The organism is Coleofasciculus sp., from assembly GCF_046565525.1.
Classification (GTDB): Bacteria; Cyanobacteriota; Cyanobacteriia; order Cyanobacteriales; family Coleofasciculaceae; genus Coleofasciculus.
Genome location: NZ_JBKHUP010000032.1, coordinates 1 through 57,671 on the forward strand (window position 1 = coordinate 1; position 57,671 = coordinate 57,671).

Below are 57,671 nucleotides of genomic sequence, written 5' to 3' on the forward strand. Positions count from 1 at the left end.
TTGCAACACTTGCGAATGAACCTGTTGCAGGTTTTCACTTGTTTTTCGATATGCGGTTAATCCACGGCATTGACTAGCATAAGTTGGACGCGGCGCATTAGCCGGGATGATGTATTCGCAATGGAGGGAACAAGCGTTAATTCGGCAACTACGGGAACGATACCAATCTTTTCTTTCGGCTAACGCATAGTTGTATACGCGTCGGCATTGTTCTAGCCAATCTTGAAAAATGGCAATTTGACTAGACGTTGGTTTGAGTTTGTACTCGTAGGTTAAATTCAACACTTGCATCACCTCCTACCAGGATGATACATTAACTTTTAAAAAGCGTCATGACGATTTATAAAAGCCGCCCGAAAAGGGCAAGGCTTTAAACCCAATTTTCTGGTAAGAAATCTAGCGTCATGAACTCCTTAAGCGAATGATACTGATCCTCATTAGGATTAACGGTTTTTCTCAATCAGGCATCAACCTTAAGACAGAAATACAATTCCCTCCCCAAGACGGCGGGGAGGGTTAGGGAGGGTTCAATTTAAGGTATTACTTTCTTTTTGACCTTAAATTGACACCCATGGATATATCGTCTCCTTATATTGAGGAACCAACGACGCTTACATGATTCCTAGTGCGTGCAGAACTCCTTGACCCGAAAAGTACTCGACGAATACAGCAATAATGAAGCCTAGCATGGCTAGACGACCATTCCAAATTTCGGCTTGGGGGCTGAAGCCAAATTTCCAAGCATTGCGTTGTTCGGGACTGGTGAGGGTTTCGGGTGCTGGTGTAGTGGGTTGGTTTGTCATACTCTAATTCTCCGTTTAAGTTATCTATGATTGCCTTTGTAAATAAATGTAACCTTGATTGAGGCTAATGTTATCCCTCTTAGGTGAGAAACTTCTGGATTGTTTATCTTTCGGTATCGATGTTAGTAATGCTTCATCCACCTGACTCGCGCTCAAAATTTATATTCCCCTCGCATCCCCCTTAAAAAGGGGGATCTTTTATGAAGGAAGGGTTTCAGCCTTCAGTTGACAAAGGCTTTGCGCTCCTACAGTTTCCAGTTGAGAATAGTGCCATATCTGAATTAAAACTGGATTATTTACCATCACCTTTATCTAAATCTACAGATTCCTCAGATTGGGGATGAGCTGGGGTTAATTGTGCGGTTGGAGTTAGAGGGGTAGCTAAGGCGGCGCTATTATTGTTAATGATCGCTAAACCGAAAACTAGGCAAATTGGAATTAAGCACAAGGCGAGGATTTGACGCAGTTTGCTGAGTTGTAATTTCATGTTTAATAACGGCATAATAGTCTTTAAAGGGAACAGGGGACAGGGAATAGGGAACAGGGAATAGGCGATTTAAATGCACATCAGCTTATTCTTTTTTTTGGACTAAACCTACCCTGACAAGTCTATCAAATGGTTCTGGAGCTTGCATTATGGATGCTCTTGGCGTCTGTGGAGACTCTCCAGAACTCTGAGCATACTTTCCAATAGTGGCAATAAACCCCTACAATTTCCTTCATACTAAAGACAGAAAAAAGGAAAATTTGACCCTTCGTTTCGTTGGAGGGAACCTGGTTTTGACCCTTTGCTTCTCTCAAGAGCATCAGAATCTGGACAGCTCGGCGATCATTGCGTTAATGATTCCTACTTTTGCTATATTAGGGCTTGCTGCAAAACTGCCAAACCCTTATGGATGGATCAAGGCTTTGAGTGGCATTGATATTTGCTCCTGTTCAAGGAAAAAGGGTTTAACCCTTTTATACCCTTGCACCGCTATCAGGGAAAATGTACTATGGCTCCCCCGGCTTCCCCGGCTTCCCCTGCTCCCCCGGCTTCCAGAACTCCCTACCCCCACCACCAGACTCCCTGCAGCAACCCCTATATTAGTGCGATCGCGCGATCGGTATAGTCGGGTAGACGAGGCGTTTTCCCATCTCGATCCGGAACCGCTTCTACAAAAACATCCTTATACTCCATCTGAACATTGCCAAAAATAGTCGCAAAGGCTACGTCAGCAGCATCTCGCCCTATCCCAATCCGAATGAACCCATTACAGGGGGCGAGTCTAGTAGGGTCAAACAAATACCAGCGATCGCCTAAATACGCCTCAAAATAAGCATGGAAATCTGGAGGTTCTAAATTGTAGGCATATCCAGTAACAAATCGAGCCGGAATATTTAACGCCCGACAAAAAGCAATCCCTAAATGGGCAAAATCTCGACAAACCCCCGCTCGTTCTGTTGCGGTATCATAAGCCGAGGTATGTTGATTGGTGCTACCTGACAAATAGGTGACGTTATCGTAAATCCAGTTACAGATAGCCGTAACTCGGGAATAGTCAGGAATCAAATCACCAAACTCATGCTGTGCCAGACGCATAAGCCGATCTGACTCACAGTAACGCGATGGGTAGAGGTAATGTAAGTTTTCTAATGGTAACTTAGCCGGAGGAATTTCCGCAATCGAACTGGGATCTTCATCCTGATAAGATAAATCCACAGTTGCTTGATAAGAAATCTGCAAGTCACCTGGGGATGCATTGATTCGTAGATATCGGTTTTCCATCACAGGAGTAACATACTCCTCATAATTCATGGATGGTTCTATTTGCAAGCTTTCTTGCAGGATTTTTTGATATTTTTTCTCAACAACACTGAGATTAAAAATAAGGGTGCTACTTGCTGCAACACTATAGTTTAATTTACAGCCCAGATTGAATTTCATAATCTAAAGGAGAATGAGTTTTGAGTTTTTCTCTAGTAAAGTAAATTTGCCATTATTTTGCATTTATATTAATCTTCCTTAAGTCACATTTTTTAAATCGACAATATCGAGTATAATTGCGATAAAAATAGAATTTTTATTGAAAATAACAAATTATAAATTATAAATAACCAATGGCTAATGACGATCTTAGCGTTAACCTGTGCCCACCTACTTCTTAATCTTAAGAAGCTTTATGAGTCGGCTGTTTGGCGGCTGAACCCGAAGAGCGACATTGAGGAGGCTCGGCTAACACCGCGATGATTCCCACCCTTTTGGTTTCTAGGGTGGTATCGCTAAGCAAATCAACCACCTCTACTCCCAAAATCTCCTGGATTAGCTCTCTTAATAGAGGCTTGATCGCGGCATTCAAATCCGATCGCACCTGCTGGGTTAGGGCTTCCTCTCCCTGGTTAGCGAGTAACTGCTCTGGCTGAGTAACGGCATCTTCCAGAATAAGCGTAACTCTATTGCCTTGAATACTGCTAGTTATTTGGCTCGGTTGATGCCCAAGTTGCTCACGGTACAGTGATTGTACTCCTTGGGAGAGGTTGCGTTCCAACTGCCCACGGGTCGGAAGTGCTTTTTTTGACATAGACGTAACGGACGTAACGTAGAGGACGATAGCAATGAATTAGCTCAGATGGATGCTTGGAAATTAAGCGTATCACAAAATGTCACACTCAAACTCTTGCTCGCACAGGTTGCATCTGCTCACGTCCACCAAGTCCTCTGGGAGCATTTTATGAGATGCATTAGTAGCCAAGATATGACCAATGGCGAATCACTATCTAGAGTAACAGTTGTTACAAAATCTTGACATTAGCTTTGTTAACCTAAGTAACAACCCCGAAAAAGGAAGCAAAATGCCGTGGGATCATCGGTTTGTATTCAGATTATCGAGGGAAATCCCCATTTGCGATCGCTGCTAGGTTGGCACTTGCAGCAGGCGGACTATTGGGTTTATCAATCCGCCACCCTCTATCAAGCCAGAGAGACATTCTACAATCGCCAACCCACTCTCGTCATTCTCGACTCTGACTTGCCCGATGGCGATGGAGTAGAGTTTTGCCGCTGGATTCAGCAGCAGCGACGTTCGTTAATTTTAATGCTGTCTGCCCGTAATCACGAAGCCGATATTGTCCAAGGGTTAAAAGCCGGTGCTGATGATTATCTGACTAAACCCTTTGGGATGCAGGAATTTCTGGCAAGAGTTGAGGCGCTGATTCGACGCATCCGGATGACGGCTGTACCAATGACGCTGGAATATGGTGATCTCAAAATTGATTTAGTCCAGCGCCGGGTTTGTTACCAAGGGGAGTTTGTTGATTTAACGCCTCAGGAATTTAGTTTGCTCTACGTCTTAACCCAAGCTGAAGGACTACCATTGAGTCGTTCTGAATTACTACGTCGGGCGTGGCCCGATGCTATTGACAATCCCCGTACTATTGATACCCATGTCCTCTCGTTGCGTAAAAAAATTGAAACTGATCCCCGACAACCGAGTTTAATTCAAACGGTACGGAATGTCGGTTATCGGTTTAATCCAGACATGCTGGAGAGGAGCCAATCAACTGTAGGAGGACAAGAGAATAATTATCCGACTTCTCGATCCAATGCCGCACCCGTAGCCGCGAGTACAGCTTGGGGGCAATAGTTCCAGGTGCAGGGGAAGCAATGTAGAGACGCGATGCAAGAAGCGTCTGGGAGTTAAGTGTTGCACTAACTCAGGGCGGGTTTTGAACAAAACAAATGTTATTATCAATAGCTTGCGCGAAATCCTTAAACCCGCCCCTACAACTCACGCGCCATGCCTTATGCGCCAAGTGAAGGGTCAAAACTCCTCTACCCCCCACTCTTGAGCCGCTTGCGCTTGGGCTTTTACTAAGGAATCTCGTAACAGGTTCCAGTCCATATTAGTCGCTGATGTATCTTGCATGAGCTGACCTGTCTGTAAATACAATATCCGATTACAGAAGAGTTTAGCCATGTCTAACTGATGATTAACCATTAAAACGGTAATCTGATCCTGATCCGCCATGTCAGCCAAGACACCCAGAACATGAGAGGCTGTCCCCGCATCGAGGGCGGATGTGGGTTCATCCAGTAAGATAATTTGGGGTTGACAAATTAAAGCCCGCGCGATCGCAACCAGTTGTCGCTGTCCGACTGAAAGTTGTAATTCGGTGCGTTCCAGCCAATTTTCTGGGATGTGAAGCCGTTCCCCATAGGTTTGAATCCGTTGTGCGATCGCGGATTTTCCTAGCTGCTGTAACACCAATGGATAAGCCAGCGCCTCCCGTACCGTCATTCCCAATAATTTTGGTTCTTGGGGAACCAGCATAATTTGCCGTCGTAACTGAAGCACAGGAATAGTCTGAATCTCTTGATTATCCAGATAAATCTTACCGCTAGTTGGCTCACTCAATCGGTTCAACAGCCGCAGCAGTGAACTTTTGCCTGCACCAGACGGACCAATTAAGGTTATGCGATCGCCTTTAGCTACCTCAAAAGAAATATCACCCAGAATAGTGGTTCCTGGAATCGCCCCTTTAGCTGATGTGACAAAACTCACTTGCTTCAGTTGGAGTTGAGCAACCGTCGGGGATAATGAATAATCATATACCATGGGCGAGTTCATTCTTAACTAGAGGTACAGTCTCATGGTTACAAAATAGCGAAGGTGAAAGCCCCCGTATTTCAATCGGGGGATGAAACCGAGCGATGCGTCCTTTTGCAGCAACTTTAGTTGCGAGTCATTTCATCCTGATAGCACTTAACCAATAATGTAGTATAATACCAACAAACATTGCAAGAAATCGAAGCAAGTGTTTAACCTAATTTACGAGTTTAAGTTAAAACCAACTGGCGCTCAAATAGCCACTTTTGAGGAGTGGCTAGAACAATGTCGTCGAGTGTATAACTACGCTCTAAGTGAGCGAAAAGATTGGGTGAACTCTTGTAAATGTCCGATAAATGCTTGCTCGATTAAAAGCGAGTACATCATACCTGCCGACAGAAAAGCACCCACCTATTCCAGCCAGTGTGGAAGTCTCACCCAAGCTAAAAAGAATATCCCTGAACTCAAGAAAGTACACTCACAAGTGCTACAACAAACCCTTAAACGTTTGCAATTGGCATTCGAGGGAATGTGGAAGAATGGGAGAGGCTTTCCACGGTACAAGAAAGCAGGTCGGATGCGGTCATTCGTATTTCCCAGCTTGAGCAATCAACCCATTGAAGGGAGTCATGTTAGGCTACCCAAGATGGGATTAGTCAAATTCAAGCAATCCCGTTCAATACCTGAAGATGCAGTCATCAAACAGGCGCGGGTTGTGAGACGGGCATCCGGCTGGTATGTACAACTAACCCTGCAATGGAAAGTAGATGTACCGGAAATCAATCCATCGGGTACGTCAATAGGAATAGATGTCGGTATCAGCCATTTTGCCGCCGTGTCTAATGGGCGATTGTTCCCCAATCCACAACCGTTTAAGCGACTAGAACGCAAGCTTAAATCGCTGCAACGAAAAGTAACTAATAAGCGGTTCGGGTCAAACAATCGCGCCAAGGCACAAGCCAAGGTGAGCCGACTACATGAGCGGATAGCCAACACCCGAAAAAATTACCACTGGGAGTTAGCCCATAACCTCTGTGATTGGGCGGAAATGATATTTGCCGAACAACTCAACCTGAAGGCTCTCTCGCGGGGATTCCTCTCCAAACACTGCCTAGATGCAGGTTGGGGGCAGTTTCTGGATATCCTTTCCCAATGTTGTTTCAAGCGAGGGGTGTACTTCCAGAAAGTACCCGCAGCGGGAACCAGTCAGACCTGTCCCAAGTGCCTAAAAGAGACAGGCAGAAAGAAACTCTCACAGCGGGTACACAAATGTCAGTTTTGTGGGTACACCTGCGATAGAGATGTAGCAGCCGCCAAGGTAGTAGAAATTAGAGGATTGCAAGCCGTGGGACACACGGTGGGTAAGCTTTCTGAGGGTAAAGGTCACGTCCTGGAAGACGCTAAACTCTGCCTCCCTACGACGGAAGAATCACCCACGCTTTCAGCCGGGTGAGTGTCAACTATTGTTCTCCTGATTCGTCTACTTCTCTGACGTTTCCCACATTTACGGTAGTTTCTGCCCGGGCAATCACATCTTTAGCTAACCTTTCACTAAATCCCACCGTAAACGCGATCGCAAAATAAAATAATTCCTCTTTTCTACCTGTAGCATTGGTTGGGTTCGTATCTAGGGGAACAAGTCCAGAACTAATCAAGGCATACATAAAAACACCAAATGATGCTCCAATTACTGGCTTAAATGCCCCGATTAAAAATGGAATGATTGGATCGAGAATTTCTCGAAACTCTACATCAAATTCCTTAAGTCTAATTAAAATACTGACCACACTCCCCAACGCTCCAGATGCCCCAACCACAAACACTCGGAAAATAACTTGAGAATCTTCTGGAGATAAAGAAATATTTTCCAAACCAAAGGGCAAGGTTATGGTTAATTGGTTAGCCGCTTGATTTTGTTCCTTCATTAATTGAAGTTGATCCTTGACATCATCTAGCGATGCCAAGGTTGATTCAATCGTGCTGATTCTTTCTTCCAGCGTTTGACCGCTTTCCCCAGCAACTGAGCTTAACGCTCTTTGTGGAGCCTCCATACCTGCTAAGGTTTGTTCTATTTCCCTGCGTTCATTGCTAATTTTCTCCAAGGATTGACTAACTTGGGCTATTTCTGAAGTTTGAGTTCCATAATTCAAAAAATAAACAGAAGAAACCAGCGCAATAATCCCCGCCAACGAAAAAGGGAAACACAGTCCGATGATTACTTTGGTTGGTACTGAATCTAAATAGTAAATATCGATAAAAGTATTATAAATTGATCGTCTTAGTATGATAAAAAATGATTCGTGTCTCCGTAACGAGCGCAACAGTCTCAGGCGGGTTCGTTTTACCAGAGAAATACTAGCTTTGCCATCCACAACAAATTTAATCGCTGGAATTAAAACATCAATGATACTGGTAAGTTCAAGAACTCTTGGTTCATGTCCTTTGTCAACTTGCTTCTTTTTTATACTCAGTCTTTCAAGCCTCTGAATAAAGACTAAAATACTAGAAATTTCGTCAAGAATTTCTTGGCGAGCCTTTGGCAATTTATCAATATTTGTTTCTTTATTGACTAATTCATTAACTAATTGCATAATTTCTTGCTTTTTGATAGCGAAATTATGCATATAGTCTTGAGTTGAATTCATTCTAGGCTTCCCGATACATCATCGTTCCCAGGCAGAGCCTCCCTTAATTTTCAAGGGAGCAAACCTTGACTAAAAACCGTCCAAATTGTCCAACCATCTACGAGTAATAACAATAGCGTCAATCCTAGCAAAATTAGATACATCCAAGGTTGTGCCAATGGACGAATATCGGTGGTATCGATACCTGTATAAGTTTCTACTAATTTAACTAACCGAGCAAATCCCACCACACGCATGGGTAGTAAATACGCCTGAGCCGATGACTGACTCACAAAATAGTAAACCAATCCTCCTTGTCCCGTCGTCCGCATTTTTAAATCTTTAACATCCGCCCAAGGTAACTCCCAACCCTTACGGAAAAAGCGGGGAACCCATTTCGGATAAGTCACCTGAATTTTCTCATCATCCACAATTACTCGTTCACTCAACGCCCCATAAAGCGCTAATAACCCCAAACCAATTCCTCCCCACAACAATGCTGACGGTACAGATGCCGAAGACACTTGAGCTAAAAAGGGTAGAGGTACAGTGAGCGCCACGTATAGACTCAAAAGAGTGATCCGAATTAAGGGAGAAAGGCGAAACGTGGACGGACTAGGCGGAGTTTGTTGTTCTAATTTTGATAGAGTTTCAATGTTTGATGACATAGGTTTAAATTTGTCTTTATTTCCAAATTTCACAAGCTAAATCAACCAGCATTTATAGCTTATTATTGTATTGTACTGGCATATCTGGCATATATTCTCTGATATACTTCTCGAATCTTGAAGGATTGTAAGGGCTACTCGATTTTTTAGTAGATACTCTTGCTCTGCCCTCTGGTATGTGCCGAAGCCTTTCGGCATCACTCCAATCATCGGTAGTCTGGACTAACATTTCAACTACTTGTTTAGGTTCTTGGGAAGGAAGTCTAGGCAATCTGGGGAGTTTCAAGTAAAGACGAGGAATATCTTCTGTGTTAAAGAGACGAAACTTTGCACAATAATTATTAGTATTTGTTCCATAATAAATAATTTTATTATCGTTTTTGTCGGAAATTTCTTGTATGTCCTGGTCAAGATCAATAATTCTCTGACCAATATTCAAAATTATTGTTGTTATTTCTTGCTCAGGACATTGTTTTAATATACGCTTAAGTTCCTTAAGAGAATTATTTTCAGATTTGGAATTCATTTTTTCTTATTTCACCAGTTCTTTCTTTTATCATAAGGATGAGATAAATGGATAGGGGTGCAAGCTTTCATCTGTGTCAACTTAAGGTGAAAAGCTTTTCCCTATGAGATTTTGAATCTCGTCCCCAATTTATTAAGCCACCTAACTAAAGCCGTTCGAGTTCCTTGTTCCCTCCCCTTTATAAGGGGAGGGTTAGGGAGGGGTCTGTCTCGATGTATTGGGGATTTTTCATCTTAACTTGACACCAATGTAAGCCTTGCGCCCCGGAGAGCGTTTTCCAAGTCCATGTGTACATCCCATCTTTTCCAATACTGCTCGGATAAGTTCTAAGTTAATTTTTTCTTCCCCAGCTTCCCCAGCTCCCCCAGCTCCCCCTGCTTCCCCTGCTTCCCCAACTCCCTCAGCTCTCCCCATCTTCCCTATCTCCCTTCCGGTGTCCACACAACATCCTTCCCTTGTCCCCAAAATCCGTCATATTTCGTCACCCGCACATCCCCTAAAACCTTCGTTTGACAAGCTAAACGACGATTAGCTGTGGGAGAATGGGGAGGCAGAGAACGTCTCGCCTTATCCTTCCAGTTCGCTTCTGAAACCTCCCCTTCTACCTCAACCGCACAAGTACCACAACTACCAATTCCCATACAGTTGATAATTTGGGCATTGCCGTTGTAAAGCGCTACACCATTCGCCAGTAAAACTTTGCGTAAATTACTGCCTGGGTCACATGTAAATGTTTTTCCTTGAGCTGTTACTTTAGGCATTGATGATTTATCTATCTTAGTTACTACAGCTTTCTCTTTCTAGTTTACATTTCTTTACAATTTACACAACCATCCTCACTTATGACTTCCCAAACCCCCACCCCCATCTGGATTTACGACACAACGCTGCGGGACGGTTCCCAGCGTGAAGGACTTTCCTTATCCATCGAAGACAAACTCCGCATCGCCCGCCAACTCGACCAATTAGGGATTCCTTTCATCGAAGGCGGTTGGCCCGGTGCTAATCCTAAAGACGTGCAATTTTTCTGGCGACTCAAAGAGGAACCCCTAATCCAAGCAGAAATTGTCGCCTTTTGCTCAACGCGACGCCCTCATAAAGCGGCAGCTGATGATCCGATGCTACAAGCTATTTTGGCAGCAGGGACACATTGGGTCACCATCTTTGGTAAGTCTTGGGATCTCCATGTCACTGAAGGGTTGGGTACTACCCTCGACGAAAACCTGGCAATGATCCGCGACACCATAGAATATCTCCGCAGTCAAGGGCGGCGAGTGATTTATGATGCCGAACATTGGTTTGATGGGTATAAAAATAACCCAGATTACGCCCTGAAAACCCTGAAAGCTGCTATGGATGCGGGGGCTGAATGGTTAGTCTTTTGCGACACCAATGGCGGGACTTTACCTCATGAAATTGGTTCCATTGTCCGAGATGTCATCGAAAGCCTAGAACTTAAGACTCAGACGCGCCATGGCGCGTCTCTACATTCACCTCAATTGGGCATTCACACCCACAATGACTCCGATACCGCCGTGGCTAATGCTTTGATGAGTGTGGTGGAAGGCGTCTGTATGGTTCAGGGAACTATGAACGGCTATGGCGAACGCTGTGGTAATGCTAATCTGTGTTCCTTAATTCCTAACTTACAGCTCAAGCTAGGGTATCACTGTATTCAAGAGGAACAATTAGCCACATTGACTCAAGTGAGTCGTTTAATTAGTGAAGTCGTCAACTTAGCTCCCGATGACCATGCTGCATTTGTGGGTCGGTCGGCGTTTGCCCATAAAGGCGGGATTCACGTTTCCGCCGTCGAACGAAATCCACTCACCTACGAACATATCCCACCCGAACAGGTGGGGAATCAGCGGCGGATTGTAATTTCTGAGCAATCCGGACTCAGTAACGTTTTGGCAAAAGCCAAGAGTTTTGGACATGAACTCCACAAACAAGACGCCGCCTGTCGCCAAATCTTGGGACGCCTGAAAGAGTTAGAAAATGAGGGCTATCAATTTGAAGCCGCCGAAGCCAGTTTTGATTTACTGATGCGAGATGCCCTAGGACAGAAGCAGCAGCACTTTGACCTGAAAGGGTTTCAGGTTCACAGTGACATGCTCCAAGGTATCGGTACACCTTACAGTAATGCTATGGCGACGATTAAAGTCACGGTTAATGGTGAGGATATTTTAGAAGTGGCGGAAGGCAATGGACCCGTGTCAGCACTGGATGCCGCATTACGGAAAGCGCTGGTGCGATTCTATCCAGAGATAGGAACGTTTTACCTGACCGACTATAAAGTGCGGATTCTAGATGGTGCGGCTGGCACATCAGCGAAAACTCGCGTGCTGGTGGAATCGAGTAATGGCAAGCAGCGCTGGACGACAGTGGGTGTTTCCGCCAATATCCTAGAAGCGTCTTATCAAGCGGTGGTTGAGGGGATTGAATATGGTCTGTTGTTACAGTCTGCCGTGAAGACAGCGGTTGAACAGAACGTGTGAACTATAAGAGAATCTAAGCCAACTGACTTAGATTCTCTTAACCCATAAAGAAAGTCCTAAGCTTTATAGCGACAGCTATAATTTTTTCTTACCCAGCTCCCTCAGCTTCCCCAGCTTCCCCAGCTTCCCCAGCTCCCCCAGCTTCCCCAGCTTCCCCAGCTTCCCCAGCTTCCCCAGCTCCCCCAGCTCCCCCAGCTCCCCCAGCTCCCCCAGCTCCCCCAGCTTCCCTTAACGGCAGCAATTCCAGGCGCAATGGTAGTGATTACCGTACATTTTCCCAAAAGGGCTTGCGGAAATGCCCTCGGATGAGTTAGAAAGGTATAGTAATGCTTCCTTGCCGAGCGCCAACTCTACGAACCGGCAAAATTTAAAACAGGAAGCGTTTTTTAGATCCAAGCATTTGCAAAAGTTACTTCGAGAAAATTGAGAGTATGACTCAGCAAGTTACTCACCCCATGGTGAAGATGCAGCGTCAGGTGCGTTCACTCGTGGAATCCAAGATTATCAAATCTAGCGATAGTATATGGAAAATCGCCCTGCTTTATGGCGACGAGTGGTCGTTCTGGAAAAAGGAACTCATAGAATTTGGCTTCACCATGCAAGATCCAATTGGTGACTTACTCGCCGTGGAAGCATGGGATGAAGAATAGAGATCCTGATGCCTTACAGATAAGAGCGATTACGCCAGCCAACCCTCTAGTGACAGGCGGCTAAAGCTGCTGCGAGTTCTTTCGCCGTTTGGTAGCGATCGCCAACTTTGAGTTGACACACCCGGTCGATTACTTCCCGTAATGGGGGAGCGATCGTGGGTGCTTTGGACAAGTCAAACCCATAGCCTAAACTACGGCGGCGATAAAATTTAAGCGGAGTCATCCCGGTTAACAGAAAAATCAGGGTTGGACCAATGGCATAGAGATCGGATTGAGTGACTGGAGTCCCTCGGTCTTGTTCTGGGGCGCTATACCCTTCAGCACCAATTCGAGTTCCTGGCATTGTCCCGATCTCTTTGACGGCGCCAAAATCAAGAACAACAATGCTGTTGTCTCGATGACGCACCATTAGATTCGCGGGTTTAATATCCCGATGGATCAATGGCGGATCGCTCGAATGAATATAGTCAAGAACATGACAGGTTTGAATCATCCAGTCAATGGCTTGATCTGGAGTGACAGGTCCTGCCATCAAAATCCGTTGCTCCAAATCTTGTCCGTGGATGAGCGACATAGCTAAATATTTTTTACCCCCTTCCATAAAAAAGTCGTAATACTGGGGAATTCCGTCATGATGTAAAGCTTTTAGGGCACGCGCCTCTCGCTCAAACAGTTCTTGGGCTTTGGCAATTTGTGCCATATCGGCATTCATTTCCTTGAGGACGAGTAACGTTGGGCCTCCCTCAATTTTGCCTGTACTATCCCAGGCGAGATAGGTTGTCCCCATTCCCCCCTGTCCCAGGGTTCGTAACACTTGATAGTGGCGGATGACCCGTTGTACGGGGACTAAGGGTTGACCACAGTGAATACAAAATAAATTACCGGGAGGATTGCCCGGGTGAGTGCAAGACAGTTTAGAGTTAGGCGTTGGAGAGACTAAGCCAGAACTTGGCACAGAAACCGGGTTAAGTTCAAATTTGAGCATCGGTCCTTCTCGAGCCAGCCGAATCAGGGCTTGATTCGGTATCATTTCTCGTGACACCAAGACTCCATTGAGAAACGTGCCGTTGGTTCCCTGATTAACCAACTGCCATTTATGTCCAGATCGGGCGGGGGTGACTCTCAGTTCTAGGTGATGCCGAGACACTAACGGATTGTTGAGAATCACGTCATTATCTGGCGATCGACCAATACGAATTGTAGACTGGTTGTGGAATTTCCACTGTTGTAATGGAGTGGATGCCTGCGGATGTATAAGGGTCAGCGTGACCATAGTCCTCAGTTTTTTGTTCTTAACTCAGGGCTTGTCTCAACGTATTCGCGGGAGTCCCTTGAGCCAAGATCTGGCTCTTGCCACCCGGTTTGGTATTGGTGGTTTACTATTCAGACTGATTACTGGTACTGGTTGCATAAGAGATAATCTAATCCTTTATTAAAGTTAGTCGCTCCCGTCCTTTACGGGGACTGGGATTCCTATGAGTCCTTGATGAACCCACCGATGCACCTCTTTTTTTAGTAACTTGTGTAGTTCGCTTACATTTCTGGAAGCTAAGGCTTACCTCGCTGTCTACACCATCAGTCTTTTTCCTCTAATTCAGTTGTGTCATATCATGTCCGGTAGCATCGGACATAAATTGTGTTAGCTAAGTTTAAAATTGTAAAGACTTTCAATCCCTTACTTTTTCCTGTGTTCCCTGTTAAGAGTTCCCTGTTCCCCAAAATGATGTGCAGATAGGCATAAGATGCGTCTCTACACCAGGGGGAAACACGGGAAGAAAACCATCAAGAGATTTGGGTACATCGGTTGATTTTAACTAACTAATCACAGATGACCAACTTCCTATCACCAACTCCGTTGCTGAAAATTAGGTCGCACTTTTACTCGGATGAGTATCGCGGTGATGTTGTCATGACCATTTTGCTCATTGGCTAGGTCAACTAACTGTAGGATACCCTGCTCAAGGTTAGCGCGAGAACTGAGCAAAGGAGCGAGGTGGGTCTGCCAGTGATTCTCTATTAGTTCATTATCCGACAAACCATCGGAACACAAAATGAATAAGGTATCCTCATTGAGTTCCAAAAAGTTAATGTCAGGATTGACAAACTGGTCACTGCGTGGTCCTAGGGCTTGAGTGAGCTGATAGGCATCGGGGCGAGAATAAGCGATCGCCTCTTCGACGCCGCGTTTAATTTCCCGTTGACCGACTTCATGGTCTACGGTGAGTTGCTCTAAACCGCCTTTGCGGGTTAATCGATAGAGACGGCTATCACCCACATGAGCGATCGCGACTTTGGTATTCTGAACCAACATCATTGCCAAGGTAGTCCCCATGCGACCACTGCCTGAGCGAGCATTTTGTTGGTTGACATCATAAATCTCCTGATTGGTTAGGCGAACAGCTTCGCGAATAGTCTCTTGTGTGGGTAACTCTTCCTGCCAATGGTCTTGAAAATACGCCTCCAGCTTCTCCACCGCCATGGAACTAGCAACTTCTCCGGCTGCATGTCCACCCATTCCATCACAGAGAATATAAAGACCACGAGCGTCTAAGGTTCGACCAATGGGGGTTTCGTGCTTTTTAATCTGTGCTTGAATGCCAAAGCAGTCTTCATTGTGATCCCGTTGGCGACCAATATCCGTGCAACCAACATCGTCAAGGCTGAGTAATTGCATCGGTAGCACAACCGTAGGACCCCCATCGTCATAGGTACCAACCGTGTCTCCTAGGGGCATTCCCAGCAAACTCATCGCCTCTTCAGATGTATGATCAGCCATATCTAAGGTAACCGTCGTTGCTTGTTCTTCTTGTGCCTCTTCTTCGGCGTGAGCGATCGCTTCTAACTCAGATCGCAATTGGTCAATCGTGGTAATTTCTTCGGTACACATCTGCCGGAACACCGTCCCCAATGAGGTCAGTTGAGTCCGTTGCGACTGGTTAAATAACAGCCGCCACATTTGCCCCAAATCCTCTAACGTGGGCGGTTCATCTTCGGGATCATGGTAGAGGCGGGCTAACCCCAACACCTGGTCTTCATCAACTCGTAAATTGTTAATTTCCAATAGACTTTGGCAACAATTCCAAGATTCAAGTGCCTGCCAAAGTCTTGCCATTTCATCGAGCCAGTACAATAGCTGTAACGTAGATAACTCTTCACTCCCCCACAAATCACTAAGGAGTTGCCATCCTGAGCGATCTTGGATCAACATCACTGCCTGATTATCCTGCTGCCACGCATCATGAACCTCTGGCACAGTGGGATAATGACTTTGTTTCAAGGCTAAATAGGGTTGTGCGATCGCCGGAATTCCCAAAATTGACGAGGATGGGGACGGAAATTCCCCAGATTGTTGTTCCAGTAGGGCTTCCAGAAGTGATTTCTGAAAGGGCTGGCAGTCCAAAACTTGGACAGACGTTTCTGAGCCGACTGGGATATTTGCTAGAGTGTCGCGATTTAGGGGTTCTATGAGTCGGTAACGTTGTTGAACATCCAGATAGGTGATCGAGTAAGTATTGTAGGAAGAACTTGCCTCAGACGTTGCCGTCGATGATGCTTCGCTTAGATTTGGCTCTAACTTATTCGTCTGTGATGTTGCTGGGATCTCTTGATCGGGTTCAACCGTTGATTTTGCCATCAAGGTAGAACTCTTTGCCGTTTCTGGCTGATCCATTTCCTGCGCCAGAGTATCAAAATCGGTTTTGGGAGCACAGGGAATTTCTCCGGATGTCGGTTCACTCTCCTGGGTTTGTGTAAGTTGAGCTGATGACTCCAGATCCGCGTTGCTAGCGATTGGCTCAGCATCGGCTGAGGAACCCTCTAAATCATCGGTTGAGGTGACGCCATACTCCGGCTCTTTGGCAATAATTGCCCACCAAACCGTTCCTGTAAACGCACCACAATTATGGCAAGTTTCAGCATTAACAGGAACTTGGGTGTCACATTCTGAACACACTTTATGGATCAAGGAAGTTCCACATCGCTGACAAAACTTGTGAGTATTCGGGTTTTCAAAATGACACTGGGGACAAATTAACATAACGGAACTTCCTCAATTCCTATCAGGTTTCTAAGGCTTTACTATGAGCTAGCTGCCATCTAGTTTGCCACGCCAGAATCCAAGGTTGCAGCTTTTAAGGGGGTTGTTTATCCAGTGTAAAGGCGCAGGGAAGCAGTATTGACAAGGGAGTTAAATCAAAACTCACACCTCAAAACTCAAAACTTCCCCTGTTCACCAGTTTTTGGAGACAGACAAGTTCAGTGGGCGTCAGATCACGCCACTGACCCGGTTGCAACCCAGAAAGACGCAGGTGCGCGATCGCCACTCGTACTAGTCGTAGGGTGGGAAATCCCACGGCTGCGGTCATACGCCGTACCTGACGGTTACGCCCTTCGGTCAAGGTGATTTCTAACCAGCAGGTGGGTACAGTTTTCCGAAAGCGAATCGGGGGATCGCGAGGTGGTAGAGCGGGTTCTTTTCGTAATCGCTGCACTTGAGCTTTTCTTGTACGGTAATCTTTAATCACTACACCCTGGCGCAACTGATTCAAGGCAGCTTCATCGGGAATATGTTCCACTTGCACCCAATAGGTACGGGGATGTCGAAAGCGGGGGTTAGAGAGTCGGTGCTGCAAGCGTCCATCATTGGTCAACAAGAGCAATCCCTCGCTGTCTCGGTCAAGGCGTCCGACGGGGTAAACCGACGACACCGGAATGTAGTCTTTGAGAGTTCGACGAGGACTCTCCTCCCTATCCGTAAACTGACTTAAGACATCGTAGGGTTTGTAGAACAAAAGGTATCGATACACATCTTCAATCTTAACCGTTGTCAGTTGGAAGCTTCATCTTGGGACAGGGGTAAATAATCATTAAACCGTTGCTGGTCATAGAAGTAAAGCGTGCGAATTGGGTAAGGAATATTAATGTCGGCGCGATCAAAGGCTTTTTTTATAGCAATAATGGCTCGGGTTTGCACCTGACGTACTCGTTGCTGCTGGGGCAATGTCCAGTAGCGGACGACGAAATCGATGGAACTATCGCCAAAGCTGACTAAATCGATTTCTGGTGTTGGATTGGACAATACACCCTCCACCTGAGTAATGGTTTCCTCTAGGAGTTGAGCTGCTTCAGACAAGGGAGTGTTGTAGTCAACTCCAACACCTAAATCCGTTCGTCGCTGTCCGTAAGCTGTTCTGACTTGCACCGCACTGGTAAATACCGTTGCATTCGGTAGGAGAACTCGTTCGCCTTGATAGGTACGAATTTGGGTGGTACGGATGTCAATCTTCTCCACCGTTCCTTCATAGTTTTCAATAATCACCTGATCGTTGATGCGAAACGGTTCTTGCACCAGTAACAGCACCCCAGCTAAAAAGTTTTTGAAGATATCTTGAAAGGCAAAACCAACGGCGACTGAACCCAACCCCAGCGCCGCGATAATGTCACCAAGCCGCAAGCCAGGGAAGGCGATAACACTAGCGGCTAAAACGCCAACCACCCACGTTGCTACATAACTCATTTTCGCCAGCAGCAGTTGCAGCGATTGGCTGCGGATTGTACGCTCTCCTATCTTAGCGGTAACTTGCTGGATACCATCGGCGCTGTAGCGAGTCAACAGGACAATGATCACTCCGCCGATAAGTCCGGGCAAAACCTCAATGGTCGAGCCAAGGAGATTGAGTAAACTGGATTGGATTTGTTGAATGAGACTGTTCACAAGTCGATCACTAAAGGTTTAGACTGACTGATAAAGATCTTCGCCGCGAAAGTTTCCCACCTGTGTAATGGGTCAAGACGTCACTAGTCAGGATAAAATCGGCGACTAGTCGGTACGACGACGGAGGACGGAACCAGGAAATTCTCCTGCTTGAGTTCACCGGAGTAAAGAAGCTGAACAAAGCCTCTACATCCCTCATCCTTTCACAACGAGTCTGTGCCGGGTGAGAAAATTTCTCGAAAATTCAGCTAAAATGCTGACATAACCTGGCTGAATCTAGCTTATTATTCTGGCACAAGCCAAGGATGTTTCCGGGGGAGTGGGTATTGTCCCTCTTTGCGGATGTCTTACCTGAGAGTACATTGTAGGTAACACGTACTGCCAGACAAAGCGGCTTGAGGACAAGCCTCGTTTGAGGAAATCTGAAAGGTGGCTTAGATATAACTTTATGCAAATTCAAGCCCGGTGTTACCCACAACGCTATTGAAAAAGGCTCTCTTGTCATTCTATTTGCCACCTTAATTCGTTCATTAACCTTCTCGTGAAAGTTTAAAAACCTATGGAACCTTTTTGGTCATTGATTTTGGCACTGTGTTTATTCGGCGGCGGCTACGGCATCGGTTCCGCCAAAGTTATCAATCAGGGCAATCAAGCTATAGTTGAACGTTTGGGGAAATATAAGAGGACTTTACAGCCTGGACCGAGTGTGGTTTTGCTTTTTTTGGAACGTATTGCCGTGGAGGAAACCACCCGTGAACAAGTTTTAGACACCGAACCCCAGCAGGCAATCACGAAAGATAATATTTCTGTGGAAGTCGATGCGGTGGTGTACTGGAGAATAAACAACCTCTATAAAGCCTACTACGATGTTGAAGATGTAAAAGAAGCAATTACAAATTTAGTGATTACGACATTACGGTCTGAAATTGGCAGAATGGATTTAGATGAAACCTATTCATCCCGCTCCGAGATCAATAAGCATTTGTCAGTTCATCTCAAAGAGGCTGCCGATAGCTGGGGGGTAGAGATTATCCGCGTGGAAGTCCAAGAAATTAAACCTCCCCAGACAGTGTTAAACTCCTTGGAGAAGGAACGGGCAGCAGAAAGCCAGAAAAAAGCGGCGATTTACGAGGCAGAAGGAGAGAGAGAAGCCGCTATCGCTCAGGCAGAAGGGACGGTGAAATCCCTCGAGATGATCTCAAAAGCGCTGCTAGAAAAGCCTAACAGTCAGGAAGTGCTAAAGTATTTGATTGCCACTCGTTATGTGGAAGCTAACGAGAAGTTGAGTGAAAGTAGCAACTCCAAAATTGTGTTCATGGACCCCAAAGCCTTGACTGAAGCGATGACTGATTTAATGGAAATTCCGGAATTACCAATTAAGAGGGATGGCGGAAATGGCTCGAATTAAGCCTTCGGATCAGTAATTCAAAAGATATTTCGGAATCTGACCTTCACGACATCTGTGACGGAATAAAATGGGGAAAATGGGGAAGGTAAAGTTTTGTGTAGGAGCTGTTTTCACTATTATCGTTTATTACCTCCCCAAGATACAACTCGCGCCCGCCCTGAGTTGGTGCAAAAATTCACTCAAAACTCCCCTATCCCCTTCATCTGTGTGGTCAACACAGGCGTTCCGTCAGAACATCTCTACTGATGCTTGACTTTTGTCACCGTAATCAGGTTACGTCAGCCGAATCTCTAGTCAGCTTCATCCTCCTCAGATGTCGGAGTATTCATCTCTTCTTTAAAACCTTTAAGAGTTTTTCCTAATGCGCGACCCATGTCTGGAATCTTCTTGGGACCGAAAATTACTAGCGCGACAATCCCGATAATCGCTACTTCGGGCCATCCTAATCCAAACATACTCGTCTGCTCCTGTAGACTCTGTTTACCTATCATATATAGCCAGAGACTATCTTGTGGAAACGGTTATTTGGTGGAGATGGGTCTTTTCGCAATACCAAAGGGATGAGAAGCTGATATCCTATACCTACCCCCCTATCCTGATGGGTTGAGCGTTAACGTTTAAGATTCAAAGAATGTCAGTAACCACCAAGCCTTCCCTGCGAGAGCAACAACACCCCCTGATTTGCCAATTAGCCGACTGTATTGAAGCCAATTGGCGGCGTTACCTGGATTTGTCGCCCTATCAGCTTCCCGCCGAGTTAGGCTATGTTGAAGGACGCCTAGAGGGTGAGAAACTCGCGATTGAAAACCGTTGTTATCAGACGCCACAGTTTCGCAAACTGCATTTGGAATTGGCAAAAGTGGGAACAATGCTCGATATTCTCCACTGTGTCATGTTTCCCCGTCCAGAGTACAATCTACCCATGTTTGGCTGCGATTTAGTCGGCGGACGAGGGAAAATCAGTGCTGCGATCGCAGACATCTCTCCGGTGAATGCTAAACGTATCTTACCCGACGCCTATCGTCAACCGTTACAGGCTTTACCAACTCCTCATTTCCAAGACGTCCGTGATTTGCCAGAGTGGGGCGACATTTTTTCGGAATTTTGCATTTTTATTCGACCCAATAATCCTCAAGAGGAACAGCAATTTTTATCGCGAGTAGAGAATTTTCTGCAAATTCATTGTACTCATGCAACTAATGCTACACCCGTTTCGGCTGAAGACCAAGCAGAAATTGTAGCCGGTCAGCATTATTATTGCACCAAACAGCAGAAAAATGATAAAACCCGTCGTGTGCTAGAAAAAGCCTTTGGCGCGGATTGGGCAGATCATTACATGACTACCGTATTGTTTGACTTACCATCTGGGTGATTTGTCATTTGTTGATTGGGAAACCTCTTCCCCTACTTCTAGAGGTTCCACGCCTTACGTCTCTACTCCCCCGGCTCCTGGAGCTTCCCCATCTTCCCCATCCCATTAGACGTGGCTTACTCCTAGCGTCTATAACTGAAGGAGGGGGTGCGAATTCAGAAATCAATCCTATTTATATTAGGAAGATATGGGGCATAAACCAGGGATGGATGAAGGACTATTTTCTAAACCGATAACTCGTTGGGCGATCGCTCTGGCTGTTGGCGGAACCCTCGCGACTGGAGTCGCGGCTGTTTACAGCCTCAATCGGGTTCAACTCCGTACAACTCAATCACACCCGCAGCCAGTGGCTGCACCCGCTATCGAAGCGGTAACCGCCTTAGGACGCTTAGAACCCGATGGAGAAGTTATCATTATATCCGCTCCGACATCCTTGGAGGGTGCCAATGTAGTGAAAGCATTACTCGTCTCGGAAGGCGATCGCGTGCGGGAAAATCAAGTCATGGCGATTATGGATAACCGCGATCGCTTGCAAGCGGCTGTAGATCTTGCCAAAAGAAAAGTTGAAATTGCCCAAGCGAACCTGGAGCAAGTGAAAGCGGGTGCCAAAGCGGGCGCAATTCAAGCCCAAGAGGAAACAATTAATCGCCTTGAAAAAGAATTAGAGGGAGAAAAAAAAGCCCAACAGAGCAAAATTAATCGCTTAGAAACTCAACTGAGAGAAACCACCAAAGCTCAAGAAGCCACAATTCAAGCTCAACAAGCTACCGTTAAAGCTCAAGAATCTACGATTAGACGACTAGAGGCAGAAAAACGCAACGCTGATAACGACTTTGCCCGCTACCAGCAGTTAGCCGAAGATGGTGCAATTTCTACCTCAGAATTAGAAAGCCGCCGCTTAAGGGTAGAAACTGCCCTAGAACGCCTCAGTGAGGCACAAGAGAACCTCGCTCAACAACAGGCGAATCTTATTCAAGCCGAAGCGAACCAAGCTCAAACTATCGCTAATCTTAACGAACAGCTCGAAGAAGGTAGAGTCAACCGGAACAAAACTATCGCCGTTCTCGAAGCTCAGATTAAAGAAGAAGAAGCCCGTCTAGAAGAAATTAAAGAAATTCGTCCGGTTGATATAAAAAAAGCCGAAGCTGAAGTTGAAAGTACACTAGCCGCTGTTGAACAAGCTCAAGCTGATTTAGATTCCTTAGCTTACGTGCGTGCCCCAGAAGATGGTCAGATTTTAGATATAAATACCCGGGCTGGAGAAACCATTAAGGAAGGGGAAGGAATTGTCGAACTGGGAAAAACAGACGAGATGAGAGTAGTTGCAGAAGTCTACGAAAGCGATATTAGCAAAGTACGTCTCGGACAGCGTGTTGCCATTCGTAGTGAAAGCAAGGCATTTGAGGGCAAACTTCAAGGAAATGTTAGCCAAATTGGACGGAAAATCGGCAAAAAAGATATTCTCGATACCGATCCGGCTGCTGATGTTGATGCTAGAGTCGTGGAAGTAAACATTCGTCTACCGCCAGAAGATAGCCAAAAAGTTGCCGGATTAACAAACTCAAAAGTTATCGTAGAAATCTTGCTTGAATCAGAGTCTAATTAATTTAAAACTATGTCCGACTAGCGAAGCGAAAAATTAAGTCGGGGTGGATTTAGTTACATCTGGTGTTAGGTAAGAAATGATAATAGTAAAATCCTCCACTACAGACGCGCAATGGCAGATCTTTACAATCAAAACTCAAAACTTATAGCAGTAGACACATCGATTAGGACAGACACACTGGTTGAGTTCCACGCCTTACGTCTCAACCCGTCCTATGTGTCCTAACATCCTTTGCGGTTGCTATAAATGAAAATCCCTCTTGCGTGGTTACAACTGAGTCGCGAAAAAATACGATTACTGGTCGCGATCGCTGGAATTAGCTTTGCTGATATTTTAATGTTTATGCAGCTTGGTTTCCGCGATGCCTTGTTTGAGAGTAATGTGACCTTGCATAAAAACTTAAAAGGTGACATTTTTCTAATTAGCCCTCAGTCCACATCAACTATCGCGATGAAAAGCTTTCCTCAGCGACGATTATATCAAGCCTTGGGTTTTGAGGGTGTCCAGTCAATTAGTCCACTCTATATGGATTTTGGTTTATGGAAAAATCCGCAAACTCGAGCAACTCGCGCCATTATGGTTTTGGGATTTAATCCAGCTAATCCAGTATTAGATCTACCTGATGTTAACCAAAATTTGCATAAGATAAAAATAGAAAATGGGGTTTTATTTGATGACACATCTAGACCAGAATATGGTTCAATTGCTCAACTATTTCGTCAAAACGAAGAGGTAACTACAGAAGTAGAAGAACGTCGCATCCGGGTGGTAGGATTATTTAGTTTAGGCGCTTCCTTTGCTGCCGATGGAAATATTGTCACAAGTGATCTCAATTTTTTGCGGATTTTTCCACGACGAAATAAGGGACTAATTGATATTGGTATAGTTCAATTACAACCCGGAGCAAATATCCAAAATATTTTAACTGACATGAGACAGGAATTTCCTGATGATGTCACAATTTTGTCCAAGCAAGAATTTATCGATTTTGAAAAAAATTACTGGCAAACCAGTACGGCGATCGGTTTTATCTTTAGCTTGGGTATAGTGATGGGCTTTGTTGTTGGTACAGTAATTGTTTATCAAATTCTTTATACCGATGTTTCCGATCATTTACCCGAATATGCCACACTCAAGGCGATGGGTTATACCGATCGCTATTTATTGATGGTGGTTTTCCAAGAAGCGCTTATTCTGGCTATTTTAGGATATATTCCCGGAATGGTAATTGCTTCGGGATTGTATGGTTTAACAAAAGCGGCAACTCGTCTACCGATGATGATGACTTTGACTAAAACTATAACTATTCTAATTTTGACAATTATTATGTGTTGTGTATCGGGGGCGATTGCCGTGCGGAAACTCAAAGCCGCCGATCCTGCTGATATTTTTTAGAGGAGTGGATAAGGCAGATGGCAGATGGCTCCAAGGAAAGAGTACCCAAGCTAAAAAGGGGATTACAACAGCGAATTTGGCATGAATTATGAATTCTAACGTATTACTTCAATCTCCTGTCGTATCGATTAAAAATCTCAATCACTACTTTGGTAAAGGTTCTCTACGTAAACAAATCCTCTTTAATATCCATCTAGAACTCTTACCCGGAGAAATTGTATTAATGACAGGTCCTTCGGGTTCGGGTAAGACAACCTTATTAACACTAATTGGGGGCTTACGTTCACCTCAATCAGGTTATGTTCAAGTCTTAGGGAAGGAACTCGTCGGTGCGACAGAAGAAAAACTGGTGCAAGTGCGCCGCCAGATTGGTTATATCTTTCAATCTCATAATTTGCTCAAAAGTCTGACGGCTTGCCAAAACGTGCAAATGTCGGTGGAACTTCACCCCGATATTTCTCCTACTGAGGCGGTAGCGAAGTCAACAGCGATACTAACCACAGTTGGTTTAGCCAATCATCTTAATTACTACCCCGATAACCTTTCTGGTGGACAAAAACAGCGGGTTGCGATCGCGCGGGCGTTAGTGAGTCATCCTCAATTAGTTCTAGCCGACGAACCCACAGCTGCTCTGGATAGTCAATCAGGACGTAATGTGGTGGAAATAATGCAACAGTTGGCAAAAGAACAAGGATGCACCATTCTACTCGTGACCCACGATAACCGAATTCTGGATATTGCCGATCGGATTATTCATATCGAAGATGGACATATTCACAGAAGTCATAAGTCATAATTCATAAGTAATACATTATAAATAGCATCAGTTACTTCGGTTAAGAACGACGTTTAGCTTTGAGCAACTTGATCTAATAATTGGCAGTTGGTGAATAGGTTTAGTTAATCCGCGCCCGATTCGTTCTTAAGGTCACATTAACCCCCTCACTGGATTGCTGAAGCACCAGTAAAGGAGTTGGTTTAGCTTTTTGATCCCAGTGAATCGAAACAATTCGTCCTTGAATCGTGGGTTGCCAGCTTTCATCCTCTGGAGAAAGAAAGGTTTCGATACAATCAATAATCTGGCTAATCGTGGCTGAGGTGGCTTGAGTGGGTAATTTAGTCAACTTGATTTGAATCCGGAATAGCACTCGCATGGTACGTTTACCACTGCTTTCCGTCTCGTACTTGACATCAAACAGTTCATCAACTTGCCTCCCTGTGGTGCTAGCAATCCCGATCGAACTTTGAGCCGCCTGATTCGGTCGTAGCGCCACACTGATGATTTGTTTTACCTTGATTTTGATTTGATTAACGATGGCAAAATGAAACACCTCTTCTTCCATCCGCAATCGCAAATAGTCTAAATTAAATTCGCGAGAGTGAACCAAATCCGGATTGGTTTCCATTTTGCGGATAGTGTTGAGCGCCAACTTCAACTTTTTCTGGAGGTCTTTGGTCTTAAACTGCTCAAATTTCAGCTTCTTTCCCATGTTATCTAGTTGTATTTTGCCATAGACCAGTAAGCCAATCGCGAGTAAGAGCAGTCCTATGGAGACAAACATCCAGGGTGTTCCAGAGGACTGAGTATCGGCAGGTGAAGGAGAGACAGCGGTTGGTGACGGCTGAGAAACTTGAGCTAATGTAGATTCTCTAGGGATAATCGGACTGGACATAATTCCTGCTGGAGAAGATGTAAGAGTTATTTCTAGAATGCCTTCTAGGGAGTGGATCTGGTGCAATCTTGCCCTGGTTAAGTCTACTAGGGTATCCCGACAGCGATTTTCTGTCGGTGGGGAAAACACTGTACCGAGCCGTAAACTCTTGCGAAAGTCCCCTAGGACTCCGCCATGAATGTTAGATTGTTCTGGATTTGTGTGGTTGATCGATTTGCCGCTTCAATGACAGATGCACTCATGCAAATTTTGAATTACAGTTCTGGAAAAAGGTAGCAGCAAACCGAGGTGTTCGTGCTGAATGTTACCCTTAATGGAGCCAGCGTGCCCGGTAGCTGCGAGCGTCAATGTGGCACAAATTGGGAAATCGACTATAGCGACCTAAGCCACCGGGCCACCACGGTTCAAGGGACCAGTAAATCTGATTGCCACTTAACCCTTCACACACAAAATCCATGGCATCTCCCACCAGATGCCGACTATACTTGGCACCCCCAACTGCTCGATTAACGTAAGGGGGACGATACCAACTGGTGACGATAAAAGGTCGCCCAATGCGATCGCGTGCCCGTTGTGCCAGTTTCGCAATGCGAACCATAGCATCCACTGTAGCTTGATTGGGGGGCATGCGCGTACCTCCATGGGTGGCTTCTGCCCAGGTAAAGCTACCATCGGGAATGATTGGTGCTGATAGCTGAATATTGTAAGGTGTCCAACGCTCAGGGCGTTTGGGAATCACCACAGGCGTCGGCTTTGGCGGTGCTTCTTGGGCTTGACGACGGGCTTCATTCATTCGTTTTTGGTCTTCCAGGAGAGATTGCACTGTCTGATTTCTGGTGGGCAAATCTCGCCAAAGTTGAACTAAACGGATTAAAGCTTCCCGTTGGTTGTCATCTTCTTTATAGTCCTTGGGTATCTTCCCGACAAAGCTGATCAGTTCTCGATCGAGTTCCGCTGCCAGTTTTTGCATGGCGGTGGGGTCAGTGGTACTTGCTTGCAGGATGTCCGGATTAATGCCTAGGTGACTTAACACCGTGGCGCGGGAGTCAAATTGATTCCAGAGTCGAAAGCCTTCGGTGAGGGCATTGCGTTGGCTACCTTGTCCCTGGTAGAACTTCGGCACGCGCTCGATGAATGCCACCAGAGCCGGATCAATAATATCGAGTTTTTCTTGGGGGGAGGCACTTTTTTCCAAAGACGCGATCGCTTCTTCTCGGGTTCGCAATTGACGCCACAGTTGAGTTAGGCGCAGCAGCGCTTCCCGTTGATGGGGATAACCGCTATAGCTACCAGAAACCCGTCCCATAAATTGCTTGAGGGGAATATCCAGTTTTGATGCATCCTCACGGGCTGATGTCACCTGATCCGTTGGCACTAAAGAACCAATGGTAGCATCCTGGGTATCCAGTTTCCGCCAAATCCGCACCGCTTCTAGCAACGCATCTCGTTGATGAGGTAATCCCGTATAATATTCAGGGAGTCGCTCCACAAGAGTCAGTAAGGCTTTATCTAGATAGGCAAGATTTTGAGGCAGGTTTTCGCTTCTGAAGTCAGCGGCTAAATCAGCGAGATACGCTTGTTTGAGCGACTCAAAGTTACTCGGTTCTAAACGCGCCATAAAGGGTTGACCGGCTGGCGGAACATATCCCCTAGCTACGTTTTTCAGGAATTCATCGCTATAGCGTCCCTGTTCTAGCAGCCATAAATCATTCCCTTGCTGTCCCTGAGCAATTAAACTATCGGTAAGCGCTCGGATAACATTAGCCGCATACTGAACTTGTTCCGGGAATGTATTCACCTGATCAGGTGATACCCGATTGGCAGGCGATATGCCTAACCCCGTTTCTTCATCAGCAAGAGTCGGAGACGAATGAACCTGATACAGAGCCGCCAAAATTGGCTTGTGAATTCCCACTCGTTCGGCGGCTAGAAGGTAATAATAATTCCGTTGGTCTGGTGATAGTATTGCCATGATAAATTTTGATAAACCAAGATATAAGACCCATTACACAATAATCTTTGACATCCTCCCCCACTAACCGCGTCACGGTATCGTGGGGGATTCCCCAAAAAAGTCATCAAAAAGTGACAATTGCACCTATTCTCCCTTTTTGGTTCGGTTCCTAGGCTCCCCACCCAGCGTCTTTGGCGGATAGTTAATTGTCTCTGACCTGTTCTAGTAAGAGATATATTAACCAGCAGGATACTCCCAAAACATGAAATTGCCCCGATTCCCCTACGATCAAGCCTAGTGGCTATGGTCGCAGTACCCTCGCGGCTTGATGATGGAGAGGCCTATTGATGTTAAAAAGGATAGCGTGCCGTTTCCGAGTACCAATTTAAATGACCCCGTATCCAGAAACGCAGTCCGTCAATGTAGCGTTTCAAACTTACATCTTCCGTCTCACCAAACGAGGGAAGACGTGATTCTAAGTTAAGAAATGCTTTGACCTCAGCATTGCACATTTCCACCGCTCGTTGGACAGCATCTGGCAGCGAGAGGTTATAGTCTTGCTTGAGTACCAAAACGATGTTATGAGGATTTTCCTCCCGTATTTCTCTATTGATTCCAAATACATCATTAGTCCAACCGATATGATTGCAAGCCATCATCGTCATCTGTTGGACATAAATATGTTTCAAGAATTTAGCATTGGCTGGAATATCCTTGGAAATCCAAGTTAAATCCAAGCTGGGAAATACCGCCAGCGGGTAGGGACGTAATTTTACATAGCTAGACAAATCGGGTATAATCCCCTCTAAACGATTGGTAGCTTCCCATACATATCCTTGGAGTTGCTGTTCTACATCGTGGGCAAAACGCTCAACCCATTCACCACTTGTCCGTTGGATTAATCGTTGGCGAATGTCTTGTAAGGCTTGAATAACCTTGTCATCTTCAACGGTGACTTCAGCGCCGTTTAATACATCCACTAAGCGTTGATGCAAAATAGATAATTTGTCCGGCTGTTTTCCTAAACTTGAAGTGTCACACACATCATCATAAATGCAAAGCCACATTAACAAGTCACTCATCAAATAAAGGTCATCTACCGAAGCATCGGGATGAGTGTAACCGACACACCAAGCTGCTTTTGCTGCTTGCAAAGCTCGATACTCGACCCCTTCCTCTGGAACAAGACCAAATTTACTCACCCATTGTAAGCTGTTTTTCTCAGCCGCCTCAGTATATTCGTTCAATGTTGTTTCTATCGGGCAATAGAATTCGGGAATATCTGAGCGTCGAATTCGATCCATTTAAAATATCTCCACTCTCAAATTAAAGTGTATGACGAAATCTATGACGAAAATTTAGTACGAGCCCCAAAATGAGTTTCCAGTAGCTTCCGGGCGATCACTGCGGAAAAATTCATCCATCAATCGGAATAATTCTGACTGAGAAATATGTCCATCGCCATTCACATCTAGGCGCTCAAAATTTTCTGCTGCCCAACTTGGCTCCACGCCATAGGCACTAACCAAATCGACATACTCTTGAGAGCTTATTTCACCATCATCGTTCTCATCAAGCACCCCCCAAAATACTTCAACTTGTAATTTAAGTACGTTTTCATAGGTGGCTGAGTTTATGATGGTTTCGTAATACTTCAGCCATTCTTCCTGAGTTACTGCTCCATCACCGTTTCCATCAGCCAAACTCAATTTTTCCCAAATGGACAATACTATTGAACGCAAATAGGCATAGTGCAGCGATTTTGGATTTAGCTTTCTTGATGTCGCTAATTTATCCACAATTAACCGAAAATCTGCTTCGGTCACAGTTCCACTTGCATCAGCATCCATTCGATTGAATAATGCTGTTAATTTTTTACTTTGTAGCTCAGTTAGCATGGGCAACTCCTGATGATAAAATCATCGATTTTTGCAGTCTTTTTGTTTTTCCGTAAAGTTTATTATTTTATCAAATACATTCAGTTCTGTCAATAGAAAGTCGGAGACGAATGAACCTGATACAGAGCCGCCAAAATTGGCTTGTGAATTCCCACTCGTTCGGCGGCTAGAAGATAATAATAATTCCGTTGGTCTGGTGATAGTATTGCCATGATAAATTTTGATAACCCAACATACGGCACCCATTACACAATAATGTATGGCTTTTTCATCGATTAACTCAGCAATAGCCGCCCATTGCTGGAAAAATCTACGTCTGATTGCCACAGATATGGATGGAACGCTAACACGACAAGGTAAATTTAGTGGGGATTTGCTGCAAGCGTTGGAAAATTTACAAGCAGCAGATATCCCTGTGCTTATTGTTACAGGTCGCTCCGCCGGCTGGGTTAGTGGTTTGGTAAATTATTTACCCGTGCAGGGAGCGATCGCGGAAAATGGTGGGTTATATTATCCAGCCGACGGGGAAGAACTTGTCTTTTTATCCACAATTGCTGACATAACTACCCATCGCCAACAATTAGCAGATACCTATCAACGTCTCAAATCCGAATTTCCCCAGATTCACGAATCGGCTGACAATCGCTTTCGCCTAACCGATTGGACGTTTGATAATCGTGACCTCACTGTGCATCAACTAGAACACCTCAACGCCCTGTGTACGTCCATGGGTTGGGGATTTACCTACAGTTCGGTGCAATGTCATATCAAACCCATATCTCAGGATAAAGCCACTGGGTTAATCCAAGTGTTACGCGACTACTTTCCCCAGTATCAACCTGAACAAGTTTTGACAGTGGGTGATAGTCCTAACGATGGGAGTAATGACGAATGTCTGCTAATGTAGTTACTTGATTAATAATTGATGCCTTTTAGCGACCTGGCTCAAATTCACGCCTCAAGGGTTGACAAGAAAGGCGTCGAAAAAAGGTGTAGGAGTAACATCTATGGTGCTGGTTGTCCAAAAATATGGTGGAACCTCGGTTGGCTCAGTTGAGCGGATTCAAACCGTTGCCCAACGACTCTCAAAAACAGTTCAAGCGGGTAACTCGTTAGTCGTCGTCGTGTCAGCGATGGGTAAAACGACTGATGGGTTAGTTAAACTGGCTCACGAAATTTCAGCCAATCCCAGCCGTCGGGAAATGGATATGTTACTCTCCACCGGCGAACAAGTCTCCATCGCGCTGCTAGCGATGGCGTTGCAGGAATTAGGACAACCCGCGATTTCTCTGACTGGCGCACAAGTGGGCATTGTCACGGAAGCCCAATATAGCCGCGCCCGTATCTTTAGTATCCACACCGAACGAATTTCTCGACATCTAGACGAAGGTAAAGTCGTTGTGGTAGCGGGGTTTCAAGGGATCAGTAGTCTGAATGACTTAGAAATTACCACCTTGGGACGCGGGGGATCAGATACCTCAGCCGTCGCGTTAGCCGCATCATTAGGAGCGGCTCGGTGTGAGATTTACACCGATGTCCCTGGTATTTTAACGGCTGATCCGCGCTTAGTCCCAGATGCCCAACTCATGGACGAGATTACCTGCGATGAGATGCTGGAATTGGCAAGCTTAGGGGCAAAGGTACTGCATCCGCGTGCGGTGGAAATTGCTCGGAATTACGGTGTACCCTTGGTTGTGCTATCGAGTTGGACAGATGCTCCGGGAACAAAGGTGATTTCTCCCACGCCACAACCCCGTTCTTTAGATGATTTAGAAATAGCTCGCTCGGTCGATGCTGTAGAATTTGATACCGATCAGGCAAAAGTGGCAATGCTGCGGGTTCCGGATCATCCCGGTGTCGCGGCACAATTGTTTGGTGAGATTGCGGGTCAAGATTTAGATGTGGATTTAATTATCCAGTCGATTCACGAGGGGAATACGAATGATATCGCTTTTAGTGTGAGTAAGGGTATTCTCAAACGGGCTGAAGCCGTCGCTGAAGCCATTGCACCCGCTTTGTGCAGCCCCACCAATCCCCGTGCGGATGAGGCGGAAGTCTTAGTGGAACCGGATATCGCCAAAATTGCGATCGCGGGGGCTGGAATGATTGGACACCCCGGTATTGCGGCTCAAATGTTCACCACCCTGGCAAATGCGGGAATCAATATTCAGATGATTTCCACCTCCGAGGTGAAAGTAAGCTGTGTGATTAATGCGGCTGATTGCCATCAAGCGATCGCTGTTTTGTGTGACACGTTTAATATTAAGAGTTCCCCCGCCCGTCTACCGATTTCTGAGAATGTAGAGACGTTGCATGGCGCGTCTCTACATTCAAACCCCGTCCGAGGTGTTGCCCTTGACCAAAATCAAGCCCGTTTAGCGATTCGCTATGTTCCTGATCGTCCGGGTATGGCAGCTCGGATATTTAGTATTTTAGCCCAGCAAGCAATCAGCGTGGATATGATTATTCAATCTCAGCGCTGTCGAGTGATTGATGGAATTCCCACACGCGATATTGCTTTCACCGTCGCTCAAGCTGAGGCGGAAAATGCCCAGAAAATTCTCCAAGAAGCAGCCCCTATTTTAGGGTACGGAGAGGTTCTCCTTGATGCCGATATTGCTAAAGTCAGTATTGTTGGTGCAGGAATGATTGGACAACCCGGTGTAGCTGCACAGATGTTTGCTGCTCTTTCTCAGCACAAAATTAATATTCAAATGATTACTACTTCGGAAATAAGGATTAGTTGTGTAGTGAATAAAGAGCAAGGGGTGACAGCATTACAAGCCATTCACCAGGCATTTGGGTTGGCGGGAAATCAGCAAATTGAAGTTCCAGCTTAGGAGTTATATCAAGTTCGGTTGAATACCATGTCATCAAGTACAAGGAATACTGGCTCGACGGGTAAAAAAGCTGACTAATTAAGGCTTTTGATCTAAACGAATCGCCCGATCCAACGCCGTTTTTTCCCTTGCCCTACCAACATAAGGCTCTAATTGTTTCACATCCAAACCGCTTAAAATACTTAAATCCTCCACATTCATCCCTCTCATTAGCATTTCCACACACCATGTCTGTCGCGCTTGCTCAATTGAGGGAGATGGCGTTTCCAAGCCAGAGGTAAAGTCACGCCATGCGGATCTTAATTCTGGCACAGACATCCGTTCCAAGGCTTCATTGACAAACAAGGGTGAGCGATCATCTTTACGATTTTTGAGCCATTGGTTTAAGGGATTGCGGGTGTAAGAACCATAGCGCTTGCCCATAATCCACTGATTCACAGGGACTTGACGCACGTTACCTTGAGTCACTTGCAACAAGTGTCTGTGGGCGTCACTAATTTGGTGCGATCGCTCTAAGGCAATAATTTCTTCTATCCGCAACCCCGCACCAAAGAGAGTATATGCGAGAGCATAATCCCGGAATCCGCTTTTTTTCGCTTGTTGCAAAATGGCATTAACTAAGGATGGGGGTAAATCGGCTACCGTCTCAGAGGAGATGGCTGGAGAGGGCAAGTTCGGGGAAGAATCGGGTACAAGCTGGCGCAATGTCTCCCCTTTGCTCCCGCTTTCCGGCTCCCCCTCCCCCTCCCCCTCCCCCTGTCTCTCTGGCTCTGCGTCGGCAAACGCTCCGTGTAATATGAGTTCGACCAAACTTTGCAAAAAATCCTCCTGATTCTGCCAAAGCCTGTGGAACTCGCTGGTTAGTTCAATCACCAAATACCCAAATAACATCCCATTAACCAAACTGGCTAATTTTTCCGCTGATAAACGCAAATGTAAGCGATCGCGTTGAATCACGGTGGTAAGATAATCAGCGAAGTCCAGGTTGGCTTGAGTAACACCTTCTCCTAACGCCTGACGATGCTCAACGGTGTATTTTCCTGACTCCCCAACCACAGAGCGCAATAATTCGGGCATTTGCGTCAGAACCTGAAGGCGATCGCGTCCATAGTTGGTCAACGCCTGCTCAAACGTCGTTGTCTGATCAACTTGGGATCTGAGGGATTCACCCAGACGGGTAAACACCCCAGAGTCTTCGATCACGGCTAAGAGCAATCCTTGTTTGTTACCAAAGTGACGGAACAGCGTGACTTCATTAACCTGGGCTAATTCAGCAATCTGACGTGTGGTCGTCTCGGTAACCCCCTGAACGGTAAACAACTCAAGCGCTGCTTGAATCAAACGCGCTCGTGTTGTAGAACTGGTACGAGACATAGTTTAGTAATGTAAGTAACACTTGCATTTTGATGGATAAATCGTTAAACTGATGATAGAAGTGTAAGTAACACTTGCACCTCAATTCCTACTGTAACGATACTCAATGACTAATACCTCCATCTCAGCGCTTCCTCAAAGTCGCGTTAATCTACCCTTTCATTGGCCCAGTCTGCTATTTTTTGGCACGATTCACGCTTTGGCACTGCTGGCGCCTTGGTTTTTTTCATGGTCAGCCTTGGGAATAATGATACTTCTCCACTGGCTCTTTGGCAGTATTGGCATCTGCTTATCCTATCACCGACTTTTAACTCATCGGAGTTTTCAAGTGCCTAAGTGGTTAGAATATATCCTTACCACCATTGGGGCTTTAGCTCTCCAGGGGGGACCAATTTTCTGGGTAGCAGGACACCGTCAGCACCATGCTCACCCTGATGATGCAAACAAAGACCCTTACTCAGCACGACATGGGTTTTGGTGGAGTCACATGCTTTGGCTGTTCTATCACAAACCCGAATTTTTTGATTCCCAAGTTTATCAAAAATTTGCTCCTGATATTGCCAGAGAACCCTATTATCGCTGGTTAGATCGCTATTTCTTAGCGCTACAAATTCCTCTGGGTCTATTGCTTTACCTAGTAGGGGGATGGCAATTTGTATTCTGGGGTGTCTTTGTGCGAGCTGTCGTACTGTGGCATAGCACCTGGTTAATTAATTCTGCCACTCACCTGCGCGGTTATCAGACTTATGAAGTTAATGATGGTTCTCGCAATCTCTGGTGGGCAGCTATTTTAACCTACGGAGAAGGTTGGCACAACAATCACCATGCTCAACCCAATGTTGCTCCGGCTGGACGTAAATGGTGGGAAATAGATATGACGTGGTGGGCAATTCAAATACTCCAAGGAGTAGGTTTAGCAAAGAAAGTTGTTCTACCACCCAAAAAGGCAGCATAGTACAGTTCCCTTGGAATTCAAAAGTATGCCATTGAGCAAGGGCGTTGGCTTAAAAGCTTGTTTTAATCAGATGTTCAGATTGTTTGAAGAGTTGGTAAATATATGTATTGCTAAACTCTAGATTTTAGAGGAGAGTAGGTCTTGAGTTAAATACTGTTTGGTACTAACTCAATTAATAAGTCAATATAACTGATCAGTAGTTTAATTGAACCATATAACCAGACAAGCATAGGTTATGTGGTTTTTTGCTCTAATATAGCAGTAGACACATCGATTAGGACTTTCTGAACTGTTGTAGAGACGTTGCATGCAACGTCTCTACATAAATGATGTGTCCTAACCGTCTTAGCGGTTGCTATATCTCCTGAATAACAGTAACGTCTACTCTAAATCAACGTATTCGGCTAAATTTTCAATCTGGGGATCAGGAAACTGATAAAGTAGACGCCACAGTACGGTATAACTCCCATCTAAACGCTGGTGAACGGGTTGAAAAGCAACAATAACATCGCTGCTCGGTGTATTGAGAATTTCTGGTAAATAGCGACGCTGCGCTCGGGAAATTGGTTCTCTTTTAAGTACGGCTTCAGGTAACTGGAATTGGATTAATCTGACTAAATAGGTATTATTTAGCGCAACCTCTGAACCTGTAGCCGCAGGTGGACTTAAAGGCGGGACAAACCCGATACCATCCTTACCCGTGTAAAAGCGCCTTTGATCTATTTGTAAGGCTTCTACTGCATTAGGCGGACGATAATTCAGGAATAAATCCCGTTGTTCGGGTGTCAGGGTGGGAATCGTTTTTAGGTTGGCGTCGAGTTGTGCTAAAGAAATGTCGCCTAAATTTACGATAAAACCATAATCCAGCCCCTGCAATGGAATGGTAAAGTTTCCATTTTCAATCTCCAGCGCCAAGCTAGGAACGTAATCCGTAGTCGGTTCTACCCCAGCAGTTAAGGGAAAGGGTTGGGGGAGGGGAGATATCAGGCGGTTTTGCAGCTTATTGGGATCAGGTTGATAGCTTTCGGCGAGAAAGATACGAGCAATCCCGGTGTTGGGTTGGGCAAGAAATTCGGCATATCGCTGTGGTTCTAAAGGCAAAAGACCCAAAGTACTCTGAGTTGGAATGACCGAATAGACACCGGGGTCAATTATACGAGCAGAGTCAGGAAATGCGGGTAATGTGGGTAGTAGTTGTTCCCGTGCGGCTAAAAGAGTTCGGGTAATAGCTTCTGGAGGCGCGATCGCAGGTTGTAGAGGCGGTTCCTGATAGTCTGTAGTCGGGCGCTTTGTCGGCATACCCAAGACGGGTGGTTCCGGTTTTGGGAAGTCAGGTACAGGCGAAAATCTCGGACGCAGTGGCGTTGCTAAATTCAGCCGCAATCCTATGCGTTGCTCATCGGGTAAGAGACTGGGTGCAGCTACCCCAGCTAGCATCGGTAACCGCATATCCAACAGATCAACCATTGGTTTCAGCTTTTGGGTAGACGCATAAAGATTGCAATACACCTGTCGCTGGGGTAAGGTTAACGGTGCAGGAAAATCGGGATCAGGGGTTCCGTTATTACAGAGAAACTGGGGAATTTGATACTGACTCTTCAAGAAGCGTTCCACTTTGCCTAGATGTAAGAACAGTTGCGATCGCGTCGCTTCTACTTGATATACATTAGGACTGTAGAATGCCCCCTCAATCCGATTAATCAAATTAAGTTGTTCTTGCACCAGTTGTTCGGCGGGACGCCAAAATCCTTGGGCAAACCTAGGTTGTTCTGTTGTATCTTGGGCATTTGCCGGGGACAGGGAAAGTAGCGGGAACGATAGCGATAAGGATAGTAATACAAATAAAGGCGAGTAGTGCATAAGTAGTCGGACAGGAAACTTTAGGGGCGCAAAGGAGGGTTCTCGATGTAACCGTAAAATCTATTCCACTATTTTATCAGTCGAACAGAGTTACAGCGCGATTGCGTGTAAGTGAGGTACACAAACAGATCCCCAACTTTTTGAATAAGTCGGGGATCTTGCTTAGTTGTTAAAATCGTAATGTGCTTCGTATTGTGCCAATGAATGTATCATCATTATCGCTATTATGATCAGGTGCAGTGAGCCAAATTATCCCTGGTGTAATTGTAATATTATCGGTTAATTGATACTGGTAGAATGCCTCTAGATGTAGGGATGTACTCGGATCATCAATGCCCAAATTCTTCAGGCTATCGCTCCTGTTGGTGACTTTGGGTTCCATCCCGACGATAAACCCCGCTAGATTGCCTGTTTTGCCTAAATCGGGTAAGGCTAATGTTACCGCCCAATACCAAAGATTAGCATCCCCTTCATTAATCACCTCGGCTGTGGTATAACCTGCCCATCCCCCGACAACAAATCGTGGATTAATTTGTACTGAAGCGGCGATACCAAAGGAATTTGTGACCACGGGCAAGTCTAATTGACTGACTAAATTAGTATCTTGACTCCCGACTTGCCAGTCTTGATTGTAAGCATTAACATAAGTCAAGCCAATCGTGGCGCGATCGCTCGGCTCATACTTGATTTGGGCTAATGCGCCATAAGCCCCATCAAATAAACCGTTACCGGGTTGAGGATTTCCCCCATTCCCAGCTAAATACCCTAAGCTGACTTCTAAGGTGTCACTCACTGCATGTCTTACCCCCAAACCCGCCCCCCTGACTAAATAATAAATGGGCGCACGAGTGGCAAAACGAGACACCGCCCCACTAGCACCATCCCCATCTAGATAAGGATTAATCGTATTGGTAAAGTCATCAGCATCTCCAGCATTCGCCGCGATAACGACTTGCGTCTGATTCCCGATGGGGAAACGGTACAATAGGGCATCAATCTCTAGGTCACTATCCCTAGCCCCAGTAAAGGCTAATTCTCCTTCTGGTGTACCTGTACGACGTTCCAGACTCCTTAACCCTTCGGCTTGCAGTCGGGTTATTAGTACATCTTGACCTGTAAAACTGGTTTCTAAATTTAAGCGGGTACGATGTCCCAATGTGGTTACATTATCATCCTCACTGACAATCCCCGCCGCCCCAATAATCACTTCCCCATCCAGTTGGGTTGTCGTCGAAAATTGCGTCAGTTCCAGTTCCCGAGTCCGGGCGGTTAGGGCGTCTACATCTGCTCTTAGCAGGGAGAGTTCTAAGACAAATTCATTGGTTAACTGTTCCAGTGTCACCAAGTCTGTTGGAGGAACATCGCGTCCTCTGGCAATTAGTAATTGTATCTGATCCAAAGCCTGACGTAATCCGGCGGCGAACTCATAGCGAGTCATAGCTCGATTGCCCTGGAACGTGCGATCAGGATACCCTGTGAGTATGCCATATCGTTCGATCAGTGATCGCAAGGCTGTATACGCCCAATCACTGGGTTGTACATCCCGCAACTGGGAAACATTCGTTACTTGACCCAAGCTATTATTATCGCTGTACTGATTAATTTGCTCTAAACGTTTCTCGGTGGGATCACTCGACTCATTCTCTGATATTTCTTTTCTCTCTAAGGTTTCTTCTAACCAACAAAACTCTCCCACGATCCCACACCCCTGCACCTCTACCTCTTGTGCCGTAAGGGTTCCAGCCCAAAATAGCCAAAACGCGATCGCAGGACTTATCCGCAGCAATTTCTGCCAAAGTTGATACATTTTTCGGTTTTTCCTCACACTCCTTTCCCATTCTTAATCCCTGACACGCCTAAACGCCAAGAGAGTTAAGGAAGAGGAAGATGACAAATGACTAAAATATAAAATTGTTCTCTTATAAATTTAGACACGATGCCCCCTGCTGTTTGTGTCCAACAGGTCAACAAAACCTACGATAAAGTCCCTGTAGTTAAGGACCTCTCCTTCACTATCGAATCGGGAGAGATATTCGGTCTACTCGGTCCCAACGGGGCGGGGAAATCGACAACAATTCGCATGTTAACCACCCTAACCCGACCCACCGAAGGGCAAATTGAGATTGCGGGTTATGATGTGGTGCGTCAACCGGCTGAGGTAAAGCAAAATATCGGCGTCGTGTTGCAACAAACCAGCGTTGACAACGACCTAACCGTCTGGGAAAATATGGAGCTCCACGGACGCTTGCACCACATTCCTAATCCCCGACGGCAAACCCTGATTAACCAGTGGTTAGAGTATGTAGAATTATCCCAACGGCGGGATTCGCCAGTGAAAACCCTATCTGGTGGGATGAAGCGTCGCCTGCAAATTGCCAGGGCGCTACTCCACCAACCCAAAATTCTATTTTTAGATGAACCCACGGTGGGACTTGATCCCCAAACCCGTCGCCGCCTGTGGGAAATTATTCGGGATTTAAACCGCCAAGGGATGACAATGCTGCTAACGACTCATTACATGGACGAGGTGGAGGTGTTGTGTGATCAGTATGGGGCAAGTCAGCCAGGACGCATCGGTATTATGGACTGTGGTAAGCTAATTGAACTGGGAACCCTGCAACAACTCAAAGCTAACCATGGTGAAGGGTTGCTGATGAAACAAATCGGCGATCGCTTTGAGTATAAATTCTTTCCCACTCTAGACGATGCCAATGCCTACCTTGACAGCTTACCGGATAAAACAGGTATGATGGTTCGTCCCTCGAATTTAGAAGATATCTTTGTGGAATTGACGGGACGACAACTCGATTAAGGAGCGTATCGGTACTTCCGTTCCGAAAAACCTATACAGAACTATGCATAGTTAGGCATATCTGTACATAGTCGGAACGTGCAGACTAAGACTCATCGCTGTCTACGTTAGACGGGTCACGACACCTTGATATGAACGCCAGCATGATGCTCTGTCGAATTCAGTTAAGTAATCAGTGAACAGGTTTATAGCTGTAGTGCTGAATTCGTAAAAAGCCCGTCTAACATTGTCGAGGCAAACTTTACTTAGCAATAAGGTTGACAGAAGATGTCAAATTACGTTTTTCTCCTTACTTGCATAGATATGCAGAGAAATAGGATTACAGTTTCACACCCAATCCCTAATCCCCAATCACTCACGCGCCATGTCCGACTAGGGAAGCGAAGGATCAAAACTCGGTAAGGGCGGGTTTTGAACCCAAGTTATCGTCAACAGCTTGAGCGAATTCCCTAAACCCACCCCTACACATTCAACACTCAAAACGTCCCCAATGCCTCGTCTAGCGACCCAAATTGAAGCAATTCTATACTTAAAGGGCAAACCCTTGTCCCTGGCGGAAATTGCTGAGTGTGCAGGGTGCGATCGCGTTGCGGCAGAAGATGCTTTAATTGAACTGATGTCAGACTATGCCTATCGAGACAGCGCCCTAGAAGTCGTCGAGACACCAAAGGGTTACAGCTTGCAGTTACGAGCTTCATTTGCTACGTTAATGCAAAGTCTAGTGCCTGCTGAATTAGGTCTAGGAGCATTGAGAACCCTAGCCGCGATCGCACTCAAACAACCTATTGCTCAAACTCAGCTGATCGACTTACGCGGTAGTGGTGCTTATCAACATGTTCAGGAACTGATTTCCCTGGGATTTGTCAGCAGACGCCGACAAAGTGATGGTCGTTCTTACTGGTTGCAAGTTACGAATAAATTTCATCAACACTTTGAACTTGATAACCTCCTACCGTCCCTACAGACACCCTCTCAATCCTAAGCACCACCTCATCTCATTCTCATCCTTACGCCTGAATTTCTTCCTTAAGAACTAGGGCTGTTGCACCAAAGCACCAAGTCGGTAGCCAGCACAATCGTTTAGAGTAGAAACAAGTAAGTCACGTCTTTTGATTCTAATGGTATTTAACTCTGACTTCCTCAATTCTCCCCCTGAAGATGACGCATCCAACCAATTACTGAACTATCTACAACACCAATCTCCAGATGTGCTGTCCCAGGTTGCCAAATCTGCCAGCCCGGAAATTCAGCAAATCATTTCCCAGAACGTCCAGGGACTGGTGGGTATGCTTCCTTCTGAAAGTTTCAATGTCCAAATTACCACAGATCGCGAAAATTTAGCTGGATTGCTGGCTTCGGCGATGATGACGGGCTATTTTCTGCGTCGCATGGAACAACGCATGGAACTAGAAGATAACATGACCGACACTATGAGTTGGCATAGGCAATCCCATCACAACGATCACTCTTAGGATTCTTCTATCTAAACCGATTCCTGTAACATCCTAAGAGAGTCATGGGAAAGCTATTCCCCCGTTTAATCAAGACGGGTGGCGGGGGATTGGGCTGCCGTAAAGGGCAGTCGTTTTTATCTGACTAAAGAGAGTATAATCCATTATAGCCAATCTTTAAATCCACAAAATTTTTCCTAACATGAACAACTTATTGCCAATTATTACCGGATTTGTTTTAATCTACGCCTTACTTGTCTTGGTGGGTGGCATAATTGGATATGTAAAAGCCAAAAGCCAAAAATCTCTAATTTCGGGTATCACTAGTGGTCTGGGACTGTTGGTCGCTTGGTGGCTTTGTCGGGTGATCCCAATTATGGGACTGGGACTAGCCACAATAATTTCCCTGCTGTTATTTATTGTCTTTGTTATTCGTCTTTTCCGCACCCGCGCCTTTATGCCTTCGGGAATGATGATGGTTTTGTCGCTAATGGCTACCGTACTTTTTTCGGTAGGATTATTAGCAGCAGAAGGTTTCTTACAATAGATTACTGTATTTTACCGATGATCCGGATGCTCAAGCAAAATAGCAGGCGATAAGATGAGAAGTTCTTTAAAAACCCCTTATGTATTACTTCCTATCTTATTGGGCTGCTGCTTTTTTGTTTATTTCATCAGTTCGGGTCAATATCCTTGGCTTAAATCCTTTTCCTTAGATATTGCCTCAGAAATTACTGGCATTATCATCGTTGTCTTTTCAATTGATCGAGTCATGGCTATCGATCAAGAAAATCAACGAAGGAAACTAGAATCTGTGGCATTCCTACAGCTCAGGAGACCACTTCAACGTCACTTTTATTTGTTTTTCAATATGTTTAAGGCGGCTATTGCCGAAAAACCAGATAAAACTTATCAAACAGTAGCTGACTTATTTGACCATACATTTTTTGAAGAATTAGCGTTTCTTGATTTTTCCAAGCCAGCCCCTGTATTGGGTGCAATTGAAGCAGATTGGTCTGAATATTTATTACGGGAATGCTCGCAGTTTAAGGATTCCTTAAACCGCACCATGGAAAAATATTGTTTATTTTTACAACCTGAACTTATTGAATTGATGGAAGAAATGATCAATTCTCCATTTCTGTGGATTGTCTTCAATGCGCCCGTCATTCGCCAGTTTAGCGTAAATAATAACACCTCTAATTCTTATAATTTATTAGCCCGACAAGAAATTCGGGATTTACTGAAAGAGTATATTCAACTCATTACAGCATTATTAGAGCAATATAATCAAAGAGTTCCAGAAGACAAACAAATTAAAATTTCTGATGAATTGTGGGCAAACGGAGTTCTGCCAAAAATTGGTAGCGGTAGAATCTAGAGATTTAAGGTAAGTAATAAGCCTGCCCGAAAAGCGTTGCGAAAGGTCAATTGTAGGGGTGGGCATAAGCCGTTTAATTTTTATACTTACTGATAAGCTCTAAACAAAACTCGCCCTTATTCATAAAGTATAAGTCATAAATTATAATGTATTCTATTCAACGACTCGAATCCATCCCCGATTTAAACCTTCATAAATCTGTTCAACTAGGTTTTGCTCTTCCCTAGAAAGTGACTGCTTCGATAAAAGTGCTGACATGAACAGTTGTTGGTCAATTCGGCTAATTTGGCGCATATCAATAATGCGATTGGCAATTTGCCGGACAGGAAATTTGGGAAAACAAACTTGAGCAGATTTCATTGGGTCTTTAGCAACGTGGTGTATCTCTCCTTAAAATATATTACAGAACTTATCAATTCTCGAACGTGATCAAATTAGCGCATTGTCAGTGATTCGGACTAGACATAAATTGTGATAAGTGTTTTATTAGCCAAGTGATGAGTTCTCAGGAAAGCTTATGAGAAATTTGTCTTCATCAAGTGATATAAATCACAAAAGGATGGGAATAAGTATGTAAACTTTCAATATCCTAACCCACTAAAATTCCCTTCTCTTTTCTTTTATTTCCAATACTCAGATGCTTTGACCTGTCCTAATTCTAAGAGGTACGGGTCTTTTAGGGTAAGGGTTGACGTTGGCGGCGAGGGTTCAACTCCCAAGGCGGCGATAACTTGATGACCTAAGACTCGTCCGAGTCGTGGCGGTACAGCATTTCCCACCTGTCGAAATCCATGCCATTTCGTAGCATGAAAGCGGAACCAGTCCGGAAACGAATGTAAACGTGCGGCTTCTCGTACTGAAATGACCCGTGGATATTTAGGATGAATGGGACGGGGGGAGGTATAGCTACCGTGTTCGGGTCCGGTACCTGCGCGTAAGGTGTAGCAGGGTTTGTCCCAGTCTAGGCGTTGTAGGCGACTAATGGATTCTAATTGACCGGGTGGTGTTTGATTAAACCGTTCAATCGAGGCTAGATTGTGTCGCGTTCGCTTGGAACTGGTTAAGAGGAAGGGATTCCATTGGCGGGGATAGGCAAAATTAAAAGGATCGCTGATTATACCTCGTAGCTTTTCCACGTAAGGCATGGCTAATGCTTGAAGTAATTGTAACTGGGGGAGTGTCAGTTCTACCGAGTCTGAGGTTTGAAGTTCGGTAAAATCATCTAAATTGGGTAAATCCGCGATCGCATCCCGAACCGTACAAAACTCAGAGGGTGATTGCAATTGAGGTTGAGGATAGGTTAAGGGTTTCACTCCCACCTGATTCCCCAAGACAAATAACCGTTGTCGCTGCTGGGGTACACCGAAATTAACCGCGCTTAGTACCTGTATCGGTTGAATTATCTCATACCCGGCTGCTTGAAACTCGCACTGCAACCGATTCAGTAGGTTTTGGTATTTTTTCAGACCTAAACCCGGAACATTTTCCATAACAAAATAACGAGGCTGGAGTTCTTTGACCAAGCGACAGAATTCAAAGACTAAAAGGTTACGTTTGTCACAAACCTGACGTTTCCCCATCACTGAAAATCCCTGACAGGGAGGTCCACCAAATACCAAGTCAATGTCAATCCTGTCGCGATCGCTAACTAGAACAGGACTCCTTTGGCGATCGCACCAATCCCGCAAGGCTTTTTGGATATGTGTTCCCGTCAAGTCAGATACATCAGCGCACAAGACATGAGTCTGGGGAAAGTTAAACCCATAGACAGCCGCGTGAATCGGGTCTTTTTCCACTGCGATCGCCACATCCAACCCCGCCTGTTCGATCCCCAGGGAAAACCCACCAACTCCTGCAAATAAATCAATGGCGACAGGTCGATACCCCAAATTTGCCATCCCCTCATCCATTGCTTTAGCTTATCGGCGATTCATCTCACGGTCAATCAGAGATTCGACCGTGATCTGTTCCCTGTTTTGTCTAATTCGGTTACCACGCAAAATCCCCCAGTCACTTAAGACAGGGGGAAATTTTTGCGAATTATTGCAGGTTCACCGAAACGCCGTCTTGCCTCAGCTTATGACCTGGAAAACCAGGTGGGCATCGTGGACGCTCGTTTTAAGTTTCCGGGTTCATGCCCGGTCTACTGCCACAAGGTCTCTCGATTCCCTTTGCTATACGGACAAAGATCAAAAAACACTATTGGCAGTCACCAACGTTCCAGTGGAACCTGTCCTTCTATTCTAACGATTTATTTCCAGATGTTCACTGTCCAGTATTGCCATTTTCTGTAGGTACACCTGGCGTGCGCTCTGAAGATGGTCAGTGTTCGTGCCTAATTATACGCTGTTCTAGACACTCTAGGCTAAACTGATGAGTGTCATCGATCGCAAACCATGATGTTCGGGGTTATTGGCAGATGGTTTACAGCGAACCCCACTCCTATCTTGTCAAACTGGGGTTATTCCACTGGAACAGTTGGCGACAGAAACATCCTGATGTTACTCCCATGCTGGAGGGTGCCAACCTAAATTTATTGGATCTGAGTGGATTTAACCTCCGAGGGGCTAATATTCAAGGTGCTAACCTCTTTGGCACAGATTTGCTTGATGCTGACTTGACGGATGCCAATCTCACAAAAGCTGATTTTACAGGTGCCGATTTGAGGAATGCTTTTCTTTGCGGCGCTGATTTATCGGAAGCACGGTTGATTAGAACCCAAGCTTTAGGTACAAACTTTGAGAGAGCAATATTCACAGGAGTCTGCTTAGAAGACTGGAATATTGATAGTAAAACTAACTTGATTGGAGTTATCTGCGACTACGTTTATCTTAAATCCAGATATTCTCCTAAGAATAAACGATATGTACTACAAGAACGCCGTCCTCATAGTGGCAGATTTGAACCGGGTGAGTTTGCCAAGCTTTTCCAAACAACTCTAGAAACGGTTGAGTTAATCTTTCGCAACGGGATTGATTGGCAAGCATTTTTGGTTGCTTTTCAAAAATTGGAGAAAGAACAGGGTGATTTTCCTGTCTCTATTCAATCCATTGAAACGAAGCATCGAGGCACTGTAGTCATCCACCTCAATGTTCTGCCAGAGCAGGATAAGGCAAAAATTGAGCAATCCTTTAAACAGTGTTATAAACAGGAACTTCAATGCATTGAGGCAGATTATCAAGAAAAGTTTGGTACTAGAGTTCAGTCAGAGGAATTAATTACTAAGTATCGCCAACGAAATTCGGATTTTAAAGCCATGATTCAGGTTATGGCTAAAGCTCAAAGTGACTTTGTTTTAAATATGTTGCTACAATTAGAGTGATTTTTCATTAGTCATTCGTCCTTTTTTATTTGTTCAAGATTTTTCCCCCTCAAAACTCACTAAGGGCGGGTTTAGTCAAGTTATGGGTTTTGTTGGGCATTGTTATCCTTAAAACCCGCCCCTACTTCCCTTAAAAATTCACGCGCCATGACCGACTAGCAAGTGCGTTGGGTCGAAACTATCTTATTTGATAGTCTTTAACTGTACCACAGGGTTTCTATGGATTGTGCGATCGCCTGCGGGTTTCTCTCTGGGCTAGAATCCAACAGGACTGTGACATGTCCGAGTTTGCGCCCTGGGCGCGATTGTTTTTTCCCATACCAATGCAGATATGTTTGGGGCTGACGGGCTAGTTTTTGCCGTTTTTCGAGGTAGTCGTTCTGGGAATATTCGTAACCTAATAGGTTAATCATGATGGCTCTATTACACCTAAGTGTCGGTTTTGTCAATTCTAATCCAGCAACTGCCCGTAAATGCATTTCAAACTGCGAAGTTTCACAAGCATCTAAACTAAAATGCCCAGAATTGTGGGTACGGGGGGAGACTTCGTTGACAAATACCTGATTATTGGCGGTGAGAAACAGTTCAATCCCAAACACGCCCACGGCTTGTAGACTATTGAGTAAGGTACGTGCGATCGCGTCAATTTCTTTTTCTGTCTCTGTGCTAATCGGGGCGGGAATGATCACCCGACGGCACACTTGCTTTTCCTGCTGGGTTTCAACAACGGGGTAAACCACTACCTCACCGCTTAAAGAACGAGCAGCGATTACAGCTAATTCTCGTTCAAAGGGTACAAATTTCTCGACGAGGAGGGGTGTATCTCCAAGTTTTGAACAGAGTTCCTGAAAACTCTCTCTCTCCTTAAAAATAAACGTGCCTTGACCATCATAGCCGTGGCGTCGCGCTTTTAGAACGACAGGAAAATCCATCCTATCTGGGTTGAGGGGTGTCTGTAGTAAGTTAAAAGCCGGTTGGGGTAAACCAATGTCACGTAAATAGCAGCGTTGGTGATACTTATCCAGTAGGGGGGCTAAAGCCTCTAGGCGGGGGCGAAAACAGACACCTTGGTTTGCCAAGGGGAACAACCCATCCAAATTAATAAATTCATTCTCAAAGGTGATCACATCACAATCGGCGGCTAACTTAGCCGTCGCGGCGGCGTCATCAATCGGGGCAAAGATGGTATCGGAGGCGACACTAACGGCTGGATCAGTAGGATGGGGTGTTTGAATGACTAAATCCAATCCCAATGATTTAGCCCCATCTCCCATCATCCAAGCCAGTTGTCCGCCACCAATTACCCCTACTCGTTTCACAGTCTTAGGCATCAATAGGTTTGAGTCACTCGTTTGTCATGTTAGCGGATTTTGGTGTCAACATTAAACTCTGACAAGCAAAGGCTTCTGGACGAGATGATAGTGATAAGCCTTTGAATCAAGCCTATTTTCTAACCGCAACCGGAATGCCATGAACATTGACACTCCCCCGGTTAAAACGCGGGGGATTCTTTCTTCACAGGGAGGCAGAGTTTAACGTCTTCCAGGACGGAGCCTTTACCCTCAGAAAGCTTACCCACCGTGTGTCCCACGGCTTCCAGTCCTCTAATCTCGACTACCTGAGCGGCTGCTATATCGCGGTCTTGGGTATACCCGCAATGCTGACACTTGTGTACCCGTTGGGAGAGCTTTTTCTTGCCCGTTTCCTTCAGGCATTTAGGACAAGTTTGACTCGTTCCAGATGCGGGTATCTTCTGGAAGTACACGCCGCGCTTGAAACAGCATTGGGAGAGGATATCTAGGAATTGACCCCACCCCGCATCTAGGCAATGTTTAGCCAAGAAGCCTTTACCTAGTGCCTTGAGGTTGAGCTGTTCAGCAAACACAATGTCTGCCCAATCACAGAGGTTATGGGCTAGCTCCCAATGGTAGTTTTTACGGGTATTGGCTATCCGCTCATGTAGTCGGGCTACTTTGAGAAGTGCTTTAGCTCGATTGTTTGACCCAAACCGTTTATTAGCCACCTTTTTTTGCAGCGATTTCAGCTTGCTTTCTAGTCGCTTAAACGGTCTGGGATTTGGAAACGTTCGCCCATTAGACACGGCGGCAAAGTGCATTAAGCCTACATCTATTCCTAATGATGTACCAGTCGGACTGATTTCAGGTACATTTACTTTCCATTGCAGGATGAGTTGTACATACCAACCGGATGCCCGTCTCACAATACGCGCCTGTTTAATCGTCGCATCATCGGGAATTGGGCGGGATTGGTTGAATTTAACCAGCCCAATCTTAGGTAGTTTAATTCGATTCCCTTGAATGGGTTGTTCCGATGGCGTAGGAAAGACGAATGACCTCATCCGACCCGCTTTCTTGTACCGAGGAAAGCCTCTCCCATTCTTCCACATCCCCTCAAATGCTAGCTGTAGCCGCTTTAGGGTTTGCTGTAGCACTTGTGAGTGTACTGAGGCGAGTTCAGGGATACTCTTACGGGCAACCGTTAAGTTTTTGCATTGGCTGCTGTAGGTCGGTGACGGCGCATCGGCTGGAATGATGTACTCGTGTTTAATCGAGCAGGCGTAACCCCTACATTTGCGAGATTTAACCCAATCTTTGCGCTCAGTTAAAGCGTAGTTGTATACCCTACGGCATTGCTCTAGCCACTCTTCAAAAGTAGCTATCTGAGCGCTAGTTGGTTTTAGTTTGAACTCGTAAATTAAGGTAAACAGTTGCTCGACCTCCTGCAATGTTTTCTAACACTATACTACACTATTGGTGGGGCTTGTTCAGGACAAATCAGACTCGCGACTAAAGTCGCTTTGCTGAACGCCGAGATCGGTTTCATCCCCTGCGTTTTAACCAGGGGATGAAACCATCGCTATCCTGTAAGAATATAGTAAGCTCAATTCTGACTTGAGCTTTTATACTTCCCTGAAAAACTCAAACCTCTCATAACCAGCCACAACCATGAGTCAACCCACATCCGATCAACTGCAAATCTTTCTCGACATCGCCACAGAAGCCGCGATGACAGCCGGGGCAATCTTGCAAACCTACTGGGGTAAACTAGATGCGGTAGAAGAGAAAGGGCGTCCGGGTGATTTAGTCACAGTCGCTGATAAAGAAGCAGAAGCCGCCATTGTAAAAGTCTTAGGGCGTCATCTTCCCCATCATGCTATTTTGGCAGAAGAATCGGGTCAAAGGGGAGACCAGAAGAGTGAATATCTTTGGGCAATTGATCCCCTCGACGGCACCACCAATTATGCTCATCAGTACCCCATTGCTGCTACATCTGTGGGACTGCTCGTTAACGGAATACCGCAAGTGGGAGTTATCTATAATCCCTTTCACAATGAACTATTTCGGGCGGCTAAAGGATTGGGAGCAACTTGCAACCGCCGTCCGATTCAAGTGTCTGACACCTCTAATCTCCATCAAAGCTTACTAGTAACTGGCTTTGCCTATGACCGCCACGAAACCCCAGACAACAACTATGCCGAGTTTTGTCACCTAACTCACCTCACCCAAGGCGTTCGCCGCAGTGGTTCAGCCTCTCTCGATTTGGCAGAAGTGGCTTATGGACGCTTAGATGGGTATTGGGAACGGGGAATTTCACCCTGGGATATTACAGCTGGTGTAGTATTAGTGCAAGAAGCAGGTGGTACAGTCACAGCTTATGATGGTAGCCCCCTCGTCCTAAAATCTGGACGAATTCTCGCCACCAATGGTCAAATTCACAACCAACTCAGTCAGGAACTGTTACAGACACCACCCTTGTCGAGTTGGACGTGACACTTCCTCGATACGGATCAAAGATTGTAGTGCCGCTTGGCTGCAAATACCCACCCATTAACAATAGACGAAAAAGCAGATACCATAAACCATACTGCCTTAGAGTCCTGGAGCTTTGGAGACTGGGAGCCTTCTGAGACAGTCCTGCCCAACCGTCAGTTTACCCCTATCTTGGGAACCATATTTTCTACAATAGCTATGAGGATGTCAAGGGGGACTTTCATCTCTGAGACAGACTATAACACTATTCTTTCGTCACAGCAATTGGACAGCACCCTATGGCTTTTGAAATTGAACGCGGACTTTTTAAGTATGATTTCACGGATTATTATGCCATTTTAGGCGTTCCCGTCGATGCGGATGACAAGACAGTCCGGAAGCAGTATCTCAAAGTAACTCGCCGTCTCCATCCTGACAGCAGCAAATTCAAAACGGATGCGGAAAAACAGCAAGCCAATGAACTGTTAACAAAACTCGTCAATCCTGCCAAAGAACAACTGTTTCGTGGCAGTCGTGACTATAAAGTCAGTCTAGGACACATGGGCAAGCGTCTAGCCGCAGAAGGGGGCAAAATTTCGATTTCTAGCGACACGGCAAAAGAATTGGCAAGAGCTGGTGCAAATGTCGATGCTGTTTATCGGAATTCATTGAAATCTCTAGCCTCCAAGCAATACGAATCTCTTGATAAAGTAGTGGACAGAATTGGCGAAATCAGTGAACTCAATTTAGTTTACTTGATGCTCAAAGGAAAAACATCTAAATCCGGCATCAGCAAAACCTCTTCAGGAACAGCCATTTCTAAAACGGCGGGAACTGGCGCGGCGGTGAAGAAAACGACGGCTGGCGCAGCGACTAGTGGTGCATCAACGAAGGGGGGTGGGACTCAGGAAGTCTCAAAAGTTGATTCCTATCTCAGCCGCGCCGACAGCTATATGAAGAAAAACAATTTTGCGGGCGCTGTTTTAGAATTACGAGAAGCTCTCAAATTAGAGCAAACCAATAGTAAAAGTCATGGCTTATTGGGGTTAGCTTACTTAAAGCAAAATCAAGTATCCATGGCTAAGGTTCATATTAACAAAGCCTTGCAATTGAATCCCCAGGAAGAAAGCGCCTTGAAAGGAAAGCAATATATCGACAAATTAACCGAGAAAACAGGTTCAGGCAGCAAGTCGAAAGATCAATCGAGTGGCGGTGGTTTGTTTGGAGGATTGTTTAGCGGCAAGAAAAAGTAAAAGAATCAGGGACAAAGGATGAAAATTGAAACCGTTTTCAGGTTTTCCGATTGTTGGGGCGGGTTTCACCCGGATGTCCCTAAATCCCCCCTAACTGAGTGCGAGAATTTTTTGGCAGATGAGGGATGGGGAATGTAAACGTGCAGCAGCTTTTGCCGCCTAGTGGGCTAAATGTTTGGACTTCACCGGCATTTGCTCACTCACCCTCACTTGCAAAAAGGATCATTGGCAGTAGATGATAGGAGAGGAATCCACCCTTCAGGGTGGCTAGCAGATTGAACGATTGGGTGGATGGATAATCTAGAGTTTTACGATTACAAGCCGCACCTGAGCAGCTTGCGCGAAGAAATATTCCAGGGTTTGGCTCAACCCCAAAAAGCGATCGCGCCCAAGTTCTTTTATGATAAACGGGGTTCGGAACTGTTTGATCACATCTGTGAGTTGGAGGAATACTATCCCACCCGCACAGAAATTCATCTGTTAAAAACCTATTGCTGGGATATTGGACAACTTGTGGGTCAAGATTGCTTGCTGATCGAGTATGGTAGTGGCAGTAGTGCCAAAGTCCGCCTTCTGTTGGATGCCTTGCCGCACCTAGCCGGCTATATGCCCATCGATATCTCCCAAGAACACATGCTGCAAGCGTCAGCCGAACTAGCACAATCCTATCCTGACTTGGATGTGATTGCTGTTTGTGCGGATTATACCCAGGATTTTCAACTGCCACCCTATAGCAAAAAACCCGTCAATCATAAGCTAATTTTCTTTCCGGGTTCCACGATTGGCAATCTTCATCCCCCTGAGGCGCTCCATCTGCTCAAACAGTCGCGTCGTCTTCTGGATAAAGGCGATGGTATGTTAATTGGTGTTGATCTCAAAAAAGACCCAACTATTTTAAACGCCGCCTATAATGATGCCGAGGGAGTCACGGCTGAATTTAATCTACACCTATTGGAGCGGATTAATCAGGAGCTAAACGCTAATTTTGATTTATCGCACTTTCGCCACTGGGCTTTTTATAATCCAGATAAAAGCCGCATTGAGATGCATTTAGTCAGTCTCAAGGAACAAACTGTGATCATAGATAGGACACCGTTTCACTTTCGTCAAGATGAAACGATTCATACAGAAAACTCTTATAAATACAGCGTTGAAGAGTTCCAGGATATGGCAACTTATGCTGGATTCGAGGCTCAACAGGTGTGGATAGATACCAACCATCTCTTCAGCATCCATTACCTAACGATTAGGAATTAGGGATTTTATTTCCCTCTTCCCTATTCCTTGCTCCCCTAGAAGGGCGGGTTTAGTCAAGTTATCGGTTTGTCGCTCTCATTTTATTGGTAAAACCCGCCCCTACACCCCCGCTTCCCCTGTTCCCTGTTCTCTGTTCCCTGACAAATGACAAAAACTGACAAAATAAATTTTTCTTGTCCGAGTGGTTTTCCCGAATTTCTCCCAGGTGAAAAGCGTCTGGAGATGTATTTGATAGATACCATCCGCCAGGTGTTTGAGCGGTATGGATTCACACCAATCGAAACCCCTGCAGTTGAGCGGTTGGAAGTGCTGCAAGCCAAAGGAAATCAAGGAGATAATATTATTTACGGGCTACAACCCATTTTGCCCCCGAATCGCCAAGCAGAAAAAGAACAAGCGGGAGAAAGTGGTTCAGAGGAGAGAGCATTAAAGTTTGATCAGACAGTTCCCCTAGCCGCTTATATTGCCCGTCACCTGAATGAACTTCAGTTTCCCTTTGCTCGCTATCAGATGGATATTGTATTTCGGGGAGAACGGGCAAAAGCTGGACGCTATCGCCAATTTCGCCAATGTGATATTGATGTAGTGGGTCGTAATAAACTTAGTTTGCTCTATGATGCCCAAATTCCCGCAATTATTGCCGAGATTTTTACGGCGATTAATATCGGAGACTTTTTGATCCGGATTAACAATCGCAAAGTTCTCAGTGGGTTTTTTGAGTCGATTGGTTTGGATGAGAGCAAAATTATGCCCTCTATCCGCATTGTGGATGCAGGGGAGAAGATTGGCGAAGCTAAGGTGAAAAAAGCGCTCTTGGCTGAAGGGTTATCTGATGAACAAGTCGAGCAAATTCTTGCCTTTACTAAGATTCAGGGTTCGGTGGATGAAGTGTTGGCGCAATTGAACGCCATGCTTGAGGATAAACCCGATGCTCAGGTATTGAAAACGGGCATTGCTGAACTGGAAACGGTGATTACAGGGGTACGGAATTTGGGGGTGAGCGATCGCGTGTTTTGCCTTGACCTCTCAATTGCCCGTGGATTAGACTATTACACGGGAACGGTGTATGAAACAACCCTCGTTGGTCATGAAGCCTTGGGCAGTATTTGTTCAGGGGGACGGTATGAAGAACTTGTGGGAATGTTTGTCGGGGATAAAATGCCAGGAGTGGGCATTTCCATCGGTTTAACTCGGTTGATGAGTCGGCTGATTCAAGCCGGGATTCTTGAGTCTTTCTCCTCCACACCCGCTCAAGTGATGGTGGTGAATATGCAAAGCGACTTGATACCCTTATATTTAGACGTATCTCAGAAACTGCGTCAGGCGGGAATTAGTACAATTACCAGTTTTGAAGAACGTTCTGTGGGCAAACAGTTACAGCAAGCCGATAAACGGGGAATTCCCCTTTGTGTAATTATTGGCTCTGAAGAAGCCGCCGCCCAAAAATGTGGTCTGAAAAACATGAAAACCGGCGAGCAAATTGCCGTCAAGATAGAGCAGCTAGCTGATGAGGTTACCAAGCAATTAGCATAAGGGCATTTCTGTAGAGACGTTCCATGCAACGTCTCCAGCATTAAGGCAATTTTGTAGCATAAGTAAGCAACCCCGGTCTAAAGACGCGGGGCTTTAGCCAAGTAAGTTGAAGCCGTGCTTACCAGCCTAAGTCTTAATTGACTACGTTATCGGCAAGTGTTCAAGAACCTACCAAGGAATACGAAGCTAGTTCCTTGCTCTAGAACCAGAAAGTTAAACAGTTTTAAGGTCACTGAAACAGTGCTTTTTGGATAGTTACCGACCGATAACATTGGCGAAGCTAACGTTACTGAAAAGGTGAGACACAACAATGTCTAAACAACCAAATTACGTTTTTGTCCTTGATACTAACCGCAAGCCCTTGACCCCCTGCAAACCATCAATAGCAAGGAAGCTGCTGAATGCTGGCAAGGCTAAAGTCTTTAAATTGTATCCATTTACAATCATTTTGAATAAGGAGGTAGCTGATACGCCAGAACCACATACATTAAAAATCGACCCCGGTTCAAAAACGACCGGGTTGGCAATACTTTCTGGAGCTAATCTTCTCTGGGTAGCTGAATTAACTCATCGTGGTCAGTCAATCAAAATGTCACTAGAATCGCGTCGCTCGTTACGTCGTGGACGCCGCCATCGGCATACACGCTATCGTCAGGCTCGATTTCTTAACAGAACACGTCCTAAAGGTTGGTTAGCTCCAAGTCTTCAACATCGTGTAGAAACGACTCTAACTTGGGTTGAGAAACTCTCAATGTTAGCGCCAATAAAAGTAGTTGTTCAAGAGTTGGTCAGGTTTGATTTACAACAACTAGAAAACCCTGAAATATCCGGCATTGAATATCAACAAGGGGAGTTAGCTGGTTACGAAGTTCGTGAGTACCTGATTAATAAATGGGAGAGAAAATGCGCTTACTGTGGCATTGAAAATGTCCCTCTACAGGTAGAACATATCCAACCCAAAGCTAAAGGTGGTAGTAATCGGATATCTAATTTGTGCCTAGCTTGCGAAAAGTGCAACCTCAAAAAAGGGACTAAAGAAATCAATGTATTTCTCGCCAATAAGCCTGATGTTTTAAAAAGAGTTATCGCTCAAGCTAAACGACCTTTAAAAGATGCTGCTGCTGTTAATTCAACCCGTTGGGCTTTATTCAATCGACTAAAAGAGACGGGCTTAGAAATTAGTACGGGTTCTGGTGGATTAACCAAGTTCAATAGAACTAAATTAAAGTTGCCAAAAACTCATTTTTTTGATGCGGCTTGCGTTGGTGATACGCCGGAACTTTTAGTGCTAGCAAGTCAACATTTAAGCATCAAAGCAACGGGTCATGGCTCTAGGCAAATGTGTCGTACTGACAAGTTTGGGTTTCCTTCTCGATATGTACCTAGATTGAAGTTTATTAAAGGTTTTCAGACTGGTGATATCGTGAAAGCGATTGTTACCTCTGGGAAAAAGGTTGGAACTTACGCCGGGAGGGTTGCAGTTCGCTCTACTGGTAGTTTCAATATTTCAACAACAGGTGGGCTGATTCAAGGAATTAGCCACAAATACTGTCAACAAATTCATCATTCATGATGGTTACAATTATGGTTTTTGAATATTGGAGGCTTCTTAAACCGCTACCGTGCGTTCCTCCCCGGTCTGAAGCTTGCCCGATAAGCGAAGCGAAGGGACACGGGGTTTCCCGCAACGGAGGAGTTCTGATGACAGACAATTTTTCCAAGAATCCCAATTGGGTACAATAATTGGAGTAGTGTTGCAAAATGAACCATGAACTACACTGCCACTAGCGCATCTTGGTAAGAGTTATGATTTAAGCGGAAATGAACCTGACTCAGAGCATACCACGTTTGCTCACCGACCACTCCATCTACCAGTAAGCCATGACGTTTCTGGAACGCTCGCACCGCTTGTTCTGTTTGTTCGCCAAAATCACCATCAATTGGCGATGAATAATCCTGAGTCAGATGCAGCACCCACTGTAAGGGAATCACCATATCATGTCTGCTACCTCGATTGAGTACAGGCATATTAACCGGGGCGCCGTGATAAAGGGCTTGCCATGTTAGGGAATCGACAATACCATCAGCTTTGAGGAACATACTTTGCTGAAATTCCATCACAGCATCATGGACCGAGCGATCAAAATACCCCCCCATGGGACCGGTGTAGGTGCCGCAATGAGCCAGAAGCTTTTGCAATTCTAAAACCTCAGCTCCCACCGAACCCAGTTGCAGTATAGGTTTGCGAACCGATGATTTAGCTGTGAGTCTAACCTTTGATGTCGTTTCCGGATTAAAAAGCGCTTGCATAGTACAGTCCTCATAAGGAGTAAGTTTGTACAGTATTTTAAGGTACTGTTGATGGCTGGGAACTTATCCTAGCTAACCCAATCAGCCTTGTCATCATCCGATTGGACAATTGGGTTAAAGGATGTATTCAGTCTCAACTTAATCCTACAGTAGGTTCAACGGAAGGGAAATGATACAAAAGCGATCGCGCCTGAGTGAGAAGGTTCAAGTACGCGATCGCTTAATTAAAATTAACGGATTTTATCTCAACCTGTGGAAACCCGCGCAGGCGGGTGCAAGTTTGTGTAGCTGCGGTTACCCTACGGGAAGCCGCTCCGCGTCTACAACCGCCCAATTAACTAGGCGAGGATAAAATCACTCCTGTCGAGGGCATTTGCTTGAATCCCACTCAAGATAGCTAGGTCTGTATTGAAGACACTAATGCGAGTATCATTACCATCTTGAATCAGGTCAAGCTGTTGGAACGTGATGCCCAAACCACGAATGCCAATCCGGTCAATCTCTATTTCAAAGTCGGTAATCGTGTGAGCCGCACTGGGAACAAAGCCATTAACAATCCAGAACTGATCATCACCTTTGCCACCCGTCATGGTGCTACCACCCTCACCACCGAACAATAGATCATCGCCATCACCGCCTGAGAGTTGATCATTGAAGCCAGCAATCAGGATATCATCACCTTTGCCGCCATCAAGACTATTATTCCCTGAACCAAAAGAGGCATTCAGAATATCATCGCCATCGCCACCAGACAATTGATCATTGAAGCCAGCTAAAAGATTGTCGTCGCCATCGCCACCATCAAGGCTGTTATTTCCTGTACCAACGGAAGCGTTAAGGATATCATCGCCATCACCGCCCAAAAGTTGGTCATTAGAACCAGCCAGGAGGTTGTCATCACCTTGACCCCCATCAAGCACGTTATTTCCGCCACCATTTAAGGCATTGAGGATATCATCGCCTTGACCCCCATCAAGCACGTTATGACTGCCACCACTGGAAACATCAAGAATATCATCACCCTTGCCGCCTAATAGGTGGTCATTAGAGCCAGCTATTAGAACATCGTTACCTTTGCCTCCATCAAGCAGGTTATTGCCGCCACCACTAGAGGCATCTAGGGTATCATGACCTTGGCCGCCAAACAACTGATCGTTGAAGTTAGCCAACAGTTCATCCTTGCCTTTACCACCATCAAGCAGGTTGTTTCCGCCACCATTGGATACATCCAGGCGATCATCGCCAGCTTCACCAAAGAGTTGGTCGTAGCTATTGCCAATCAGCGTATCATTACCTTTACCGCCGTAGAACTGATTACCACCAACGCTGCCTGAGCCATCCACCTCATCGTTCCCAGCCAAGGCAAAAACGATGACGGGACTATCGGTAATGGTGAAAACATCATCGCCAGAAGTGCCAAATATAGTTTTCGGAGGAATCTTTTGATTACCAAAGTCGATATTGGTGACTATATCACCAGAGCCGAGAGTTACCTTCTGGCTACCAGCGATAGGAAATGAATTACCCGTGAATGATAAGTTGTCAACCAGCAATCCTGAGTCAACAGCCGTATCTCCCACGTCCACAACCCCGATTCCCAGGGTAAAAGTACCGGCGGTTTGGAAAGTATAGGAGAAGGTGTCAAATCCGGTTTCTTCATTAAAAATGGTAGGAGAGAATCCGAAAGAGCTATTGGTATTCGCTAGCGTGTCCAAAGTATTTGACACAATCGAAACGAAGCCAAAATCGTTGAAGAAAGTGGGTGTACCTTCGTTGGTGAGGAAGTTCCAATCAAAGCTCAATTGAGTGCCAGCCGATACTGTTACTGTTTGCTTGATTGCTGAACCAACGGTAGCATTGCCATTACCCAGACCATCTAGGCTTCCAAAAGTCAACCCCAGGAAAGTTTCTAGTTGGGTATCGCTTACGGAAGTCCCGCCGTTAGTTAGTAACGCTTGATTGGTTCCCTCCGTTGGACCCGAACCAAAGGCAGCTGTCTCGATAGTCGTGTTACCCGTTGTTTGCCAAGGATCAAAGCTGCCTGTTTCAAAACCACCGTTCAAATTCGGAAATGTCTGCTTCCAACCGGGTTTTAGCACCTCGGCAACGGTGTAAGTACCTGGATTCAGGTTCGTGAAGGTATAGTCGCCGTTGATATCGGTTTTCGTAGATGTCTCAC

At 45.4% G+C, this 57,671-nt stretch carries 53 protein-coding genes, 1 other RNA gene and 2 pseudogenes (1 of these 56 running past the window's edge); 24 read left to right on the top strand and 32 right to left on the bottom strand.

Annotation, left to right across the window (positions count from 1 at the left end):
- The 5 genes from ACLGGO_RS13360 to ACLGGO_RS13380 all read right to left on the bottom strand — a co-directional run.
- Nucleotides 1-285: helix-turn-helix domain-containing protein (locus ACLGGO_RS13360; RefSeq protein ID WP_446419687.1), on the bottom strand; the 285-nt coding region annotated here is incomplete at its 3' end.
- A gap of 326 nt (nucleotides 286-611) precedes the next feature.
- Entirely contained in the window at nucleotides 612-803 is a 192-nt protein-coding gene (locus tag ACLGGO_RS13365; protein ID WP_446359791.1) for a chlorophyll a/b-binding protein, read from the bottom strand.
- 292 nt (nucleotides 804-1,095) lie between these two features.
- Nucleotides 1,096-1,290: a hypothetical protein gene (locus ACLGGO_RS13370; RefSeq protein ID WP_446419688.1), complete on the bottom strand. Its 195-nt coding sequence runs from the start codon at nucleotides 1,288-1,290 to the stop codon at nucleotides 1,096-1,098.
- A gap of 594 nt (nucleotides 1,291-1,884) precedes the next feature.
- Complete coding sequence (locus tag ACLGGO_RS13375) at nucleotides 1,885-2,730, bottom strand: transglutaminase-like domain-containing protein (protein WP_446419689.1); 846 nt, start codon at nucleotides 2,728-2,730, stop codon at nucleotides 1,885-1,887.
- 223 nt (nucleotides 2,731-2,953) lie between these two features.
- Nucleotides 2,954-3,364 (bottom strand): DUF2294 domain-containing protein, encoded by a 411-nt coding sequence (locus ACLGGO_RS13380; protein WP_446419690.1) that lies wholly within the window; start codon nucleotides 3,362-3,364, stop codon nucleotides 2,954-2,956.
- Between the two features lie 276 nt (nucleotides 3,365-3,640).
- Here ACLGGO_RS13380 and ACLGGO_RS13385 point away from each other — a divergent pair, with 276 nt between their 5' ends.
- A complete protein-coding gene (locus ACLGGO_RS13385; RefSeq protein ID WP_446335392.1) occupies nucleotides 3,641-4,426 on the top strand; it encodes a response regulator transcription factor in 786 nt (261 codons plus the stop codon).
- A 177-nt stretch (nucleotides 4,427-4,603) separates the two neighbouring features.
- On the opposite strand, the gene ACLGGO_RS13390 is transcribed toward ACLGGO_RS13385, so the two are convergent.
- Nucleotides 4,604-5,398: an ABC transporter ATP-binding protein gene (locus tag ACLGGO_RS13390; RefSeq protein ID WP_446335393.1), complete on the bottom strand. Its 795-nt coding sequence runs from the start codon at nucleotides 5,396-5,398 to the stop codon at nucleotides 4,604-4,606.
- 199 nt (nucleotides 5,399-5,597) lie between these two features.
- On the opposite strand from ACLGGO_RS13390, the gene ACLGGO_RS13395 reads away from it, so the two are divergent.
- Nucleotides 5,598-6,842, top strand: coding sequence for an RNA-guided endonuclease InsQ/TnpB family protein (locus tag ACLGGO_RS13395; protein ID WP_446419691.1), 1,245 nt, complete (start codon nucleotides 5,598-5,600; stop codon nucleotides 6,840-6,842).
- Between the two features lie 7 nt (nucleotides 6,843-6,849).
- On the opposite strand, the gene ACLGGO_RS13400 is transcribed toward ACLGGO_RS13395, so the two are convergent.
- The 5 genes from ACLGGO_RS13400 to ACLGGO_RS13420 form a co-directional block, all read right to left on the bottom strand.
- Entirely contained in the window at nucleotides 6,850-8,034 is a 1,185-nt protein-coding gene (locus ACLGGO_RS13400) for a hypothetical protein (protein ID WP_446419692.1), read from the bottom strand.
- A 50-nt stretch (nucleotides 8,035-8,084) separates the two neighbouring features.
- On the bottom strand, nucleotides 8,085-8,681 hold the full coding sequence (locus ACLGGO_RS13405) for a hypothetical protein (RefSeq protein WP_446335396.1): 597 nt from the start codon (nucleotides 8,679-8,681) through the stop codon (nucleotides 8,085-8,087).
- A 52-nt stretch (nucleotides 8,682-8,733) separates the two neighbouring features.
- The gene (locus tag ACLGGO_RS13410; RefSeq protein ID WP_446419693.1) at nucleotides 8,734-9,207 is read right to left on the bottom strand and encodes a hypothetical protein; all 474 of its coding nucleotides are present in this window, start codon (nucleotides 9,205-9,207) and stop codon (nucleotides 8,734-8,736) included.
- 228 nt (nucleotides 9,208-9,435) lie between these two features.
- Nucleotides 9,436-9,621 carry a hypothetical protein gene (locus tag ACLGGO_RS13415; protein WP_446419694.1) on the bottom strand — a complete coding sequence of 62 codons (186 nt, stop codon included), beginning with the start codon at nucleotides 9,619-9,621 and terminating at the stop codon, nucleotides 9,436-9,438.
- Nucleotides 9,622-9,626: 5 nt separating this feature from the next.
- Nucleotides 9,627-9,968 carry a 2Fe-2S iron-sulfur cluster-binding protein gene (locus tag ACLGGO_RS13420; protein WP_446419695.1) on the bottom strand — a complete coding sequence of 114 codons (342 nt, stop codon included), beginning with the start codon at nucleotides 9,966-9,968 and terminating at the stop codon, nucleotides 9,627-9,629.
- An 81-nt stretch (nucleotides 9,969-10,049) separates the two neighbouring features.
- On the opposite strand from ACLGGO_RS13420, the gene cimA reads away from it, so the two are divergent.
- Nucleotides 10,050-11,705: a citramalate synthase gene (gene cimA, locus ACLGGO_RS13425; protein WP_446419696.1), complete on the top strand. Its 1,656-nt coding sequence runs from the start codon at nucleotides 10,050-10,052 to the stop codon at nucleotides 11,703-11,705.
- Nucleotides 11,706-11,793: 88 nt separating this feature from the next.
- Here the strand turns inward: cimA and ACLGGO_RS13430 are convergent, their stop codons facing one another.
- Nucleotides 11,794-11,958, bottom strand: a complete 165-nt coding sequence (locus ACLGGO_RS13430; protein ID WP_446419697.1) for a hypothetical protein — start codon at nucleotides 11,956-11,958, stop codon at nucleotides 11,794-11,796.
- A 178-nt stretch (nucleotides 11,959-12,136) separates the two neighbouring features.
- Here ACLGGO_RS13430 and ACLGGO_RS13435 point away from each other — a divergent pair, with 178 nt between their 5' ends.
- Nucleotides 12,137-12,355, top strand: a complete 219-nt coding sequence (locus ACLGGO_RS13435; RefSeq protein ID WP_446419698.1) for a DUF4327 family protein — start codon at nucleotides 12,137-12,139, stop codon at nucleotides 12,353-12,355.
- 46 nt (nucleotides 12,356-12,401) lie between these two features.
- Here ACLGGO_RS13435 and ACLGGO_RS13440 read toward each other — a convergent pair whose 3' ends face one another.
- The 4 genes from ACLGGO_RS13440 to ACLGGO_RS13455 form a co-directional block, all read right to left on the bottom strand.
- Nucleotides 12,402-13,628 (bottom strand): protein kinase domain-containing protein, encoded by a 1,227-nt coding sequence (locus tag ACLGGO_RS13440; RefSeq protein ID WP_446335400.1) that lies wholly within the window; start codon nucleotides 13,626-13,628, stop codon nucleotides 12,402-12,404.
- Nucleotides 13,629-14,198: 570 nt separating this feature from the next.
- On the bottom strand, nucleotides 14,199-16,391 hold the full coding sequence (locus tag ACLGGO_RS13445; RefSeq protein ID WP_446335401.1) for a serine/threonine phosphatase: 2,193 nt from the start codon (nucleotides 16,389-16,391) through the stop codon (nucleotides 14,199-14,201).
- A gap of 169 nt (nucleotides 16,392-16,560) precedes the next feature.
- Nucleotides 16,561-17,160: a pseudouridine synthase gene (locus ACLGGO_RS13450; protein ID WP_446335402.1), complete on the bottom strand. Its 600-nt coding sequence runs from the start codon at nucleotides 17,158-17,160 to the stop codon at nucleotides 16,561-16,563.
- 20 nt (nucleotides 17,161-17,180) lie between these two features.
- Nucleotides 17,181-18,068 (bottom strand): mechanosensitive ion channel family protein, encoded by an 888-nt coding sequence (locus ACLGGO_RS13455; RefSeq protein WP_446419699.1) that lies wholly within the window; start codon nucleotides 18,066-18,068, stop codon nucleotides 17,181-17,183.
- Between the two features lie 559 nt (nucleotides 18,069-18,627).
- Between ACLGGO_RS13455 and ACLGGO_RS13460 the strand changes: the two genes are divergently transcribed.
- Nucleotides 18,628-19,476: an SPFH domain-containing protein gene (locus tag ACLGGO_RS13460; protein ID WP_446419700.1), complete on the top strand. Its 849-nt coding sequence runs from the start codon at nucleotides 18,628-18,630 to the stop codon at nucleotides 19,474-19,476.
- A gap of 290 nt (nucleotides 19,477-19,766) precedes the next feature.
- Here the strand turns inward: ACLGGO_RS13460 and tatA are convergent, their stop codons facing one another.
- Nucleotides 19,767-19,931, bottom strand: coding sequence for a twin-arginine translocase TatA/TatE family subunit (gene tatA, locus ACLGGO_RS13465; protein WP_446335438.1), 165 nt, complete (start codon nucleotides 19,929-19,931; stop codon nucleotides 19,767-19,769).
- A gap of 176 nt (nucleotides 19,932-20,107) precedes the next feature.
- Here tatA and ACLGGO_RS13470 point away from each other — a divergent pair, with 176 nt between their 5' ends.
- The 4 genes from ACLGGO_RS13470 (at nucleotide 20,108) to ACLGGO_RS13485 (ending at nucleotide 24,645) form a co-directional block, all read left to right on the top strand.
- Entirely contained in the window at nucleotides 20,108-20,848 is a 741-nt protein-coding gene (locus ACLGGO_RS13470; RefSeq protein WP_446419701.1) for a phycocyanobilin:ferredoxin oxidoreductase, read from the top strand.
- A 187-nt stretch (nucleotides 20,849-21,035) separates the two neighbouring features.
- On the top strand, nucleotides 21,036-22,454 hold the full coding sequence (locus ACLGGO_RS13475; protein ID WP_446419702.1) for an HlyD family efflux transporter periplasmic adaptor subunit: 1,419 nt from the start codon (nucleotides 21,036-21,038) through the stop codon (nucleotides 22,452-22,454).
- 246 nt (nucleotides 22,455-22,700) lie between these two features.
- Nucleotides 22,701-23,849: an ABC transporter permease DevC gene (gene devC, locus ACLGGO_RS13480; protein ID WP_446419703.1), complete on the top strand. Its 1,149-nt coding sequence runs from the start codon at nucleotides 22,701-22,703 to the stop codon at nucleotides 23,847-23,849.
- 88 nt (nucleotides 23,850-23,937) lie between these two features.
- Nucleotides 23,938-24,645 (top strand): DevA family ABC transporter ATP-binding protein, encoded by a 708-nt coding sequence (locus ACLGGO_RS13485; protein WP_446335408.1) that lies wholly within the window; start codon nucleotides 23,938-23,940, stop codon nucleotides 24,643-24,645.
- A 100-nt stretch (nucleotides 24,646-24,745) separates the two neighbouring features.
- Here the strand turns inward: ACLGGO_RS13485 and ACLGGO_RS13490 are convergent, their stop codons facing one another.
- The 5 genes from ACLGGO_RS13490 to ACLGGO_RS13510 all read right to left on the bottom strand — a co-directional run bounded on the left by ACLGGO_RS13490 (nucleotide 24,746) and on the right by ACLGGO_RS13510 (nucleotide 29,586).
- Nucleotides 24,746-25,522 carry a hypothetical protein gene (locus ACLGGO_RS13490; protein ID WP_446335409.1) on the bottom strand — a complete coding sequence of 259 codons (777 nt, stop codon included), beginning with the start codon at nucleotides 25,520-25,522 and terminating at the stop codon, nucleotides 24,746-24,748.
- A 310-nt stretch (nucleotides 25,523-25,832) separates the two neighbouring features.
- The gene (locus ACLGGO_RS13495; RefSeq protein ID WP_446419704.1) at nucleotides 25,833-27,494 is read right to left on the bottom strand and encodes a D-Ala-D-Ala carboxypeptidase family metallohydrolase; all 1,662 of its coding nucleotides are present in this window, start codon (nucleotides 27,492-27,494) and stop codon (nucleotides 25,833-25,835) included.
- A gap of 332 nt (nucleotides 27,495-27,826) precedes the next feature.
- Nucleotides 27,827-28,780 (bottom strand): terpene synthase family protein, encoded by a 954-nt coding sequence (locus ACLGGO_RS13500; protein WP_446419705.1) that lies wholly within the window; start codon nucleotides 28,778-28,780, stop codon nucleotides 27,827-27,829.
- A gap of 54 nt (nucleotides 28,781-28,834) precedes the next feature.
- Nucleotides 28,835-29,374, bottom strand: coding sequence for an EF-hand domain-containing protein (locus ACLGGO_RS13505; RefSeq protein WP_446419706.1), 540 nt, complete (start codon nucleotides 29,372-29,374; stop codon nucleotides 28,835-28,837).
- Between the two features lie 89 nt (nucleotides 29,375-29,463).
- Nucleotides 29,464-29,586 carry a hypothetical protein gene (locus ACLGGO_RS13510; RefSeq protein WP_446419727.1) on the bottom strand — a complete coding sequence of 41 codons (123 nt, stop codon included), beginning with the start codon at nucleotides 29,584-29,586 and terminating at the stop codon, nucleotides 29,464-29,466.
- A 47-nt stretch (nucleotides 29,587-29,633) separates the two neighbouring features.
- Between ACLGGO_RS13510 and ACLGGO_RS13515 the strand changes: the two are divergent.
- A pseudogene (locus tag ACLGGO_RS13515) lies at nucleotides 29,634-30,257 on the top strand (HAD family hydrolase); the annotation flags it as partial.
- Nucleotides 30,258-30,381: 124 nt separating this feature from the next.
- Entirely contained in the window at nucleotides 30,382-32,214 is a 1,833-nt protein-coding gene (locus tag ACLGGO_RS13520; RefSeq protein WP_446419707.1) for an aspartate kinase, read from the top strand.
- Nucleotides 32,215-32,292: 78 nt separating this feature from the next.
- Here ACLGGO_RS13520 and ACLGGO_RS13525 read toward each other — a convergent pair whose 3' ends face one another.
- Nucleotides 32,293-33,588 carry a TetR family transcriptional regulator gene (locus ACLGGO_RS13525; RefSeq protein ID WP_446419708.1) on the bottom strand — a complete coding sequence of 432 codons (1,296 nt, stop codon included), beginning with the start codon at nucleotides 33,586-33,588 and terminating at the stop codon, nucleotides 32,293-32,295.
- A gap of 106 nt (nucleotides 33,589-33,694) precedes the next feature.
- Between ACLGGO_RS13525 and ACLGGO_RS13530 the strand changes: the two genes are divergently transcribed.
- The gene (locus ACLGGO_RS13530) at nucleotides 33,695-34,543 is read left to right on the top strand and encodes an acyl-CoA desaturase (protein ID WP_446419709.1); all 849 of its coding nucleotides are present in this window, start codon (nucleotides 33,695-33,697) and stop codon (nucleotides 34,541-34,543) included.
- Nucleotides 34,544-34,924: 381 nt separating this feature from the next.
- Here ACLGGO_RS13530 and ACLGGO_RS13535 read toward each other — a convergent pair whose 3' ends face one another.
- A complete protein-coding gene (locus ACLGGO_RS13535; protein WP_446419710.1) occupies nucleotides 34,925-36,403 on the bottom strand; it encodes a hypothetical protein in 1,479 nt (492 codons plus the stop codon).
- A gap of 169 nt (nucleotides 36,404-36,572) precedes the next feature.
- Nucleotides 36,573-38,210 (bottom strand): iron uptake porin, encoded by a 1,638-nt coding sequence (locus ACLGGO_RS13540; protein ID WP_446419711.1) that lies wholly within the window; start codon nucleotides 38,208-38,210, stop codon nucleotides 36,573-36,575.
- Between the two features lie 129 nt (nucleotides 38,211-38,339).
- Between ACLGGO_RS13540 and ACLGGO_RS13545 the strand changes: the two genes are divergently transcribed.
- The 5 genes from ACLGGO_RS13545 (at nucleotide 38,340) to ACLGGO_RS13565 (ending at nucleotide 42,047) form a co-directional block, all read left to right on the top strand.
- The gene (locus ACLGGO_RS13545) at nucleotides 38,340-39,215 is read left to right on the top strand and encodes an ABC transporter ATP-binding protein (RefSeq protein WP_446419712.1); all 876 of its coding nucleotides are present in this window, start codon (nucleotides 38,340-38,342) and stop codon (nucleotides 39,213-39,215) included.
- 490 nt (nucleotides 39,216-39,705) lie between these two features.
- Nucleotides 39,706-40,197: an SMC-Scp complex subunit ScpB gene (gene scpB / locus ACLGGO_RS13550; RefSeq protein ID WP_446335418.1), complete on the top strand. Its 492-nt coding sequence runs from the start codon at nucleotides 39,706-39,708 to the stop codon at nucleotides 40,195-40,197.
- A gap of 136 nt (nucleotides 40,198-40,333) precedes the next feature.
- Nucleotides 40,334-40,687: a DUF760 domain-containing protein gene (locus tag ACLGGO_RS13555; RefSeq protein ID WP_446335419.1), complete on the top strand. Its 354-nt coding sequence runs from the start codon at nucleotides 40,334-40,336 to the stop codon at nucleotides 40,685-40,687.
- 181 nt (nucleotides 40,688-40,868) lie between these two features.
- Nucleotides 40,869-41,213, top strand: a complete 345-nt coding sequence (locus ACLGGO_RS13560) for a TMEM14 family protein (RefSeq protein WP_446419713.1) — start codon at nucleotides 40,869-40,871, stop codon at nucleotides 41,211-41,213.
- Nucleotides 41,214-41,267: 54 nt separating this feature from the next.
- Nucleotides 41,268-42,047: a hypothetical protein gene (locus ACLGGO_RS13565; RefSeq protein WP_446419714.1), complete on the top strand. Its 780-nt coding sequence runs from the start codon at nucleotides 41,268-41,270 to the stop codon at nucleotides 42,045-42,047.
- 153 nt (nucleotides 42,048-42,200) lie between these two features.
- On the opposite strand, the gene ACLGGO_RS13570 is transcribed toward ACLGGO_RS13565, so the two are convergent.
- The 3 genes from ACLGGO_RS13570 to ssrS form a co-directional block, all read right to left on the bottom strand.
- Nucleotides 42,201-42,407, bottom strand: a complete 207-nt coding sequence (locus tag ACLGGO_RS13570) for a hypothetical protein (protein ID WP_446335422.1) — start codon at nucleotides 42,405-42,407, stop codon at nucleotides 42,201-42,203.
- A 260-nt stretch (nucleotides 42,408-42,667) separates the two neighbouring features.
- Entirely contained in the window at nucleotides 42,668-43,945 is a 1,278-nt protein-coding gene (locus ACLGGO_RS13575; protein WP_446419715.1) for a DNA cytosine methyltransferase, read from the bottom strand.
- A 149-nt stretch (nucleotides 43,946-44,094) separates the two neighbouring features.
- A non-coding RNA gene (gene ssrS, locus ACLGGO_RS13580) (6S RNA) lies at nucleotides 44,095-44,277 on the bottom strand.
- A 147-nt stretch (nucleotides 44,278-44,424) separates the two neighbouring features.
- Between ssrS and ACLGGO_RS13585 the strand changes: the two genes are divergently transcribed.
- Nucleotides 44,425-45,369, top strand: a complete 945-nt coding sequence (locus tag ACLGGO_RS13585) for a pentapeptide repeat-containing protein (RefSeq protein WP_446335424.1) — start codon at nucleotides 44,425-44,427, stop codon at nucleotides 45,367-45,369.
- 197 nt (nucleotides 45,370-45,566) lie between these two features.
- On the opposite strand, the gene ACLGGO_RS13590 is transcribed toward ACLGGO_RS13585, so the two are convergent.
- Both ACLGGO_RS13590 and ACLGGO_RS13595 read right to left on the bottom strand, forming a co-directional pair.
- Entirely contained in the window at nucleotides 45,567-46,700 is a 1,134-nt protein-coding gene (locus ACLGGO_RS13590) for a 5-(carboxyamino)imidazole ribonucleotide synthase (protein WP_446419726.1), read from the bottom strand.
- Between the two features lie 161 nt (nucleotides 46,701-46,861).
- Nucleotides 46,862-48,097: an RNA-guided endonuclease InsQ/TnpB family protein gene (locus ACLGGO_RS13595; protein ID WP_446335439.1), complete on the bottom strand. Its 1,236-nt coding sequence runs from the start codon at nucleotides 48,095-48,097 to the stop codon at nucleotides 46,862-46,864.
- 238 nt (nucleotides 48,098-48,335) lie between these two features.
- Between ACLGGO_RS13595 and ACLGGO_RS13600 the strand changes: the two genes are divergently transcribed.
- The 5 genes and pseudogenes from ACLGGO_RS13600 to iscB all read left to right on the top strand — a co-directional run bounded on the left by ACLGGO_RS13600 (nucleotide 48,336) and on the right by iscB (nucleotide 54,777).
- Nucleotides 48,336-49,160 (top strand): inositol monophosphatase family protein, encoded by an 825-nt coding sequence (locus ACLGGO_RS13600; protein ID WP_446419716.1) that lies wholly within the window; start codon nucleotides 48,336-48,338, stop codon nucleotides 49,158-49,160.
- Between the two features lie 278 nt (nucleotides 49,161-49,438).
- Nucleotides 49,439-50,392, top strand: a complete 954-nt coding sequence (locus ACLGGO_RS13605; protein ID WP_446419717.1) for a J domain-containing protein — start codon at nucleotides 49,439-49,441, stop codon at nucleotides 50,390-50,392.
- A 291-nt stretch (nucleotides 50,393-50,683) separates the two neighbouring features.
- Nucleotides 50,684-51,649 (top strand): L-histidine N(alpha)-methyltransferase, encoded by a 966-nt coding sequence (gene egtD, locus ACLGGO_RS13610; protein WP_446335428.1) that lies wholly within the window; start codon nucleotides 50,684-50,686, stop codon nucleotides 51,647-51,649.
- A gap of 144 nt (nucleotides 51,650-51,793) precedes the next feature.
- The gene (gene hisS / locus ACLGGO_RS13615; RefSeq protein ID WP_446419718.1) at nucleotides 51,794-53,182 is read left to right on the top strand and encodes a histidine--tRNA ligase; all 1,389 of its coding nucleotides are present in this window, start codon (nucleotides 51,794-51,796) and stop codon (nucleotides 53,180-53,182) included.
- A 310-nt stretch (nucleotides 53,183-53,492) separates the two neighbouring features.
- Nucleotides 53,493-54,777: pseudogene (gene iscB / locus ACLGGO_RS13620) on the top strand (RNA-guided endonuclease IscB).
- 178 nt (nucleotides 54,778-54,955) lie between these two features.
- Here the strand turns inward: iscB and ACLGGO_RS13625 are convergent.
- Nucleotides 54,956-55,492 (bottom strand): peptidoglycan-binding domain-containing protein, encoded by a 537-nt coding sequence (locus ACLGGO_RS13625; RefSeq protein ID WP_446419719.1) that lies wholly within the window; start codon nucleotides 55,490-55,492, stop codon nucleotides 54,956-54,958.
- Nucleotides 55,493-55,661: 169 nt separating this feature from the next.
- On the opposite strand from ACLGGO_RS13625, the gene ACLGGO_RS13630 reads away from it, so the two are divergent.
- Nucleotides 55,662-55,844 carry a hypothetical protein gene (locus tag ACLGGO_RS13630; RefSeq protein ID WP_446419720.1) on the top strand — a complete coding sequence of 61 codons (183 nt, stop codon included), beginning with the start codon at nucleotides 55,662-55,664 and terminating at the stop codon, nucleotides 55,842-55,844.
- On the opposite strand, the gene ACLGGO_RS13635 is transcribed toward ACLGGO_RS13630, so the two are convergent.
- On the bottom strand, nucleotides 55,831-57,671 hold the 3' end of the coding sequence (locus ACLGGO_RS13635; protein ID WP_446419721.1) for a S8 family serine peptidase. The gene runs 1,960 nt beyond the window's last position; only the last 1,841 of its 3,801 coding nucleotides appear in the window; the start codon falls outside the window, past its right edge; it ends in the stop codon at nucleotides 55,831-55,833. The genes ACLGGO_RS13630 and ACLGGO_RS13635 overlap by 14 nt on opposite strands.

Bases quoted from the DNA above. Each gene is read 5' to 3' on its own strand.
- ACLGGO_RS13500 (WP_446419705.1), bottom strand. From the start codon at position 28,780: ATGGATCGAATTCGACGCTCAGATATTCCCGAATTCTATTGCCCGATA.
- ACLGGO_RS13390 (WP_446335393.1), bottom strand. From the start codon at position 5,398: ATGGTATATGATTATTCATTATCCCCGACGGTTGCTCAACTCCAACTG.
- ACLGGO_RS13570 (WP_446335422.1), bottom strand. From the start codon at position 42,407: ATGAAATCTGCTCAAGTTTGTTTTCCCAAATTTCCTGTCCGGCAAATT.
- ACLGGO_RS13540 (WP_446419711.1), bottom strand. From the start codon at position 38,210: ATGTATCAACTTTGGCAGAAATTGCTGCGGATAAGTCCTGCGATCGCG.
- ACLGGO_RS13555 (WP_446335419.1), top strand. From the start codon at position 40,334: ATGGTATTTAACTCTGACTTCCTCAATTCTCCCCCTGAAGATGACGCA.
- ACLGGO_RS13475 (WP_446419702.1), top strand. From the start codon at position 21,036: ATGGGGCATAAACCAGGGATGGATGAAGGACTATTTTCTAAACCGATA.
- ACLGGO_RS13510 (WP_446419727.1), bottom strand. From the start codon at position 29,586: ATGGCAATACTATCACCAGACCAACGGAATTATTATTATCTTCTAGCC.
- ACLGGO_RS13490 (WP_446335409.1), bottom strand. From the start codon at position 25,522: ATGTCCAGTCCGATTATCCCTAGAGAATCTACATTAGCTCAAGTTTCT.
- ACLGGO_RS13575 (WP_446419715.1), bottom strand. From the start codon at position 43,945: ATGGCAAATTTGGGGTATCGACCTGTCGCCATTGATTTATTTGCAGGA.
- ACLGGO_RS13400 (WP_446419692.1), bottom strand. From the start codon at position 8,034: ATGAATTCAACTCAAGACTATATGCATAATTTCGCTATCAAAAAGCAA.
- ACLGGO_RS13495 (WP_446419704.1), bottom strand. From the start codon at position 27,494: ATGGCAATACTATCACCAGACCAACGGAATTATTATTACCTTCTAGCC.
- ACLGGO_RS13525 (WP_446419708.1), bottom strand. From the start codon at position 33,588: ATGTCTCGTACCAGTTCTACAACACGAGCGCGTTTGATTCAAGCAGCG.
- ACLGGO_RS13600 (WP_446419716.1), top strand. From the start codon at position 48,336: ATGAGTCAACCCACATCCGATCAACTGCAAATCTTTCTCGACATCGCC.
- devC (WP_446419703.1), top strand. From the start codon at position 22,701: ATGAAAATCCCTCTTGCGTGGTTACAACTGAGTCGCGAAAAAATACGA.
- ACLGGO_RS13370 (WP_446419688.1), bottom strand. From the start codon at position 1,290: ATGAAATTACAACTCAGCAAACTGCGTCAAATCCTCGCCTTGTGCTTA.
- cimA (WP_446419696.1), top strand. From the start codon at position 10,050: ATGACTTCCCAAACCCCCACCCCCATCTGGATTTACGACACAACGCTG.
- hisS (WP_446419718.1), top strand. From the start codon at position 51,794: ATGACAAAAACTGACAAAATAAATTTTTCTTGTCCGAGTGGTTTTCCC.
- ACLGGO_RS13420 (WP_446419695.1), bottom strand. From the start codon at position 9,968: ATGCCTAAAGTAACAGCTCAAGGAAAAACATTTACATGTGACCCAGGC.
- egtD (WP_446335428.1), top strand. From the start codon at position 50,684: ATGGATAATCTAGAGTTTTACGATTACAAGCCGCACCTGAGCAGCTTG.
- tatA (WP_446335438.1), bottom strand. From the start codon at position 19,931: ATGTTTGGATTAGGATGGCCCGAAGTAGCGATTATCGGGATTGTCGCG.
- ACLGGO_RS13545 (WP_446419712.1), top strand. From the start codon at position 38,340: ATGCCCCCTGCTGTTTGTGTCCAACAGGTCAACAAAACCTACGATAAA.
- ACLGGO_RS13565 (WP_446419714.1), top strand. From the start codon at position 41,268: ATGAGAAGTTCTTTAAAAACCCCTTATGTATTACTTCCTATCTTATTG.
- ACLGGO_RS13380 (WP_446419690.1), bottom strand. From the start codon at position 3,364: ATGTCAAAAAAAGCACTTCCGACCCGTGGGCAGTTGGAACGCAACCTC.
- ACLGGO_RS13405 (WP_446335396.1), bottom strand. From the start codon at position 8,681: ATGTCATCAAACATTGAAACTCTATCAAAATTAGAACAACAAACTCCG.
- ACLGGO_RS13365 (WP_446359791.1), bottom strand. From the start codon at position 803: ATGACAAACCAACCCACTACACCAGCACCCGAAACCCTCACCAGTCCC.
- ACLGGO_RS13625 (WP_446419719.1), bottom strand. From the start codon at position 55,492: ATGCAAGCGCTTTTTAATCCGGAAACGACATCAAAGGTTAGACTCACA.
- ACLGGO_RS13435 (WP_446419698.1), top strand. From the start codon at position 12,137: ATGACTCAGCAAGTTACTCACCCCATGGTGAAGATGCAGCGTCAGGTG.
- ACLGGO_RS13605 (WP_446419717.1), top strand. From the start codon at position 49,439: ATGGCTTTTGAAATTGAACGCGGACTTTTTAAGTATGATTTCACGGAT.
- ACLGGO_RS13415 (WP_446419694.1), bottom strand. From the start codon at position 9,621: ATGGGGAGAGCTGAGGGAGTTGGGGAAGCAGGGGAAGCAGGGGGAGCT.
- ACLGGO_RS13445 (WP_446335401.1), bottom strand. From the start codon at position 16,391: ATGTTAATTTGTCCCCAGTGTCATTTTGAAAACCCGAATACTCACAAG.
- ACLGGO_RS13530 (WP_446419709.1), top strand. From the start codon at position 33,695: ATGACTAATACCTCCATCTCAGCGCTTCCTCAAAGTCGCGTTAATCTA.
- ACLGGO_RS13560 (WP_446419713.1), top strand. From the start codon at position 40,869: ATGAACAACTTATTGCCAATTATTACCGGATTTGTTTTAATCTACGCC.
- ACLGGO_RS13460 (WP_446419700.1), top strand. From the start codon at position 18,628: ATGGAACCTTTTTGGTCATTGATTTTGGCACTGTGTTTATTCGGCGGC.
- ACLGGO_RS13630 (WP_446419720.1), top strand. From the start codon at position 55,662: ATGATACAAAAGCGATCGCGCCTGAGTGAGAAGGTTCAAGTACGCGAT.
- ACLGGO_RS13590 (WP_446419726.1), bottom strand. From the start codon at position 46,700: ATGCCTAAGACTGTGAAACGAGTAGGGGTAATTGGTGGCGGACAACTG.
- ACLGGO_RS13470 (WP_446419701.1), top strand. From the start codon at position 20,108: ATGTCAGTAACCACCAAGCCTTCCCTGCGAGAGCAACAACACCCCCTG.
- scpB (WP_446335418.1), top strand. From the start codon at position 39,706: ATGCCTCGTCTAGCGACCCAAATTGAAGCAATTCTATACTTAAAGGGC.
- ACLGGO_RS13485 (WP_446335408.1), top strand. From the start codon at position 23,938: ATGAATTCTAACGTATTACTTCAATCTCCTGTCGTATCGATTAAAAAT.
- ACLGGO_RS13375 (WP_446419689.1), bottom strand. From the start codon at position 2,730: ATGAAATTCAATCTGGGCTGTAAATTAAACTATAGTGTTGCAGCAAGT.
- ACLGGO_RS13535 (WP_446419710.1), bottom strand. From the start codon at position 36,403: ATGCACTACTCGCCTTTATTTGTATTACTATCCTTATCGCTATCGTTC.
- ACLGGO_RS13410 (WP_446419693.1), bottom strand. From the start codon at position 9,207: ATGAATTCCAAATCTGAAAATAATTCTCTTAAGGAACTTAAGCGTATA.
- ACLGGO_RS13505 (WP_446419706.1), bottom strand. From the start codon at position 29,374: ATGCTAACTGAGCTACAAAGTAAAAAATTAACAGCATTATTCAATCGA.
- ACLGGO_RS13520 (WP_446419707.1), top strand. From the start codon at position 30,382: ATGGTGCTGGTTGTCCAAAAATATGGTGGAACCTCGGTTGGCTCAGTT.
- ACLGGO_RS13440 (WP_446335400.1), bottom strand. From the start codon at position 13,628: ATGGTCACGCTGACCCTTATACATCCGCAGGCATCCACTCCATTACAA.